Source organism: Pseudopontixanthobacter vadosimaris, from assembly GCF_012979275.1.
Classification (GTDB): Bacteria; Pseudomonadota; Alphaproteobacteria; order Sphingomonadales; family Sphingomonadaceae; genus Pseudopontixanthobacter; species Pseudopontixanthobacter vadosimaris.
In genome coordinates this window covers 55,285-111,377 of record NZ_JABASZ010000040.1, presented here as the reverse complement: position 1 = coordinate 111,377, position 56,093 = coordinate 55,285, and the positions used below count along the sequence as shown (strand labels likewise).

Sequence of the window (56,093 nt, the reverse complement as noted above, 5' to 3'; positions counted from 1 at the left end):
GCGCATCCGCCTCTAATCCCACCGCGCCAGGTCCGCATGATCCTGCCCGCGCGGTGCAATCCAGTGCCAGCCATCATCGCGCTTCTCGCGCTTCCAGAACCATGCCGCGCTCTTCAGATGGTCCATCGTGAAATCCACCGCCGCCAGGCTGTCCCGCCGGTGCCGCGCCGCCGCAGCGACCAGCACGATCGGCGCGCCGGGCCGAAGAAAACCGATGCGATGCCACGCCAGAATGCCTTCGAGCGCGAATCGCTCCATCGCCTTTCGTGCCAGTTCTTCCATGCCCGGCAGCGTCAGTGGCGGGTAATGCGTGAGGTGCAACGCCTTTACATCGCCGTCCGGCCGCACTTTCCCGACGAAGCTGGCGATCCCGCCGCTATCGGGATTGGCACGTGCGAAATGCGCCAGCGCCTGCCCGGCCGAAAATCCTTTCTCCAGCAATCGGGCGTCGATCACCGATTCAGCCGCCGCTCACCGGGGGCAGCAGCGCGATTTCATCGCCGTCCCGTGCAGACAGGGCGCTCCTGTCCATCAGCAATTCGCCGGCGCAGGCCACATTCACCTTCTCGTCCTGCAGCTGCGCCGCAACGGCAGGCCCAACCGCGCGAATCAGACCGGGCCAGTCGAGCGGCCCCTCGACCATGCGCTCGGCCGCACCGGCGAGGTCTTGTAACGGCCCCAGAAACAGGATCCTGACCGCCATTCGTCAGCCGCCGGTCATGGACATGTGCCGGGGCTGCGCGGGGCGCTGCCCATGCGCATCGATGCGGAAGGCGTGGCGGGCAGGCTTTATCCGCATCGCCTGATCGAGAGCGTCATCCAGCGCGCCTTCCGGGTCGGCCGAGCGGATGGCCGCCCGCAGATCCACCTGTTCGCCGCCGCCGAGGCAGGGGTAGAGCTGCCCGGTGGTGGTCACGCGGATCCGATTGCAGCCTTCGCAGAAATTCTGCGTCAGCGGCGTGATGAGGCCGAGCCTGCCGCCGGTTTCCTCCACGTCGAAATAGCGCGCGGGGCCGCCCGTGCGATAGCTGCTCGACCGCAGGGTCCAGCGCGCCTCGAGCCGGTCACGCACAGCCGACAGCGGCAGATAATGATCCATCCGGTCGCCATCCACCTCGCCCAGCGGCATGACTTCGATCAATGTGATCTCATGTCCCTCGCCATGCGCCCAGCCGATCAGATCGGGAAGTTCGATCTCGTTCAGCCCTTTCAGCGCCACGGTGTTGAGCTTGACCTTCAATCCGGCGGCGCGCGCGGCGGCGATGCCGGCAAGCACCTGTTCCAGCCGGTCGCGCCGCGTCAGACGCTTGAACAGCGCCGGGTCGATTGTGTCGAGCGACACGTTCACCCGCTCCACGCCCGCATCGGCCAGCGCAGACGCATGTTCGGCAAGCTGCGTTCCATTGGTGGTCAGCGTCAGCTCGTCCAGCCCTTCGCCAAGCCTGCGGCCCAGGGCGCGGACAAGGTCCATCATGTCGCGCCGGACCAGCGGTTCGCCGCCTGTCAGGCGGATCCTGCGGATGCCGCGGTCGATGAACCCCAGTGCCAGATGGTGCAGTTCATCCAGGGTGAGCACCTCGTTTCGCGGCAGGAACTGCATCTTTTCGGGCATGCAATAGGTGCAGCGCAGATCGCAGCGATCAGTGACCGACAGCCGAAGATAGGTGATATGCCGCGCGAACGCGTCTACGAGCGGGGCGGGACGGTCTGTGGCCGATGATTTCGCGGTTTGGCGCATTTCGCTCATGATGCCACAAAGCTAGGCGTCCGCAGTCGTTCCCGCAAGCTTCAGCAACTGGCCGGTCACGCCGGGCGCATCGCTCAGGAAACGGATCGCCGAGGCGATGGCCGCAGCGTCGCCGCCGGCGATCATGTTGACGCGGTGCGGGGTGGATCGCCGGGCAAGGTCGCGTATGGCGGCCCTGCGCCAGTCGTCGTGATCGTAAGGCGCCCCCGGCATTTGCAGCAGCAAGGCAGGTGCGTTTTTCAGCAGCGCCAGAGCCTGCGGCATCCATTCGAGATGGAAAGCCGCCGCCGCTTCGATGGCATGCGGCGCAAGCCCCCCGACCTTCAGAACGACCTGTTCTCCCATTCAGCGCCGTTCCCGGCGCAGGGTGATGCCGATCTTTTCATTTTCTTCCGCAATCGCCAGCTTCACGATCTTCACCGTGACGGCCTGCACCCGCAGGTCCTGCAGGAACAGCGTTTCGCAGATATGGTCGGCCACCGCCTCGATCAGCTTGAAATGCGTAGCGGGCGGCAGAGCTTCACGCGCGGCGAATTTCAGGTCCATGTAATTCTTGCTGGCGTCCAGCGGCGTATCGGGCAGGTAGCGGTCGGCAATCTGCATCTCCGCATCGATGGAGATTCGCAGCGGCTGCGGCTTGCCGGTTTCTTCCGAATAGATGCCGGTTAGCACATCCACCTCGAGATCGGCAATCTGGAGCATCAATCTATCGGGCAATGGAAGGCACTTTCTGCTGCTGGCGGTCACGAATTCGCGGCTTTGCAGCACTTGGCGGCGCTGTCCAGTGGCGGGCAAGCGAACGGTTTGCCGCTTGACGCCAGCGACCGGCGGGCGACATGGTGCAGAACGGGGCTGGAGAGGGGAATATATGATGCGCAGGCAGAAAGTCTTTGCAGCCCTGGGGCTGATCGCCCTCATCATTTCCGTCGCTGTCTGGATCCTGGCGATCGGCGGCGCGACCGCGGCCCGTCTGGACATTCTGCCGAAGATCGACGGCTTTCGCGGCCTTTTCTACGCTGCACCGCTCGCCGCCTTCGGTGCGATCTTTGCGCTGCTCGTTCTGATCGCCGGCCGGATCATGCAGCGGGTGAGCGTGCGGCGCGCGCTTGTCGGCTTGCTGCTGTCGGCCGGATTTCTCCTGCTGGTCGCCATCGTGATCCTGCCCACCCGCGATCTGCCGCCCCTGCACGACATTACCACCGACACCGCAAACCCGCCGCAATTCACCACGCTCCCCCTGCGCGAAGACAATCTGGCAGGCGTGGACACATTGGCCAACTGGCGACGCCTGCATGAAGACGCCTATGGCGATCTCGACAGCGTGATCGTGCCGATGAATGTTGCGGACACCATCGACCGTGCCGCGGCACTGGCGCGGGAGAAAGGCTGGACCATCGCCGCTGTGGACCCTGCCGCCGGAAGGCTGGAGGCAACGGCCTATGCCTCTTATCTGCGGTTCGAAGACGATGTCGTGCTGCGCGTTACGCCGGCGCCCGGTGGCGGCAGCGTGGTCGACATGCGCTCGGTCAGCCGTGTGGGTGCCAGCGATCTGGGCAAGAATGCGGAGCGTATTCGCGATTTCCTGCGCGACCTCGCTGCGGCCTGAATCGTCAGTCCCGCCGCCAGCGCGCGAAGATCGCGGTGGGTAGCAGGCGGCCTCCCTCGCCTTCTTCCCGCATGGCGAGATCGCCATGCTCGACCTGGCCCGGCAGATCGGAGAACAGCTCGTTCAGCAGCCCGCCCAGCGCCAGGCTGGACATCCGCACGGCATAGACGGTGAGGAACAGGAAACGGCTGTCCGCATCCAGCAACTGCCGGCAATTGGCCACCAGCGGGGCGAGGCAATCCTCGAGCCGCCAGGTCTCGTGTTTCGGCCCACGTCCGAATTTCGGGGGATCGAGGATGATGCCGTCATAACGGCGCCCTCGCCTGACCTCACGCGCGGTAAACTTTGCCGCATCGTCCACCAGCCAGCGGATCGGCCGGTCTTCCATTCCCGACAGCGTGGCGTTTTCCCGCGCCTGCGCCACAGATTTCTTTGACGCATCGACATGGGTAACCGGCCCGCACTGGCTGAGCGCCAGCGACCCGACCCCGGTATAGCCGAACAGGTTCAGCGTTTCGGCATCATCGCGCCCGGCAAGCTGCGCCCGCATCCAGTCCCATACCGGCGCCATGTCGGGGAAAAATCCCAGATGCCTGAACGGTGTGCGCTGCGCGGCGAAGCGCACTTCCTTCCAGCGCATCGGCCAGCCCCCATCGGGAACCTGCGGGTTGCCGGTCCAGCGACCGCCGCCATCCTCATCCGATGCCGGGATGAAGGCGCTGTCCGCCTGCCACTCGCCGCCGACCATGCGCGGCGACCAGAGAGCCTGAGCTTCGGGACGGGTGAATTCGAACGGGCCGAAACGCTCGTGCTTGCGCCCGTCGCCGCTGTCGATCAGACCGTAATCGGGCCAGGCTGCGCCCTCCAAGATCAAGGGCCGGTCGTGTAGCGTCGCCATCAGCGCGCCGGGGTCGCATGAGCAGCGACATATTCGGCGACTGCGGCATAATCGTTGGGCAGATGCGTGAATCTCTCCTCCAGCGCGAACAGATCTCCGACCCTTTCGGGTAATTCGGGGCGCCGCCCTGTCGCCTCCTCTACCGCATCCGGGAATTTCGCCGGATGCGCTGTGGCGAGGGTGACGACAGGCACTTGCGGCGGCAGATCGGATTGTAGCGCCGCATGCAGGCCGATGGCGGTATGCGGATCGATAGCTTGCCCGCAATGTTCATTCGCCCAACGCATTGCGCGGAGCATATCATCGTGATCGGCGCGGGCGCTGCGGAACAATTCGCCGGTGCCGGCAATCTGCAGGTCGGACAGGCGCATCGCCCGCTGATCCTCGAAATTCGCCATCTGCGCCTGCATGCCCACGCCGTCGCGCCCGCCCGCTTCGAACAGCAGCCTTTCGAAGTTCGAACTGATCTGGATATCCATTGACGGTGCCGCCGTGGGAGTGACCTCTCCTGCGGAATAGTCGCCCGTGCTCAGCGCCCGGTGCGCAATATCGTTGACATTGGTGGCGACGATCAGCCGCTCGATCGGCAGGCCCATGCGTGCGGCGACATAACCTGCGAACACATCGCCGAAATTGCCGGTGGGAACGGAGAAAGCGACTCGCCGACCCGGCGCGCCCAGTTGCAGCGCCGCCGCAAAATAATAGACCACCTGCGCCATCAGACGCGCCCAGTTGATGGAATTGACCGCACCGATGCGGAAGCGGCCGTTCATCGCCTGATCCGCAAACATGCGCTTCACCATCGCCTGAGCGTCGTCGAAACTGCCGTCGATGGCGATATTGTGCACATTTCCGGCATGAACGGTGGTCATCTGCCGCCGCTGCACGTCGCTGACCCGGCCTGCGGGGTGGATCATGAAGATAACGACTTTTGCACGGTCCGCCACCGCGTGAATGGCTGCCGATCCGGTGTCGCCGCTGGTTGCCCCGACGATCGTCAGATGACTGTCGGATCGGGCGAGGAATTCTTCGAACAGGAGACCCAGCATCTGTAGCGCGACATCCTTGAACGCCAGCGTCGGTCCGTGGAACAGTTCCAGCAACCAATGCTGCGCGCTCAGCTGGACGAGCGGGGTGACTGCGTCATGAGCAAAGCCGCCGTAAGCCGTGTTACACAGGCTGCGCAGCCGGTCCTGCGTCAGGCTCTCGCCAACGAAGGGCGCCATGATGCGCGCGGCCAGTTCGGGATAGGGAAGCCCGACCATTGCCGCCATTTCGGCTGCTGAAAAGCGCGGCCATGCATCGGGAAGGAACAGACCTCCGTCAGAAGCGAGACCGGTCAGGGTCACGCCTTCAAAATCGAGTGCTTCGGCGCCGCCGCGAGTGGAGATATATTGCATGACGGGGGTGGGGTAGCGAGCGAAAGGGGCGCGCGCAAGCGAGCGCCCTGCCCGGATCACTCCCTGCCGGAAGGGCGCAACCGGCGCCGGACGGCCAGGAAGTAGATCGCCAGCGCGGTAACGGCGAAGAAGAACCACTGTCCGGCATAGGCAAGGTGGTTGTTGGGCAGATCGTTGGGATCCGGCTTCGCCAATTGCCCCAGCCCGGCGAGCGGCGGGTTCGCCACCAGAGTCCCGCTGGACGAGATGATTCCTCTTGCCTCGCCGCCGCTCCATTCAGGCGTCTGGGGATCGCGGGAGAACCCGAGAGCGACATCGCCCGTGCGCCCGCCGTCCAGCGCACAATGCGCCACATGCATCCAGCCGCGCGTGCCCTGCGCGCTTGTTCCCGCGCCCGATCGCATAGCCAGCACCGCCACGCAGTCCACGCTGCTCCGGCGATATCGCGCGGCTTCAATCTCCGCCTGCGTCGTAGGAAATTCGACAGCGGTTTCGATCCCGTCGGCAGCCCTGTACCGGTCGAGCAGGTCAGCCTTCCATTCGGCTCGGCCAAGCTGCCAGAATCCCAACGCCATCATCGTGGCCACCGCCATGCCGACGATAATCGTCGGGAGTATGGGAAAGCGGCGGATCATCGCTCGCCGCGCCCGGCTTCCCCTGCGCCCTGCCGAAACTCTGCGCGCAGAAGGGCGGTCTTGGAAAACCGCAACCCTCCCAAAATGGCGAGGATGGTCAGGGGAACCCAGAGGGTCACGTGAACGTAAAAGGGCGGCTGCACCGCGATTTCGAGCCACATGGCAAGCCCAACCATCAGCGCACCGATGATGAGGGTGAGGAAAGCGGCCGGCCCGTCGCCAACATTGAAGCGCGTAAAATCAAGCTGGCAGGCGCGGCAACGATCGGCGAACCGCACGATGCCAGCGAATAGCGTCCGCCCCTCGCAACGCGGGCATTGTCCCAGGACGGATGCGACGATCCAGTGAACGGCCTTTCGCGGTTCGCCGGTGTCGGGCGTCCTGCGTGCAGCCGTCAATGCAGTTCGGCGCCCCACCCGCCCCAGACATAGACGGTGACGTAGAGGAACAGCCACACCACGTCGACGAAATGCCAGTACCAGGCTGCCGCCTCGAAGCCGAAATGCTGCCGAGGAGTAAAATGCCCCTTGTTGGCGCGGACGAGGCAGACGATCAGAAAGATCGTGCCGATCAGCACGTGAACACCGTGGAAGCCGGTCGCCATGTAGAAGGCCGAACTGTAGGTATTACCGCCGAAATCGAACGGGGCATGAAGGTATTCATAGGCCTGGATGAAGCTGAACAGCACGCCAAGCGCAATCGTCAGCATCAGGCCCTTCTTCAGACCGTCCCTGTCGCCGTGGATCAGGGCGTGATGCGCCCAGGTGACCGTCGTTCCCGAACAGAGCAGGATCAGCGTGTTCAGCAGCGGCAGATCGAAGGGGTCGATCACCGCCTCGATCGCCTCGGGCGGCCAGACGCCGCCGACGACTTCGGACAATTCGCTGGGGAACAGGGCGAAGTCGAACCAGCTCCAGAACCAGCCCACGAAGAACATCACTTCCGAAGCGATGAACAGGATCATGCCGTAGCGGAAATGCAACTGCACGACCGGCTTGTGATAGCCTGCCTGCGCTTCCTTCACGATATTGCCGAACCAGCTGAAGAAGGTGGCGATCAGGCCTGCGATCCCCAGGCCCATGACCAGCCAGGCATTCGCCATCTCATGCATGTAGAACACGAGGCCGGTTGTGAAGGTGAGCGCCGACATCGAGGCGACCAGCGGCCAGATGTCCGGCGGCAGGATGTGGTAATCGTGGTTCGTGTTGCCGGCCATGAGAAGATTCGTCCTGATCTTGTCGGTTGTGCGTGTTGCTGCTGCCTGTAGGCTGCGGCACGGGTTCGGTCCAGAGGCTAGGAGGCGCTATCCTCTGCCTCGATTGCCTTGTGGAAGGTGTAGCTCAGCGTGATCTGCTCGACATTCTTCGCGTTCTCGTCCTGCAGGATAGCGGGATCGACATAATACAGGACCGGCATCCGAACTTCCTCGCCCGGCTGCAACGTCTGCTCCGTGAAGCAGAAGCACTGGACCTTGTTGAAATACTTACCCGTCTGCTCCGGCTCGACATTGAAGGTCGCCGTGCCGGTGATCGGTACGTCGGAATTGTTGCGGGCGATGTAGAATGCCATGTCCCGCTGACCGATCTGGACGGTGTCCGTCGCCTGTTCCGGCCCGAACGACCAGGGCACATCGCGGGCGATATTGCCGTCGAACCGCACGGAAATCGTCGGAGATCCGGCGCTTTGGGCAAGCTGCGATGCAAGATCGGCATCGGCGATGCTGGCCCGCTGTGTCGTGCCGCCAAAACCGGTCACCTGGCAGAAGATGCGATAAAGCGGCACCGCGGCGTAACCGAGTCCGAGCATCCCGACAGCCGCCGCCAGAGCGATCAGAGCGACACGCAGATTACGGCTCTGCACGGTTGAAGCAGGATAGCTGCCGGCGTTCATCTCACTCTCCGATCCGCACGATCGTGATCGCGTAGAACAGAATGACAAAGAACACGAGCAACCCGCCAAGCGCATAATTGCGGCTGGTGCGGCGGCGCTTCAGTTCGGTTTCATCTTCCGGCGTCATTACAGATAACCCTGCCCGTAAATGACACGATCCGCAACCAGGATGCCGAACAGCGCAAAAAGATAGATGATGCTGAATGCAAAAAGGCGTTTCTCCGGCTTCATAGGATCATCGGGTGCCGATGTTCGGAAGGCGACCGGCACGGACAGCATCAGGAAAGCGGCTGACAAAGCCAGGGCCGCGATGCCGTAGATCGCGCCAGTGCCGCCGATGAACCACGGCGTGGCAGCCAGCGGCAGAAGAAGGGCGGCATAGACGATGATCTGAAGACGAGTAGACTTTTCTCCCCGGACGACGGGCATCATGGGAATGCCGACCTTCGCATAATCGGACTGCACGAACAGCGCCAGCGCCCAGAAATGCGGCGGCGTCCAGAAGAAGATGATTGCGAACAGCAAAACCGGCATGGCAGTGATTTCGCCGGTGACGGCAATCCAGCCGATAAGTGGCGGAAAGGCGCCCGCGCCCCCGCCGATCACGATGTTCTGCGGCGTGCGGGGCTTCAGCCATATCGTATAGATGACCGCATAATAGACGATCGAGATCGCGAGGATGACGGCCGCCAGCCAGTGGATCGCCACGCCCATGATCCCAACCGAGGCGGCGGACAGGGCAATCCCGAAATCGCGGGCATCGATCCGTGCCAGTCGTCCCGCGGGAATGGGCCGGTGTGCCGTGCGCTTCATCCCGGCATCGATATCGGATTCCCACCACTGATTAAGCGCCGCAGCACCCCCAGCGCCCAACGCGATGCACAGGATGGCGGTAAAACCCAGCACCGGGTGGATCGATCCAGGTGCAGCCAGCAGGCCGCACAACCCGGTGAAGATGACCAGCGTCATCACGCGCGGCTTCGTCAAGGCGAAGAAGTCGCGCCAGTCCGCAGGCAGGGTTTGGGCGAGCACGCTCATGGCAGGACGCTTGTGCTTGTTCCTTTCGACAAGGGGAGGATAGGCCGGACCGGCTTACCCTCCCCTTGCATAATCCTAGCCGCAGCCGGGCAGGATGACCTCAGACGGTGGCCGGCCGGTCGCCGGCGCGGGGCAGGTGATTGTGATAGTCATGATCGTCCTCGATCACCGGCAGCGTCTCGAACTGGTGATAGGGCGGCGGGCTGGACAGGCTCCATTCCAGCGTGGTCGCACCTTCACCCCAGTAATTGGGCGCAGCCCTCTTGCCAGCTGTGAACGCGTAAACGAGGTTCACGAAGAACACACCCATGCTGGCCGCCATGACATAATAGCCGAGCGAGGAGATCTCGTTCCAATACTGGAAGGCCGGGGTGTAATCGGGATAGCGGCGCGGCATCCCCTGCATCCCGAGGAAATGCTGCGGGAAGAAGATGATGTTCACGCCGATGAAGAACAACCAGAAATGGATGTGCGAAAGCAATTCGCTATGCCAGCGGCCGCTCATCTTGGGGAACCAGTAATAGAAGCCCGCGAACAGCGAGAACACTGCACCCATCGACAGAACGTAATGGAAATGAGCCACCACGTAATAGGTGTCGTGCAGATTGTCGTCGATGCCGCCATTCGCCAGCACCACGCCGGTGACGCCGCCCACGGTAAACAGGAAGATGAAGCCCAGCGCCCATACCATCGGGCTCTTGAAGGTCAGGCTGCCGCCCCACATTGTGGCGATCCAGCTGAAGATCTTCACGCCGGTCGGCACCGCGATCACCATCGTGGCCGCCGTGAAATACATCTTGGTATTCACGTCCAGACCCACGGTATACATGTGGTGCGCCCAGACGACGAAGCCGACTACGCCGATCGCGACCATGGCATAGGCCATGCCGAGATACCCGAAAACGGGCTTGCGGCTGAAGGTCGCGACAATCTGGCTGACCATGCCGAAACCGGGCAGGATCATGATGTAGACTTCGGGGTGGCCGAAGAACCAGAACAGATGCTGGTAGAGAACCGGGTCGCCGCCGCCGGCCGCATCGAAGAAGGTCGTGCCGAAATTACGGTCGGTAATCAGCATCGTGATCGCCGCCGCAAGGACCGGCAGTGCGAGCAACAGAAGGAATGCGGTAACCAGAACCGACCAGACGAACAGCGGCATCTTGTGCAGGGTCATTCCCGGCGCGCGCATGTTGAAGATGGTCGTGATGAAGTTGATGGCACCGAGGATCGAGGCGATCCCGGCGAGATGCAGCGCGAAGATGGAGAAGTCGACTGCCGGCCCCTGCGACCCGCTGGTCGAAAGGGGCGCATAGACGGTCCAGCCCGTACCCGCACCGAGGCCGGTACCGCCCGGCACGAACATCGAGAACATCAGCGAAAGGAAGCCGGCCACGGTCAGCCAGAACGAAATATTGTTCATCCTGGGGAACGCCATGTCGGGCGCGCCGATCATCAACGGAACGAACCAGTTGCCGAACCCGCCGATCATGGCGGGCATGACCATGAAGAACACCATGATCAGGCCATGCGCCGTAATCAGCACATTCCACATGTGCAGATTGACGTCGAAGGACGCTTCGCCGCCGAGCAGGTTAACCCAGAAGCCGAGAAACTGGATGCCGGGTTCGTGCAGTTCGGCACGCATGATCCCCGAGATAGCGCCACCGATGATGCCGGCGCAGATCGCGAAGATCAGGTAAAGCGTGCCGATATCCTTGTGGTTCGTCGACATGAACCAGCGCGCAAAGAAGCCCGGCTTGTGATCGGCATCGTGCGAAGCGTCATGATGATCGCTGTGAGCCTGGAAATTATCGGCGGTGGTAGCCATTTTCTGTCTCTGACCTGCTTCTAGCGTAAATCGTTACATCGTCGTCGGGCGCGAGGGCGCGGTGTCCTCGGTCGGCGGAGCGCCTGCCCCCGGTGCGCCGGGCAGCGAGCTTTCGGGCTCCTGCAGCGGCGCGAGTTCCGGTGCGGCTTCTTCCTCGCCGCCCACCGTCCCGCCTTGCGAACGCACCCACGCTTCCCATTGCGGACGCGGCAAAGCCTCGACCACCAGCGGCATATAAGCATGACGCGCACCGCACAATTCGAAACACTGGCCGTAATATATGCCGGGCTCGTTGATGAACAAGCGCCGCTCGTTCAGGCGGCCAGGCACCGCGTCAAGCTTGAACCAGAGCGACGGCACGCCGAAGGAATGGATCACGTCGGCCCCGGTCGTCTGGATCCGCAGCCATTCACCGGCCGGGACTACCATGCGATTATCCACGGCAGCCTGCGCCGGCTCTCCCCGGGCGATCGCATCGCTTTTATCAAGCATGTTGGAGATGACTTCGAAGCCGCCATTATCGGGATAGGTGAAGCCCCAGTACCATTGATAGCCGGTTGCCTTGATGGTCACCGCGTCTTCGGCAGGCGGTTCGTACTGGCGGGCGAGAAGCGTGATGGAGGGCACCGCGATCGCCACCAGGATGAGCACCGGCACGAGCGTCCAGACAACCTCGATCAGCGTATTGTGGCTTGTCTTGGACGGGACCGGATTGGCCTTGCGGCGATAGCGGGTCACGACCCAGAGAAGCAGGCCGAGAACGAACAGGCAGACCACCGTGATGAGGGGCAGCAGAATTGCGTTGTGCATCCAGTTCGCATATTCACCATCCGGCGTGTATTGATCCTGAAAACCTATGGCGCCGCTTTCCGGCGCGCCCTTGATCCAGCTGGGGTCGAGGGGTGTATAGGCATCGCTGCCCGGCGCAGCTTCGACCGTGGAGCCATCCGCCGCGTCGGCCGGGTCCACCTGTCCTGGAGCGACTTCCGCCTGCGGATTTTCCGCCGGTGCGACCGGCACGTCTGCCGCAGAGGGGACCGTAGCGGCCTGAGCCACCGCAAGCTGCGGCGCCAGGGCAATCGCAAGAGCCAGCAACATGGCAGACATGGCGGTCAGCAGATTGCGCAACATGGGGCGGGTGATCTCACCAGAATTCATCGGGTCGGACACTTTCCGTTTACAGGCCATTCACGTCGGCCCGTTTTCGGACCGTATTTCTTGGGCATCGAGCCATGCTGGCACGGCCGGTCAGGCTCCGCGTGCAGACCCTGTTTGGAGCGCCTATACGCAAGCTTGCCCCTCGCCTCAAGCGCTTCTAGGGACATTTTTCGCCAGCCGGCGGCGCGTCACTGCGGAATACAGCTTGCCGTACCGTCGCCGATGCCAAGCTGGCGCGAACGAGCCGAGACGAAGGACGAGAGCATGACCGAAGACACCGTATTGGCAGAATTCCGCGCGAGCGAAGCGCTGCTCTCGGGCCATTTCATCCTGTCTTCAGGGCGGCACAGCGCGAATTACCTGCAATGCGCCCGCGTGCTGATGGACCCGGACCGCGCGGGCCGCCTGGCGCTCGCTCTGGCGCAGAAGCTGCCGCGCGAATTGCGTGCGGAGATCGACAGGGTCGTCTCTCCCGCCATGGGCGGCATCATCATCGGGCATGAACTGGGCCGGACGCTCGGCAAGGAGGCAATCTTCCTCGAACGCCCGACCGGCACTTTCGAACTGCGCCGCGGCTTCCGAATCGAACCGGGCGAGAAGGTGCTGCTGGTCGAGGATGTGGTGACCACCGGATTATCGTCGCGCGAAGCGATCGCCGCGGTTGAAAAGGATGGCGGGGAAGTCCTCGCCCTCGCCGCGCTGGTCGACCGCACTCTGGGCGAGGCCGAACTGCCGGTGCCCTTCATCCCGCTCGTGGCCATCAATTTCCCGACCTATGCGCCAGAAGACGTTCCGGCCGAACTGGCGCGAATTCCCGTGACGAAGCCCGGCAGCCGCAGGAACTGACGGTGGCCTCTCACTCATCCGGCGAACGGGAGCGCAAGCTGCGCCTCGGGGTCAATATCGATCATGTCGCGACGATCAGGAATGCGCGCGGCGGCGATCACCCCGACCCGGTGCGGGCAGCGCAGATCGTCGCGGAATGCGGCGGCGACGGGATTACCGCCCATCTGCGCGAGGACCGGCGGCACATCCGTGACGACGATCTGAAGCGTATCCAGGCCGCAACCGATCTGCCGCTGAACCTTGAAATGGCTGCGACCCCGGAAATGCTGGAGATCGCCTTGCGCCATCGCCCTCATGCCGCCTGTATCGTTCCCGAAAAGCGCGAGGAGCGGACGACAGAAGGCGGTCTGGACGCGGCGGGGCTGCACAATCAGCTCTCACCGCTGGTCTGGAAGCTGAAGGACCACGGCATCCGCGTCAGCCTGTTCATTGCGCCGGACCCCCGGCAGCTGGAAGCGGCGATCCGCATGGGCGTGCCGGTGGTGGAATTCCACACCGGCGAATATGCGAATGCGAGTGGCGAGACACGAGGCGCCGAGCTGCGCCGGATTGCCGACATGGCGGCCCTGGCGGCAAAAAACGGCATCGAACCGCATGCGGGCCACGGCCTCACCTATGACAATGTCCAGGCGATTGCCGCCATACCGCAACTGGCGGAGCTCAATATCGGGCATTACCTGATTGGCGAGGCCGTGTTCGTCGGCCTTGCCCCGGCGGTGCTGCGGATGCGCGAATTGATGGACAATTCCTGATGGCCGAAATTCGATGAAGACCACGCGATGATTATCGGCCTGGGCTCCGACCTCTGTAATATCGAACGAATTCAGAACTCTCTCGACCGGTTCGGAGAACGGTTCGAGAACCGGGTGTTCACGGCCACGGAACGCGCCCGCGCACGGCGGCGGCCCTTCACCATCGCCGGCACCTATGCCAAACGCTTCGCCGCCAAGGAGGCATTTTCCAAGGCTGTCGGAACCGGATTCAGACGCGGCGTGTTCATGAGGGACATCGGTGTGATCAACGCCCCTTCGGGCGCGCCGACGCTCGCGCTGTCGGGCGGTGCCGCCGCCCGGCTGGGAGAACTGACGCCTGCGGGCTTCAGCATCGCCATTCATCTTACCCTCACGGACGATCACCCATGGGCGCAGGCCTTCGTGATCCTGGAAGCAGTACCCCTGACCGATGCCCTCTCCCACACTGACTGATCCCGCTCTTCCGCGCACGGCATCGCTTTCGCCGCAATCGCCCCCTGGCGAGCGACGGGAGATCGCGCGCGAAGGAGCCGGGCGGCCCGTCAGCGGCAGGTCGGAAGATAGCGGGGGCGATGTAAACTGGGGCGCGGAATTGCGCGGTCTTCTGCTGATGATCCTGGCCGTGCTGGGCTTCCACAGCCTGGTGGCGAAGCCTTTTTACATCCCCAGCCAGTCGATGGTGCCCAATCTGCTGGTCGGCGACCGTCTGGTGGTCAGCAAATATCCTTATGGCTGGTCGTGGGTCAGCGCGAGTTTTCATGTCCTGCCGAGAAGCGACGCCCGGCTGTTTCCCGCGAATCCGGAATATGGCGATATCGTCATCGCCGTGCCGCCCGGGCGTGACGAGGATTACATCAAGCGCGTCGTCGGCTTGCCGGGCGACCGGATCGCCGTGGTGAACGGCCAGATCGTGCTGAACGGAACGCCGGTTCCGCAATTGGTAGAACCCTCCATCGACATCCCCGTCGATGCAAACGCGCCCTGCCTTGCCGATGTCTACCCCGGCGCAAAGCGCCTCCTGGCTTCGGGTGCGGCGGTTTGCGAACTGCCCACCTATCGCGAAATCATGCCGAACGGCGCGACCTATCTGATCGTGGACCACCGGACGCAGGCGCTCGACAACATGGCAGAAATCGCCATACCCGCAGGGCACGTCTTCCTGATGGGCGACAATCGCGACGAATCCGCCGACAGCCGTGCCGAGGCGTGGGAGAGCGGTCTTGGCGGCCCGGTTCCGCTGGAAAATGTCGGCGGCCGCGCGGAATTCATCACCTTTTCGCTCGATGGCAGCACCGGGTGGAATCCGGTCACCTGGTTTACGTCCTTGCGTGAAGGACGGGCCTGGACCACACTGCGCCCTGCCCTCGCCGCGAGTGCGATCGAACCCTCGCAAGACGAAGGGGTCGCGCAGGCGGCGAATGGCGAATGATGATCGGCAGCGTATCGGCAATGCGATGCGGCTGCTCCGCATGCGGCTGACAGGGGAAACATCTTGAGCGAAGACGGCCGCAGTTCGGTCGGGTTGGAAGGGAATGATTACATCCCCTCCGAACGGCCCACCGGGGCCAGCCCGACCCGCATCAGCAACCCGCAATTGCAGCAGGAGGCGAAGCGCGCGCTGGTCTGGGCCAGCGTGATCGGCCTCATCATCCTCTGCATCTGGATTTCGCAATCGCTGCTCGTGATTTTCGGTGCCTTCGTATTCGCCGCCATGGTGGATGGCGGGGCGCGCCTGCTCGGCAGGGCTGTACCGATCTCACGCACGATACGCATTGGCATCGTCCTGCTGCTGACCGGCGCCTTCTTCGTATGGCTGTTCTGGTATGGAGGCACCCGGGTTTCGCAGGAAGCGGCACAATTTCCACAAATAATAAACCGGCAGTTACTTGATCTGATCGCCTATCTACAGGGCCGTGGCTTCGATATCGGACCCGACATCGTGCGGACCATGCTGGAGCAGATGGCGAGCGGCGTCGGAACGGTAACGCGCGTGATCGGCGGCCTGTTCGGCGGTTTTGCCACCATGCTGCTGATCCTGATCATCGGCATCTACATGGCGCTCGAACCCGATCTTTACGAACGCGGCTTCGCCTGGCTGATCCCCAGCGCCCAGCGCGAGAACTTCTACATCACCGCCAGCCGGATGGCCGCGACCATGCGGCGGCTGATGGCCGGGCGGTTGCTTGGCATGCTGGTCGAAGGCATCTTCACCTGGGCGCTGCTCGCCTGGTATGGCGTACCGATGGCTGCATTGCTGGGCATCATTACCGGGCTGCTCGCCTTTGTCCCCAATGTCGGCGCGATCGTATCCGGATTGCTGATGGTGACCGTGGGATTCTCCGGCGGCGTCGACATGGGCCTGTTCACTATCTTCGTGTATTTTCTCGTTCAGACGATCGACGGTTATATCCTCGTGCCGATGATCGCGCGCAAGACGGTCGACCTGGCGCCGGGCCTCGTGCTTGCCATGCAGCTGATCATGGGCGTCCTGTTCGGGCTGATCGGCCTGTTCCTTGCCGACCCGCTGCTGGCCATGATCAAGGTCGCGCTGGAAAGACGCGCGGAACTGAACAGCAAGGAAGACGAATCGATCGATACTACCGGCGCACCTGACCCCGCCGCGGCGAATGCGACCACGTTGGGAAGCCGATAGGATGGCGCGCAAGTTCCTTTATGTCATCGCGGGCCTGATCGTCCTTGCCATAGCAGGCGCCTTCGCCCTCGCCATTTGGGGCAAGGAGCTTCAGAAGATGGCCTTCGTCCCCGGCGACGGCTTCGTCGAGCAGGAGCGATTGGCCGACAACGCCTATCGGTCGACCGATATGTGGATCTCGCGCCCGGGCATCGGTCTCGACGATCCTGCACGCTGGCAGCCCGCGACACGCGGCGAAGCGCGCGACGTGCCGACGGCAGACGAGAACAATCCGGAATTTGTGGTCTTTTTCGTCCATCCGACCAGTTTTCTCGAACGCACCAGCTGGAATGCGGCGCTGGAGGATGCACAATCGGCACGCATCGCCGAAGTCTACGTTCGCGGCATGGCCAGTCCGTTCAACCAGGCGAGCGAGATTTGGGCGCCGAGATACAGGCAGGCGACCTTCGGCGCATTCCTGACCGATTCGCCCGATTCCGAGGCTGCGATCGACACTGCCTATGAAGATGTCGCGCAGGCCTTCGCCTTTTTCGTCGACAGCATCGGGCCCGACATGCCGATCGTGCTCGCCGGCCACAGTCAGGGGGCGCTGCATCTGATGAGCCTGCTTCAGCGCAGGATCGCCGGGACCGCGCTGGAAGACCGGATCGCCGCCGCCTATCTGGTCGGCTGGCCGATTTCGGTCGCGCATGATCTGCCCGCACTCGGCCTGCCGGCCTGCGCGACGGCGGGACAGGCGAATTGCATTGCCAGCTGGTCCAGCTACGCCGAACCGGCGGATCCTTCGGCCCTCATCGAAACCTACAGCGAATCTCGCGGGCTGGACGGAGAGCTGCGAGGAGACAGCGGCATCGTCTGCACCAATCCGATCAGCGGAACGGCCAATGGCACAGCGCCCGCCTCGGCCAATCTCGGCAGCCTGGTTCCGGACACGGACCTGACCGACGGGGAACTGGTGCCGCGCTATGTCCCCGCGCGCTGTGATGACCGCGGCCTGCTGCTGATCGGACCGCCGCCAGAGATGGGTGCCGCAGTGCTGCCCGGCAACAATTATCATGTCTATGACGTTCCGCTGTTCTGGCGGAACCTGCAACGCGACGTCGCGCAAAGGGTTGGATCATGGACGAAACAGCCCCGGTAACTACCGAATTTTCCACTTTCCGTGATCTTCTGCCGGATGGTGGAGTGCTGCTGGCACTCGATATCGGCACGAAGACGATCGGCACCGCCTTTTGCGATGCAGGCTGGCGATTTGCGACGGCGGGCAAGACCCTGCCGCGGGGGAAGTTCGCCAAGGACAAGGCAGTGCTGGCTGAACTGGCGAAAAGCCGGGGGGTCGCCGGCCTGGTCATCGGCCTGCCGTTGAATATGGATGGCAGCGAAGGTCCGCGCGCGCAGGCAAGCCGTGCCTATGCCCGCAATCTGGCGACGCTGAACGTGCCGGTCCTGCTCTGGGACGAACGGTGGTCCACCTCCAGCGCGGAACGGGACATGATCGGACAGGAGGTCAGCCGCCGCAAGCGTGCCGAACGGATCGACAGCCATGCCGCGGCTGTCATTCTCCAGGCCGCGATCGATGCGCTGGCCGGCGGCATCTTCTAGGGCGCGCAAGTTAGCATTTCGGCAGCAGTCCCGTTAGATATTGTAATCGGCGGCCCTTCGCCGCAGAAGCGCGGCCATGAACAACGCTGAACCCACATCCAGCTCGCGCGGCGAGAACGTGCAGGATGCGCGCCGCACCCGCTTCGATCCGGCAGCAGCCGCGCCCTTGCTGTTGTCGCAGAACCACGGCGGATGGCTGGGGCTGCGTTATCGCGATCACGGGCCGGACTGGGCCGAACTGGAATTGCCCTGGCGTGCCGATCTCATCGGCGAAGCGTCGCGCGACGTTTTGGCATCCGGCCCGATCGTCAGCCTGATGGACATGGCATCGGGCATGAGCGTGTGGGTGAAGATGGGCGAATTCCGCGCTATCGCGACGCTCGACCTGCGAGTCGATTACATGCGCCCTTCGAAAGAAGGCGCGAATGTCATCGGCCGTGCGGAATGTTACCGCCTGACCAATTCCGCCGCTTTCGTGCGCGGCATAGCGCATGATGGCGATGCGGACGACCCGGTGGCGCATATCGCCGGATCCTTCATGGCGATCATGGGACAAAGGCTATGACGATGAGCGAAACGCCTGATAGTCTCACTCCCTATGCGCGTTCGCTCGGCATCGAGATTGCTGACGAGACCGGCGACGCCCCCATCCTGCTCCTGCCGTTCACCAGCATCGCGGAAGGGCGGCCGGGCGTATTGCACGGCGGCGCCACCAGCGGCCTGCTCGAAACTGCCGGCTATGCCGCCCTGCGGCTGGAACTCGGCAGGGTGGGCCGCGACCATCGGTTAAAGCCGATCAATGTGACGGTGCAATTCCTCAGCGCCGCGAAAAAGCGGCCGACCTATGCCCTTGGCCGGGTGACCCGCGCAGGCCGCCGCAATGCGAATATCGTGGTGGAGGCATGGCAGGACGACCGGACCCGCCCCGTGGCCACTGCGGTGATGAATGTGCTGATGACCACGCCCGACTAGCTGTCGGGCCGCGCCGAGCGTCAGCCGTTCTTGCCGACGATGCTTTCGGGCAGTTCCTCACCGAAGACGCGCTGGTAATATTCGGCCACCAGCATCCGTTCCGCCTCGTCGCATTTGTTGAGGAAGCTGAGGCGGAATGCGAAGCCGATATCCTTGAAGATGGCGGTATTCTGCGCCCAGGTGATGACGGTGCGCGGGCTCATTACAGTCGAAATGTCACCATTGATGAAGCCCTGCCGCGTCAGATCGGCAACGCGGATCATGCTGGCGATCTGCGCCCTGTCGGCATCGGGGTTCTTGGCCGCGACGATGTCCTGTTCGGTTTCCCGAGGCAGATAGTTGAGGCCGATGACGATGTTCCAGCGGTCCATCTGGCCCTGGTTGATCGCCTGCGTACCGTGATACAGCCCGCTGGTGTCGCCAAGGCCCACCGTATTCGCCGTGGCGAACAGGCGGAAATGCGGATCGGGGCGAATGACGCGGTTCTGGTCCAGCAGGGTCAGCTTGCCCTCGTTCTCCAGCACGCGCTGGATGACGAACATCACGTCGGGGCGCCCGGCGTCATATTCGTCGAACACCAGCGCCACGGGATGCTGCAGCGCCCAGGGGAGCAGCCCTTCGCGGAACTCGGTCACCTGCAATCCATCGCGCAGCACGATGGCATCGCGCCCGACCAGATCGATCCGGCTGATATGCGCGTCGAGATTGATGCGGATGCACGGCCAGTTCAGGCGTGCTGCGACCTGCTCGATATGAGTCGATTTGCCGGTGCCGTGATAGCCCTGCACCATCACCCGGCGGTTGAAGGCGAAACCGGCCAGGATGGCGAGCGTCGTGTCCGGATCGAAGACGTAATTTTCGTCGAGGTCGGGAACCCGGTCGTCAGCCTTCGAGAAGGCGGGAACCTGCCAGTCCATGTCGATCCCGAAAGTGTCGCGCACATCCACGCTGGTGTCGGGTGCTGCCAGCACGGTTTTCTCGGCGGCGTCGAAGCTCTTGTCGGTCATTTCGTTCATTGCCCCTGTGGCCTAGAGAAGGCGGCGGCCCCTCGCAAGCGCCTGGCACCGCATTTTCTGTGGCACCGCATGTCGACCCCATGCGTATATATAATCACGAATGGCCCTGCTCGACACATTCCTTGCCCCGCCGGCAGACCGGCTGCGCGACGCGGTGGTCCGTAGAGTGCGGGCGACGTTCAACGACACCTCCCGCGGCCAGACGCCGGTGCCGCCGTCCGTTGACGCGCTGTTCCCGCCCGATTCGCCCATCCGCATGGTGCATGCCGACATAACGGCCATGATGGTCGGCGGAATACGCGGTTTGCTGCTGCAGATGCTGCACCCCCATGCCCTGCAGGGGGTTCTCGACCATTCGAATTTCCGCGCCGACATGCACGGCCGGTTGCGGCGCACGGCCCGCTTCATCGCGACGACGACCTTCGGCCAGCAGGATAATGCGCGGCAAGCTATCAAGAGGGTGAACGCGATCCACGAACGGGTTTCGGGCACCCTTCCCGATGGCACGCCCTATTCGGCGCGCGATCCCGAAACGCTGGCCTTCGTGCATCTGGCCGAAGCGACGAGCTTCCTGGCGGCCTATCGCCGCTATGTCCGCCCTGCCATGCCAATGGCCGAGCAGGACGAATATTTCCGGCAATTTGCCGTCATCGCGCGTCTGCTGGATGCCGATCCGGTGCCCGAAACCCGCAGCGAAGCGGAACGCATGATGAGGGCGATGCGCGGGCATCTGCGCGCATCGCCCGAAGCGCGCGAGGTCGCCGATCTGGTGCTGAACCAGCGGCCCGAAGGTGCGCCGGTGCTGGTGCAGCAGATGCTGGGCGGTGCCGCCGTCGACCTGCTGCCGCCGTTCGCCCGCGCCATGCTGGGCCTGCGCAATCCGCCGCTGGGTGCATTGGGCGCGCGGATTGCGACCGACGGCATGGGCCGCACGTTGCGCTGGGCTTTTCGCCAGAACTAACCGATCAGGTAAAGGCTGCCGATTTCTTCAGCAGCTGATAGGCTTCCACCACCTGCTGCAAACGCCCTTCGAAACCGCGGTCGCCGCCATTGCGGTCGGGATGATAGCGGCGCACGAGTTCGGAATAGCGGCGGCGGAGATCCTTCCGGTCCGTCGCCATGCCAAGCCCCATTATGTCCAGCGCGCGCGCCTCATGCGCGGTAAATCGGTTTCGCGCTGCGGCACCGGCCGAACGATGACCTCCGCGCTCCCGAATGGCATCGGCCCGCGCGTTGATCGCATCGAGCGGGTCCGCGAAATCGGCCCAGCGCGGCATCGCATCGCTCATCGCATCGACGCGAAAAGCGCGGGTTTCGCTGGCCCACCCGGCCCCCGGCGCCTGAGCCGCGTAGATTTCCTCGGCGCTCATGCCTTCGAACCAGTCGTATCCGGCATTGAATTCGCGCACATGTTCAAGGCAGAACCAGCGCCAGTCGCCCGGCCCGTCGAAACCCGAACCGCGCCCGCCCGGCGCGCGGAATTCACCCGCTTCGCCGCAGCCCGGTCTTTCGCAGCTTCGCCCGTCGCTTTCGTATCTTCCATGGAACTTAGTGTATGCCACGCCCTTAGGATGGTAGGTGCAAAGCGAAATGGAAGGCTTGACAATGACGAAAATGCAATCCGATCCCGGCCCTCTTGCGCAGGAGATCCACGAACGGCTGGAAGCGGCGCTGACGCCGATCACCCTGGAGGTGGTGAATGACAGTGCATCGCATGCGGGCCATTCCGGCGATGACGGCAGCGGCGAATCGCACTTCACCGTCATCGTGGAAAGCGCGGCTTTTGCGGGTCAGGGCAGGCTGCAGCGGCAGCGGCTGGTCAACAACGCGCTGGGCGACATTCCGGGGCAGCGGGTTCATGCGCTCGCCATCAAGGCCTATGCACCCGGTGAATATCGCGGCGAGGCATCATGAGCATGTCAAGCCTGCAGACGATCACGCCCGTCACGCATGACCTCGGCCAGTTCAAGGTGCGCCGCGCTCTGCCTGCAAAGGAGCGGACGATGGTCGGCCCCTTCATCTTCGTGGATGAATTCGGCCCGGCCCGGCTGGATGCGGGACAGGGGATGGATGTGCGCCCCCATCCGCATATCAACCTGGCGACCGTGACCTGGCTGTTCGGCGGCGAACATGCCGGCGCTATCGAGCACCGCGACAGCCTCGGCACGCTGGCCACCATCCGGCCCGGCCAGGTCAATCTGATGACGGCGGGCACCGGCATCGTCCATTCCGAACGCAGCCCGCAGGGCGAGCGCGGGGACGGCCCGCGCCTTTACGGCATGCAGACCTGGCTCGCCCTGCCCGACGGGCGCGAGGAGATCGCACCGGCATTCGAGGCGCGGCGCGACCTGCCCGTGATCGACGCGGACGGTGCGAAGGCCACGATCATCATGGGCAAATTGTGGGGCAGCCGTTCGCCCGTCACCACCTATGCCGAAACGATCAACGCGCAGATTGCACTGGACGCAGGCGGCGCCATTCCGATCGAGGCGGGCGCCGACGAACGCGCGATCATGCTGGTCGGCGGCGATGCAGCTCTTGGCGGCACCGGGCTCACCCTTTACGACCTGGTCGTGCTTGCGCCGGGGGAGGAGATGGTTCGGCGGTCGGACAATGGAGGGCTTGCCATGTTGCTCGGCGGAGAAGCCTTTGCGACGAGGCGCCATGTATGGTGGAACTTCGTCAGTTCCGATCCGGACCGCATCGTACAGGCGAAGAAAGACTGGAAAGCCGGGAGATTTGCAAAAGTGCCCGGAGACAGCGAAGAATACATTCCCATCCCCGACCACCCCAGGACTGTGAGCTACCCATGACGAACACGATCTGGATCACCGGCGCATCCTCGGGCATCGGCCGCGCGCTGGCGATGGAATATGCCGGGCGCGGCAAAACGGTGGACGGGGAGGCTATCGCGCTCATCCTGTCGGGCCGGGACGAAGACAGGCTGGCAGCGGTTGCGGAGGAAATTCCCTGCGAAACCATGGTCCTGCCATTTGAGGTGACCGACGAGGCAGCGATGCGCGGCGCGGTTCGCAAGGCCGAAGGCTGGCGCGACGGGGTGGATATGCTGGTCAATAATGCCGGGATCTCGCAGCGTTCGCGGGCCATGAACACGCAGATGGATGTCTACCGCCGCATCATGGACATCGATCTCCTCGCCCCCATCGCGCTGACGCAGGAAGTGCTTGGCGGCATGGTATCGCGCGGAACGGGCAAGCTGGTCTTCATGGCATCGATCGCGGGCAAGGTCGGGGTTCCGCTGCGCACGGCCTATTGCGCGGCGAAACACGGGCTGGTCGGCTATGCCGATGCGCTGCGGACGGAACTGTCGGTTACCGGCATCGATGTGCATGTCGTCGCGCCCGGATCGGTCGCCACCGATATATCACGCAACGCCCTCGGCCCGGATGGCGGCCGGCGCGGGGTGAGCGACAAGGCCATCGACGAAGGCATTCCGCCCACAGAAGCGGCGCGCATCATCGCCGATGCCATCGCGCTCAACCAGCGTGAAATCATCGTCGCGCGCGGCATGGAAGAAGCCATGGGCGAATTGCGGCGGACTCCGGACCAACTGTTCGACCAGATGGCGAATATGGTGGCCAAGGGATATATGGAGAAAATGGAACCGCATGGTTCCTGATGGGAGAAGACAGGATGGAACAGCGCCGGATAGACCTTGCGAACGGCATTCACCTCGACGTGGTGGATACCGGCACGCCAGCGGATCGGCCGGACGCGCCGGCACTCATCTTCCTCCACGGCTTTCCAGAATCGCACCGTACATGGCGGCACCAGATCGCCCATCTGCGGGATCGCTACCGCTGCATCGCGCCCGACCAGCGCGGCTATCGCAATTCGTCGAAGCCGCAGGACGTGGCAAGCTACACCCCCGATAAATTGATCGGCGACATCTTCCTGCTGGCAGCCGAGTTGGGCATTCCGGAATTCACCATCATCGGTCATGACTGGGGCGGCGCAATCGCCTGGGGTATCGCCCTGGCCGGGCAGGGGACCGGACGCGTCACGCGTGCCGTGATCGCCAACGCGCCGCATCCGGCGATTTTCCAGCGGCTGCTCTATACCGACCGGCAGCAGCGGGAATCCAGCCAGTACATGCGCGGCTTCCGCGATACGGCAAACGATGCCCTGGTGCGCGAACACGGGCTGACCGGAATTCTGATGAAGGAGGTCAGATGGGACCGCCCGTCGGCAATGGAGCCTGAAGAGCGCGAGGCGCTGATGGAGGACTGGCAGGACCGGGACGCGGCATTCGGCATGCTGAACTGGTACCGCGCGTCCCCGGTCAAGGTGCCGGCCATGGATGAACCCTTCGCCCTGCCGGACGATTACAGCCCGCCTGCCCTGCCCGATCTTGCCATTCCCACGCTGGTCATCTGGGGAATGGACGATTCCGCTCTGCCGCCTGCCAATCTCGACGGCCTGGATGCGGTGATCGACGATCTCACCATCGTCAAAGTGCCTGAAAGCGGGCATTTCGTAACTTGGGAAGCGCCGGATAAGGTGAATGCCGCGCTGGATGAGTTCCTCGCCCGAACCGACTGAACCGGCGGATCGGCCACATCGTCATGCGCGCCATTCGACCCAGGCGCCATGGGGATGCGCGGCGGCAAGCGTCACCCACTGCTCGCCGCCCGGCCAGAACCGCACCTGCAGTTCATGCGCGAATGTCTGCCGGTCGGTCTCCAGCCGCAGCCAGGCAACGGGCCTCGCGGCACCGGCAGCGCCTCCCGCCTGTTCGACAGTCCGCTTGATGCGATCCTGCGTGATTTTGGGCAGATATTGCCAGACGATCGTATGGAACAGGCAGCGCGTGGTCCCCTCCACCTGCGGTTCCGCCATGATCGCCTCGACCCAATCGCCGGCATCCGCGCGGTCGAGTTCGGGCGCGCGCTCCTGCGCCAGCGACTGCGCGGCATCGATCCGCGCCATGCGTTCGACGGCTTCGGGCCAGACATAGCTTTTCAGCCGAAGCACCGCTTCCGGGTCGCGCAAATCGATCGGTTTGAGGTCGCAGCCACGGGCTCCGGTAATCGTCACCCCGGCATCGGGCGGCGGATCGCCGCGCCATTCGGGCGCAAGCCGCAGCGGCGACGAAGAGCCGAACTCTACGCCGCCAAGATCATAGGCATACCGGTCCATCATCGCGTTGATGCCGGCACTCGCCCCGATCTCGTTCAGCTCGAAGCAGGGTCCTAGCCGCTGCGACAGCCACGCCAGCCCCGCCATGATGGCCGAGGATCGGCCCGCCTCGTTCGTCTGCGGCGGCCCGTCCAGCCACGGCAGCAGCACGGTGTCATGCTTGTGGATCATCTCGCCCACCAGACGGTCGACGGTTCGCTGGTCGGTGGTGATACCGGCATAGACCGGTTCCAGCGAACGGTCCTGCCCGGTCAGCAGGAGATGGTGCAGCCCGGCTGTAATCCGCAGCGGGAGGGCATCCCTGATCACCGGCCCCTGCCACGCCGCCATGCGCCTGCCCACCGCAGTTTCGCTTTCCAGCACCGGCAGCAGGGCGCGGATCACGCGGGCTGTACCGGGCGCCCCGTTGCGTTCGGCATGCATCGCCTGCCACTCGATACCCTGCGGCACGGATTTCATCTCCATCACGGGGTCGTCCGTCCGGTCATGCGAACCGCCCGCACCCTTCTGGCTGCCCTCGTCCTGCGCCATAGCGATTGCCCTTTTGCCGGTCGCATCCTAGATGCCGGGCATAATGCCGACATTTCTCACCTTTGCCATCCCCAAGGGCCGCATTCTCGACGAAGCCCTGCCGGTCATGGCGCGGGCAGGCGTGGTGCCCGAACCTGCGTTTCACGACAAGGCCAACCGGTCGCTCAGCTTCGCGACCACGCGCACGGACATGCGGCTCATCCGGGTGCGCGCTTTCGACGTCGCCACCTTCGTCGCCCATGGCGCGGCGCAGATGGGCATCGTCGGTTCCGACGTCATCGAGGAATTCGACTATTCCGATCTTTATGCTCCCGTCGATCTCGATATCGGGCATTGCCGCCTGTCGGTGGCCGAACCGGCCGAGGGTGCTGCGGCTGTCGATGGCGCCAGCCATGTGAGGGTCGCCACGAAATACCCGAACATTACGCGCCGTCATTTCGAGGTCTGCGGCCAGCAGGCGGAATGCGTGAAGCTGAACGGGGCGATGGAACTGGCCCCCAGTCTCGATCTTGCCGGACGGATTGTGGATTTGGTTTCGACAGGCGCGACATTGAAACAGAACGGGCTGGTCGAAACCCGGCGCATCATGGATGTGTCGGCGCGCCTGATCGTCAATCGCGCTGCCCTTAAAACCGACACCCGTGTCGCCGAACTCGTCGATCTCTTCCGCGGTGCAGCCGGCGGGCGGAACGCGGCCTGATGCGCCACCTTTCCATCAACGATGCCGGTTTCGAGGCAGCTTTCACCCGCATGGTCGAGGCGCGCCGCGACAGCGATGCCGATGTGGCGAGGGACGTCACCGACATTCTGCGGCGGGTCCGCGATACCGGCGATGCCGCATTGGTCGATTACACGATGCGCTTCGACGATCACCGGCTCGGTTCCGATGCCGACTGGCGCGTCGACGCCGAAACCTGCCACGCCGCTTTCGCGGACCTGCCGGCCGATCTGCGGCAGGCGCTCGAGCTCGCCGCCACGCGCATCCGCGCCTATCACGAGGCGCAGATACCGGAAGATCGCGATTATGTCGACGATGCGGGAGTACGGCTGGGAGCGCGGTGGCTGCCGGTGGATGCGGCGGGCCTGTACGTTCCCGGCGGGCGCGCATCCTATCCTTCCTCGCTGCTGATGAACGCTATTCCGGCAAAGGTGGCGGGTGTCGAACGGCTGGTGGTGGTGACACCCACCCCGCGGGGCGAGGCGAATGCGCTGGTTCTTGCAGCGGCTCACCTCGCCGGGATCGATGAAATCTGGCGCATCGGCGGCGCGCAGGCCGTCGGCGCACTGGCCTATGGCACCGAGCGCATCCGCCCTGTCGATGTCATCACCGGCCCCGGTAACGCCTGGGTGGCCGAAGCGAAGCGCCAGCTATATGGCCGTGTCGGCATCGACATGGTCGCGGGGCCGAGCGAAATTCTCGTCATCGCGGATGCGCAGAACGACCCCGATCTGATCGCGGCAGACCTGTTGAGCCAGGCCGAACATGACCCGACCGCGCAATCGATCCTCATCACCGACGATGCCGGCTTCGCCGCACAGGTCGAGGATCGCATCGATTTGCAGCTGATGTCCCTGAAAACGGGCAGCACGGCGAGGAAGAGCTGGGAAGCGCATGGCGTGATGATCGTCGTCGACCGACTGGACCAGGCCGTACCCCTCGCCAACCGCCTGGCGGCGGAACATGTCGAACTCGCCGTAGTTGATCCCGATGCGCTGATGCAGGGTATCCGCCATGCCGGCAGCATCTTCCTTGGCCGGATGACTCCGGAAGCGGTCGGCGATTATGTCGCGGGGCCAAACCATGTCCTGCCCACCGGGCGCAGGGCGGGTTTCGCCAGCGGATTGTCGGTCCTCGATTTCATGAAGCGCACCAGCTTCATCGGGCTGAACCGCAGCGCCCTCGATGCCATCGGCCCCGCCGCCGCCGTGCTCGCCCATGCCGAAGGGTTGCCGGCCCACGCAAGGTCCATAGAATTGCGACTGAAACGATGATTGACGACGAACATACGAACGCAGCTGATCGGGTCGGGAACAACGGCGAGCGCGGCGTTGCCGGGCAAAAACCTGCGCGGAAGGGCAGGCAGGCGCGTACACAGGCCCGCTCCGCTTCGCGCCTGGCCGCGGTGCAGGCCCTGTACCAGATGCAGATGGAAAGCACCCCCCTGCCCCGGCTGCTGGATGAATTCCACCAGCACAGGCTGGGCGCAGAAATCGAGGGCGACGAATATGCCGAGGCCGACACGGCGTTCTTTGACGATATCGTGCGCGGCGTGGATGCGCGGCGGGACGAAATCGACGAATTGTTGACGCAGCGCCTGGCGCAGGGCTGGACGCTCAAGCGCATGGACAAGACGATGCTGCAGATCCTGCGCGCGGGTTCTTATGAACTGGTAGCGCGGGCCGATGTGCCGACAGCCGCGGCGATCAGCGAATATGTCGATGTTGCAAAAGCATTCTTCGACACGCGCGAGGCGAAATTCGTGAACGGCATATTGGACGCCGTTGCGAAGCAGGTTCGCAGCGGAACGGCAACGGGCTGACGATGCCGATCGTAATCGCAGCGCGTGACTGACGAAGCGGGGTTCATCGCCTCGCTGCGCGGTCTGGCGACCGGCCCGGCAGCGCGCGGTTTGCTGGACGATGCGGCGGTCCTGGAATTCGGCGGCGAAGCTCTGGTTCTGACGCTTGATACGATCGTCGAAGGCGTGCACTGGCTGGAGGGTCAGGACTTCGCCGATGTCGCGTGGAAGCTGGTCGCGACCAACCTTTCCGACCTTGCCGCCATGGGCGCGACGCCGCTTGGCGTGCTGCTGTCCTACAGCCTTGCGGGTGATGCCGCCGATTCGCGTTTCCTCGCAGGGCTTGCCGAAGTGCTGACCGCTTACGAAACGCCGCTCCTTGGCGGAGACACGGTGTCCGCAACAGCCGGGCCGCACCATTTCGGCATGACCGCGATCGGACGGGCAACCAGCAGCCCCGTGCCATCGCGCAGCGGGGCAAAGCCGGGGGATCTGCTCTACCTCACCGGGACGGTGGGCAGCGCCATGTTGGGGTTCGAGGCGCTGCGCGACGGGACGGATGCGGACAGCACCGCCTACCGCCGCCCGCAGCCGCTGTTGCAGGAAGGGCGATCGCTCGCGCCTCTGGTCAGCGCCATGATGGATGTATCGGACGGCCTGCTCCTCGATGCCAGTCGCCTGGCCCGGGCCAGCAAGGTCAGCATCGCGATCACGTCGGCCGACGTGCCCGTGGCCAGTTCGGAACGCCGCGCCGAGTGTCTGCGCTGGGGTGACGATTACCAGCTGTTGTTCACTGCTCCGGCGGAGTTGCGACTGCCGGTAACGGCCCATCGGATCGGCGAGGTTCTTCCCGCCGGAGACGAACCCCTGCTCTATCTCGACAGCGAAAAGCTGGCCGATGACGGAACGCTCGGCTTCAGCCACGCAGCTTCCTGATGCGGACGGTGCTCCGGGGCGAACCATGCCCCCTTGCCAGCCTGCCGCGTCTATTTATACCTGCCTTTATAAGACTGCGCGCAAGATGCGGTCGCAACAGGGAGGGAATGCAAGTGAATCTTGTCTTGATCTCGATCATCCTCGGGCTTGTCGCCGTCATCTACGGCTTCGTGACCAGTCGCCAGGTTCTCGGCAGCGGCGCCGGCAATGCGCGCATGCAGGAAATCGCCGGCGCCATTCAGGAAGGCGCACAGGCCTATCTGAAGCGGCAATATACCGCCATCGCCATTGTCGGTGTGGTCGTCGCGGTCATCGTATTCTTCTTTCTCGGCACCATCAGCGCCGCCGGCTTCATCCTGGGAGCGATCCTTTCGGGAGCCGCCGGCTTCATCGGCATGAACATATCGGTGCGCGCCAATGTCCGCACCGCCGCCGCAGCGCAGAGCGGGCTGCAGCAGGGCCTCACCCTCGCCTTCCGCGCCGGGGCGATCACCGGAATGCTCGTCGCGGGACTCGCGCTTCTGGCGATTGCCGGCTTCTTCTTCGTGCTGACCGAGGGCATGGGTCTGCTCGCCAACGACCGGGCGGTGATCGATGCATTGGTCTCGCTCGCATTCGGCGCTTCGCTCATCTCGATCTTCGCCCGCCTCGGCGGCGGCATCTTCACCAAGGCGGCGGATGTCGGTGCCGATCTCGTCGGCAAGGTCGAGGCCGGCATTCCCGAGGACGACCCGCGCAACCCCGCCGTCATCGCGGATAATGTGGGCGACAATGTCGGCGATTGCGCGGGCATGGCCGCCGACCTGTTCGAAACCTATGTCGTCACCGTAGGTGCTACCATGGTGCTGACCGCCTTGCTGCTGACCGGCCTCGGCAATCTGCTGGTACCGATGATGGCCCTGCCGCTGCTGATCGGCGGAGTCTGCATCGTGACCTCCATCATCGGCACCTATTTCGTCAGGCTGGGCCGCCGCCAATCGATCATGGGGGCGATGTACAAGGGCTTTCTCGTCACCGCGCTCCTTTCGGTTCCGGCTATCTGGATCGCCATCTGGGCGGCGCTGGGCGGCGATATGGATCTGGCCATCGGCGGCACCATGCCCAATGTCGACCCCGGTGCGCCGATCGCGGAAGAAGGCTTCGCGCAGCTCGGCATCTTCACCGGCTGGTCGCTGTTCTGGTCGTCCATGGTCGGGCTGGTCATCACCGGGCTGATCATCTGGATTACCGAATATTACACCGGCACCCAGTTTCGCCCGGTCCGCTCCATCGCGAAGAGTTCCGAAACCGGGCACGGCACCAATGTCATCCAGGGGCTGGCGATCTCGCTCGAAGCCACGGCGCTGCCCACCCTCGTCATCGTGACCGGCATCGTCGTCGCCTATCAGCTCGCCGGGCTGATCGGCATCGCCTATGCCGCGACCGCCATGCTGGCGCTGGCGGGCATGGTCGTCGCGCTCGACGCCTATGGGCCGGTGACGGACAACGCGGGCGGTATCGCGGAAATGGCGGGGCTGGACGATACTGTCCGCGACAGGACGGATGCGCTGGACGCGGTCGGCAATACGACGAAGGCGGTCACCAAGGGCTACGCCATCGGTTCGGCCGGTCTTGCGGCGCTCGTGCTGTTCGCCGCCTACACGACCGATCTCGCTGAATTCTTCCCGCTGCTCGACGTCGATTTCAGCCTGGAAAACCCCTATGTGATCGTCGGCCTGTTGCTGGGGGCGCTGCTGCCCTATCTGTTCGGGGCGATGGGCATGACGGCGGTCGGGCGCGCCGCGGGGGACGTGGTGAAGGACGTGCGTGAACAATTCGCCGCGGATCCGGGCATCATGGCGGGGACCAGCCGGCCGAATTATGCGCGCACGGTCGATCTGGTGACCCGCGCGGCGATCAAGGAGATGATCGTTCCTTCGCTGCTGCCGGTCCTGACGCCGATCGCCGTCTATTTCATCATCACTGCGGTCGCCGGCCAGCAGAACGGATTTGCCGCTCTCGGGGCATTGCTGCTGGGCGTGATCGTCAGCGGGTTGTTCGTGGCCCTGTCGATGACCTCGGGCGGCGGCGCCTGGGACAATGCCAAGAAATATATCGAGGACGGCCATCACGGCGGCAAGGGCAGCGAGGCGCACAAGGCGGCGGTTACCGGCGATACGGTGGGCGATCCCTACAAGGATACGGCCGGCCCTGCGGTGAACCCGATGATCAAGATCACCAATATCGTCGCGCTGCTTCTGCTCGCCGCACTGGCCGGGGGGTAGATCCGCATTCCGGCGCCAGGCGGCCCGCTTTTGCATCCGCAGACGCCCCACCGGCGTTAAATCTTCCGTAGCGCTTCTGCCGCTAATAACGCGGCAGGGCGGACGACGAGCGGAAGATCGGGGCAACAGGACGAATGGCGACCATGCCGTTACAGGCTACGGAAACTGGCGAGGCCGACCGGGGAGCGCAGGCGGACCACGCCTTCGCCATGTTGCGCGGGTCAGATCGGATCGATGTTCGTGACTGGCACAGGCTGGCCGAAGCAAGCTGCGAGCCGAATTCCTTTTTCGAACATTGGTATCTGCGGCCCTCGATCGGCCAGTGCGCGCACGGCAGTGCGGTTCATCTCGCCATCGGACGGGAGGCCCGGAACGATGCCCGGCGGCTGAACGGATTACTGCCGATCTGCCGCCGTTCCATCTATTACGGCTACCCCGTTCCGCATCTTGCGACATGGATGCATCCCAATATCTTCTGCGGCTCGCCGCTCACGCTTGCAGGTCAGACGCAACGGTTCTGGCGCGCGCTGCTGGACTGGGCCGACCGCAACGCACAGGCGGCGCTGTTTCTTCATCTGCCGCAATTGCCCTCCGACGGGCCAAGCTATGCCGCGCTGCAGCGGGTGCTGCGCGAGGAGGGCCGTGTTGCGGGAATTGTCCGGGTCGAGGAAAGAGCCATGCTCCGGTCCGGTCATTCGCCCGGGGATTATGTCGCGGCAGCGATGAGCGGCAAGAAGCGCAAGGAATTGCGGCGCCAGCGCAAGCGCCTGTCGGAACTCGGCAATCTGCGCTTCATCCGCCAGTCGGACTCAGGCGCCCTCGGCGGATGGATCACGCAGTTCCTGCAACTGGAACAGGCAGGCTGGAAGGGGGCGGCAGGCTCGGCCCTGATGTCCAGCAGCGATACGGCCGATCTGTTTCGTCATGCATTGTCCGGTGCCGCTGAATATGGCCGCCTGGAGCGGCTCTCGCTGGAACTGGACGGAAGGCCGGTCGCCATGCTGGCCAATTTCATCGCCGCGCCGGGGGTCTTCAGCTACAAGACCGCATTCGATGAAGAATTCGCCCGGTTCTCCCCCGGCATGTTGTTGCAGATGGAGAATATGGACCTGCTGAAACGGCAGGACATGCAGTGGGCGGACAGCTGCGCCGCAGCCAATCACCCGATGATCGAGCGGATCTGGCGCGAAAAGAGGCGCATGGTCGATGTAAATGTCGGCATCGGCGGCAAGCTGCGCCGCTCGCTGTTCCGGGGCATGCTGCGAATGGAATCGGGCTGTGCCATCACGGGGCTGGAACCGTGAACCTGCGAACGGAAGCTGCTCATGGCGCGATCTTCCCCGTTGGACCCGGTGCAGGCCCGGCGCGGCCGCAGCCTGTCTTTCCTCCAAGGGCGCAGCAGGTTTTCGCGCGCAATTACCCGGAAACGCCGCATCGCCTGGATCATACCCTGGCACAGCACGACCTGCTGACGCTGGATTCGCTCGCCTCGCTCGCCACCCGTCTTCCCGACCAGTCGGTGGAGTATAACTGCGGCGATCTGCCGATCGGCATCGACGGGAAGCCGGGCGCGACGGGCCTCGGCATCGCCGAGACGATCCGCCACATCGCTACCAGCAACAGCTGGGCCGTGCTGAAGAATGTCGAACAGGTGCCGGCCTATCGCTCCCTGCTGCTGTCCCTGCTGGAAGAATTGCGACCCGCCATCGAGAGGCGCACGGGGGCAATGCTGCGGCCGCAGGGCTATGTCTTCATTTCTTCACCCGATGCGGTCACGCCCTATCATTTCGATCCCGAACACAACATCCTGCTGCAACTGGTCGGCAGCAAGGTGATGACCCAGTTCCCCGCCGGCGACCCGCGCTTCGCACCCGATACGGTTTACGAAGCCTATCACACCGGCGGTGCGCGGGAATTGCGGTGGAACGACGACTTCGCGGCAGAAGGAACGGAGTTCGCGTTGCAAGCGGGGCAAGCCGTTTACGTGCCGGTCATGGCGCCGCATTTCGTCCGCAACGGGCGGGTCAGCTCGATCTCCCTCTCGATCACCTGGCGCAGCGACTGGAGCTTCGCCGAAGCGGATGCGCGAGCCTTCAACCATCTGCTCCGGCGCCTGGGTTTCACTCCGCGCGCGCCGGGCAGATGGCCCGCCGGCAACAGGGCCAAGGCGCTCGCAAGTCGGGCGATCCGCAGGCTTTCGCCCCGGAAAAGCCGCGCCGCACAGGATTGACCTGCCCGGTGCAGCGCAGCATGGGTCGCTGATGACAGACCAAAGCACCAACGAACGATTGATCGCCGACCTACTGGCCCTTCTCGACGTCACATCGACCGGAGAGGACCGCTACGAGGGGCGGCGCAAGAAGGACGGCGTCGGACGCGTCTTCGGCGGGCAAGTGATCGCGCAGGGGCTCGTCGCCGCCGAACGCAGCGTCGAGGACGATCGCGCGGTTCACTCGCTTCATGCTTACTTCCTGCGCGGCGGCAGCGAAGATCATACCGTGGATTACGCGGTGGACCGGCAATTCGACGGGCGCAGCTTTTCCAACCGGCGCATCGTCGCCGCGCAGGAGGGCCGCCCCATTCTCAACATGGCGGCATCCTTCCAGCGGCACGAGGAAGGGCTGGAGCATCAGGTCGATGCGCTGCCTGACGTTCCCGGTCCTGATGAACTGACGCCGATGATGCAAGAACGCGAGGCACTGGCCGCCACGATGCCGGAACCGGCGCGCACCATCTTCATGCAGCCCCGCCCGATCGAGATGCGATCGGTCGAAGGGGCGCATTGGAGTCATAAGAAGCCGGCCCCGCCCCTTTCGCACAGCTGGATGCGGGCGGTGGCGCCGCTGCCCGACGATCCGCGCATCCACCGCGCCGTTCTGGCCTATGCCAGCGACATGATGCTGCTGGGAACGTCGATGCTGCCGCACGGCCTCAGCTGGGCGCGGAACGAGATCGTCGGCGCCAGTCTGGATCACGCGGTCTGGTTCCATGCGCCGTTCCGTGCCGATGATTGGCTGCTTTACGCCACCGACAGCCCGTGGACCGCCGGAGGGCGCGGCTTCAATCGCGGGCGAATATTTTCCGCCGATGGCAGGCTGGTCGCCAGCGTGGCGCAGGAAGGGGTCGTACGGAAACGCAGCTGACGCCCCACGACATGCTCCTGCCGCACCCTACCCGTTGGGGTGGTAGAAGTCGTAGATCGCCTGCGCGACCGAAATGCTGACGCCGGGCGCGCGCTGCAGATCCTGCAATGACGCCGCCCGAACCTTACCCGCCGTGCCGAAATGCAGCAGCAGCGCACGTTTGCGTGCCGGGCCGATGCCGGGGATCTCGTCCAGCGGGCTGGCGCTGATCGCGCGGCTTCGCTTTGCCCGGTGCGCGCCGATGGCAAAGCGGTGCACCTCGTCCCGCCAGCGCTGAAGCTGGAACAGCACCGGCGAATTGGTCGGCAGCGTCTTCTCGCGTCCGTCGGGGAAATGGAACACTTCGCGGCCCTCGCGCCCATGGTCCGGCCCCTTGGCAATGGCGATCAGCGGCACGTCTTCTATGCCGAGTTCGGACAGCGTATCGCGCACCGTGCTCATCTGTCCCTTGCCGCCATCGATCAGCACCAGGTCGGGCCATACGGTCACTCCGTCGACGCTCTGCTCGCGGTCGGGATCGTCCTTCATCGCGCGGCTGAACCGCCGTTCCATCACCTCGCGCATCATGCCGAAATCGTCATTCGTCTGCGCGGAGCGGATGTTGAACTTGCGATACTGGTTCTTGATGAAGCCTTCCGGCCCGGCAACCACCATCGCGCCGACCGCCTTGCTGCCCTGGATGTGGCTGTTATCGTAGATTTCCACGCGCTGCGGTACTTCCGGAAGCTCGAAGAATTCGGCCACGTCCCGCAGGATCTTCGCCTTCGTGCCGGTTTCCGCCAGCCGCCTGTCGAGGGCTTCCGTCGCATTGCGCTGGGCCTGCTGCATCAGCTTGCGCCGGTCGCCGCGCTGCGGGACGGAAATCTCCACCCGCGTACCCGCGCTTTCGCACAGGGCCTGCTCCAGCAATTCGCGGTCCGGCAGTTCGCGATCGAGCAGGATGTTGCGCGGCGGCGGAACCTCTTCGTAGAACTGCGCCAGAACGTCGGAGAGAATCTCCTCCTCCGGCACATCGGCCGTGTGCCTGGGGAAAATGGCCCTGTGGCCCCAGTTCTGCCCGCCCCGCACGAAGAACGCCTGGATGCCCACCTGCCCGCCTTTGGCCGCGAGCGCGAAAATATCAGCATCGCCTACACCTGCTGCGTTGATTGCCTGGCTGCCCTGAATGAAGGTGGCCGCACGCAACCGGTCCCGCAGCATGGCGGCGCTCTCGAAATCGAGATTGGCGGCGGCTTCCGCCATCTGCTTCTCGATTTCCTGCTGCACGGCCGAGGACTTTCCGCCGAGAAATTCCTTCGCCTGCCGGACCAGATCGGCATAATCGTCCTTGCCGATGCGCCCGACACAAGGGGCCGAGCACCTCTTGATCTGATACAGCATGCAGGGCCGGTCGCGGCGGCTGAAGAAGCCGTCGTTGCAGGATCGCAGCAGGAACAGTTTCTGGAGCGCATTGATCGTAGTGTTGACCGATCCCGCACTGGCGAAGGGGCCGAAATACTGGCCTTTCGCCCGGCGCGCGCCGCGATGTTTCTGGATGCGCGGATAATCGTGATCGGCGCGCAGCAGGATGAAGGGGAAGCTCTTGTCGTCGCGCAGCAGCACATTGTAGGGCGGGCGATACCGCTTGATCAGCTGTGCTTCCAGCAGCAGCGCCTCGGCCTCCGAATTGGTGGTGATGATCTCCATCTGCCGGGTCTGGCTGACCATGCGCTGCAGCCGGTTCGTCAGGCTGGCGATGTTGGTGTAGTTGGCGACACGGTTCTTCAGCGCCCGCGCCTTGCCGACATACAGGACGTCGCCGCGCGCATCGATCATGCGATAGACACCGGGTTTCGGTTTCAGCACCTTCACCGTTTCGCGGATCGCCTCCACGCCCGCCTGAAGGTCGGGCCTCTCGCTGCCACGCACGGTGTTGCTGGCGGCATTTTCATTGAAGCGCGCGGAATCGCTTGGTCCGCCCGTCTTGCCGCCGGTCCTGCGGTCCTTGGTCGTGGGGGTCTGCGCCATGCCGGCCAGATAGGGCTTGATGCGGCGAAAGAAAAGCGGGCCGGGTGCATGGGCGCAAGGCTTGCGCCCGGGCCGGACCCGCCTATGGGCGACAGGATGATGGAACGAACATGAACCGCGAATTCGATGCGATCGTCCTGGGCGGAGGTGCGGCGGGGCTGATGTGCGCCGCCATTGCCGGGCAGCACGGCCTTCGCGTGCTGGTGCTGGAACGCTCGGAAAAGGTCGGGCGCAAGATCCTGATTTCCGGTGGCGGCCGCTGCAATTTCACCAATCTGCAGATCGCACCCGAACGCTTCCTTTCGGCCAATCCGCATTTCGCCAAATCCGCTCTCAGCCGCTACACGGCACGGGATTTTCTCGATCTGGTGGAGCGGTACACCATCGCCTGGCACGAGAAGACGCTGGGCCAATTGTTCTGCGATGGCTCTGCCAGCCAGATCGTCGACATGCTGCTGGCCGAATGTGCGAAAGGCGACGTGACTGTCCTGACCGGTCAGAAGATCGTCGAGGCCGGCCGGCATGGCGCGGGCTTCGCGGTGGTGACGGACGATGCCGAATACAGCGCGCGCAACCTGGTGATTGCGACCGGCGGCCCTTCCATTCCCAGGATGGGAGCCAGCGACTTCGCCTATTCGCTCGCGCGCCAGTTCGGGCTGAAAGTGGTGGAGCCGCGCCCCGCTCTCGTCCCCCTCACGCTGGGGGGCGAGGACGTGCTGTTCCGCGATCTTTCCGGCGTATCGGCCGATGTAACCGCCCGCAGCGGCAAGACGCGGTTCCGCGAAGCTGCGCTGTTCACCCATCGCGGACTGTCCGGCCCGTCGATCCTGCAGATCTCATCCTACTGGAAGCATGGCGAGCCGGTCGGGATCGATTTCCTTCCCGATCATACGGACGGCTGGCTGGTCGAGGCGAAACGCGCCCAGCCCCGTTCCGGCATCAAGAGCATCCTGCGCAGCGTGCTGGCGGAACGACTGGCCGCGACACTGGCAGAGCGGCTGGAATTGGATGGCGATATCGGCAACATCCCCGACAAGGCGCTGCGAAATGCCGAGGCACGGCTGCGCGACTGGCGGTTCACGCCGAACGGCACCGAAGGCTATGCGAAGGCCGAGGTGACCGCGGGCGGCATCTCTACCGCCGAACTGTCGTCGCGCACCATGGAAACGAAGAAGCAACCCGGCCTCTATTGCATCGGCGAAGCGGTGGACGTGACCGGCTGGCTGGGCGGCTATAATTTCCAGTGGGCCTGGGCGAGCGGCGTGGCTGCCGCCCGCGCCATGGCCGAAAAGGCGGGCGAAAAGGCAAACCCACCCGCGCCCGATCCCATCGCCACCTAGAAAATCTTGCGCGCCTCGATCTCGATGAACCGACCGATCGGGTCCACCAGGAAGGGTTGATAACGCAGCGGCACGGTGTCGGTGCTGTCGACGATGCTTTGCCGTGCATCGAACAGATTATCGACCCGCAGCGACAGGCGGACGCCCTTGAAGATGCCGGGATCGCTCCCGACGAGCCACTCCTGTTCCTCCACATTCATGAACAGGCGCAGGTCGAATGTAGCAAGATCGCCGAAGAACAGGTCGGTCGACCCGGGAAGGCCGCTGCCGTTCACCTGCGTGGCGGATGCGTAGTTCAGGCTGGCCCGTGCCCCCAGCCCCCGATAGAAACCGCCGCCTTCGATCTCGAACGCATGACGAAGCTCGCCGCCGCCGGAGATGGCATCGCCTTCGAGCAGGTCGAGTAGCGGTCCGCCCTCGGCGATCAGAACCTCGTTGCTGAACTGGATGGTGTGATAGGCCGCAATGTTGAAGCGCCCCTGCCGGTCGGCGCCTCTGCCGAACATCATTCCCGGCCCGCCGCCGGCGCCGCGACCCCCGCGTCCGCCCTGGGTGCCCTCCTCGCGTTCCGGTTCCTTGCCGATGCGTCCGAAAACATTGACGCCGTAGCGCAGCCGGTCGCTGCGCTGTTCGGCAAAGGTGATCGGCCGGCTGTCGATGGCGACCAGAGTGCCACTTGCACCGCGCGTCACCCGACCGGGGAAAGCAGCCTCGATGGCAGGGGTCAGCAGCGGGAAATTGGCAGTCACGTCATCGGAACGGTTGCGGAAATATTCCACGACGATGTTGCTGCGCTGCAGGAAATCCACATCGTAATTGGCGGACAGTTTCAGATCGCGCTGCGTCTCGGCCAGCAGGAGGGGATTGCCGCCCGTGGTGATGCTGGCGAGCACCGTCTCGCCGGATGCAAAATCGAATGTCGGCACATTGAAGGTGACGATTGTGGGCGAGCCGAGGCTGGTCAGCCCCGGCGCTGCCTCGCGCACGATGTAGCTCGCCTGGAGCGACAGGCTTTCGCTCGGATCCCAGTTCAGACCGGCGGTGTAATCATAGAGGGTGCCGAAGTCGGAAAGATGGTTGATACCGGCATTCAGATTGAGCGTCAGGTCGCCTATGGCGCTCAGGAAATCCTCGCGGCGGCTGGAAATCGGCACGCCCACATTGACGCCTGCGGACAGATCGGTGCGCGACAGATCGGCGCGGCCACCGACGGTGCGGCTGTCGCTGCTCTCGATCGCCTGGTAATCCACCCCGGCATCCACGGTGAGCGCCAGTTCGCCGCCCGGAAGAAGCAGAGGATTTCCGCGCAGGGTGACGAGTGCGGACGCATTGTCCGTGTCGGTTTCGGCCCGGTCGGTGCCTGCATCCGCGATGATGGGCAGCGGGCCACCTGCCGTCAATTCGCCGCCGTCGACCAGATCCTGAAGCGCGGAGAGATCACGGCGGCGGTCGATCAGGCTCCGGGCCTCGCCATGGCTGGCGTTGGCGGTCGCGGTCAGTCCGAAATCGCCGACCGGCTTGTTCAATGTGGTGCCCAGCGCGATGGTGGTGCTTCGCGTATCGCGCAGCAGCGGATTTGCATCCAGCACGCGCAAGGCCGAGATTCCGGCATTGTCCGTCAGCAGCACCGTTTCGAGACCGGACAGGGCAAGCCCGTCAATCCGCTCGAAATTGCCGTTCACCGCGATCGAGCCTTCGTTTTCGCCCAGCCCGCGCGTCCAGGTGGCGCCAAGTTCGATATTCGCATCATCCGACACCAGGCTGCGAAACCGCGCCGGGTCCGGGTCGCCCGCGACGGAGGACACGCTGCCTGCATTCTGCAGGATGCCGCGCTCCGCCTCTGTCAGCAGGCTGGTGTCGCCAAGTTCGAGATTGACGTTCAGGCGATCCGGTCCGTCGATCCGCAGATAGGTCAGTTCCACCTCGCTGGCGGAATAGCCGCCCGTGGTCGGCCGGCCATATTCCACTTCCACTTCGCGGCTCTGGAAATTGTCCTTCAGGATGATGTTCACGACACGTCTGTCAGGCGCAAAGCCGTAGCGGAGCGCCACTTCTTCGGGGAACACCTCGACCTTGCGGATTGCCTCGGGCGGATAGGAACGCAATTCGCGGAAGCTGGAGATACGCTGGCCATTGACCAGGATAATCGGCCGCCCGCCATCGCCGCGGCCGCGGCCGGACCCCGTCTGCGGTGAAATCGCCTCCAGCAATTCGTCGATCGATCCCGCGCCATAGGCGGCAATATCGGCTTCGTCGAATTCGGCCACGGGAGGTTGATCCACATCCAGCGAACCGCGAATGCGACTTGCGGTCACCACGATCTCGTTGCTCGCACCCGCTTGGTCAGCCGGTTCGACCGGCACTTCGGTGACCTGCGCCATTACCGGGGCGGAGGTCGTGAGCAGGAGAGCGACGAGACTGAGGCCGAGAGGCCGGCCGCGTAAGGCAAAAAGAGGCACAGGAATTCCTTGTCTGCCAGCATCACGTGCGCTGGTCGCTGATCCGCTCCCCCTGCCCCTGCTCCCACGTGTCGGCACGGGCAATGCGCGATGCAGCCCGAACGCTCAAGCAGCATTGCGTAATAAAATGTCTCAGGCTGCTGCAAAGCGCGCCTTTGCCCAAGAACGCGCAAGAGCTTTCCTTTTCGCCCATTCGCCGCTATGCGCGCGGCAATGATCATATCTACAAACGGAAACCCTGCCTGATGGCGAAAGAAGAACTCCTCGAAATGCGCGGCAAGGTGGTCGAACTTCTGCCCAACGCGATGTTCCGGGTTGAGCTTGAAAACGGCCATGAAGTTCTGGGCCACACGGCCGGCAAGATGCGCAAGAACCGCATTCGCGTGCTGGTGGGGGACGAGGTGCTTTGCGAATTGACGCCTTACGATCTGACCAAGGCGCGCATCACTTACCGCTTCATGCCCGGACGCGGCGGCCCCGGCCCGCAGTAACAGGCACGTTTTTGCAAATGGCAGATGCAGAACCGGCGGCTCGCCTGATCCTGGCGTCTGCCAGCCCGCGGCGCAGCGAATTGCTGGCCCGGATCGGCATCGAACCGGATGCCGTCTTGCCTGCCGATATCGACGAGGCACCGCACGACGCTGAAGTGCCGAAAGATTATGCGATCCGCATGGCACGCGAAAAGGCGCGCGCCATCGACGCCGTCGGTGCCCATGTGCTGGGCGGCGATACCGTGGTCGCGCTGGGCCGACGCATCCTGCCCAAGGCTGAAGATGCGGCCACGGCGCGTCATTGCCTGCAACTCCTGTCGGGTCGCCGCCACCGGGTGATTTCCGCTATCGCACTCGCTTCGCCCGGCGGCACGCTGCGCCAGAAGGTAAGCGAGACGTCCGTCAGGTTCAAACGCCTCGAAACTGCCGAAATCGACGCCTATATCGATCTGGGCGAATGGCACGGCAAGGCAGGTGGCTACGCCATTCAGGGTGCCGCCGAAGGCCTGATCGCCTGGATTGCCGGGTCGCATTCGGGCGTGATTGGCCTGCCGCTGTTCGAAACGAGAGCCGTGCTGAGGGCCGCCGGCCTGATCCGGAACTGACCGCCATGGCGCAATGGCTGGTCGAGGAAGGGATCGGCGAAAGCCGGGCGATCCGTTTGCATGCAGGCGGGATCGTCGCTGCCCGTCTGGACTGGCCCGGCGCGCTGGCGGCAGGCCATGTCGAGGATGCCCGCCTTGTTGCGCGCGTAAAGGGTTCGCCGCGCGGTATTGCCCTGTTCCGCAATGGCGAGGAAGCTCTCGTCGACCGATTGCCGGGCGATACTTCCGAAGGCACGATGCTTCGGCTGGAAGTGATCCGTAGCGCCATTGCAGAGAAAGGCCGTCTGAAGCGGGCGCAGGCGCGCCCGACCGGCGCTGCGCCATGCGACATGCCGCCTCTTGCCCAGCGCCTGGAAGGTGAAGGAAAGACGGTGCGGATCGTGCATCGTTTCCCGGCGGATTGCGACTGGAACGATTTATGGCTGGAAGCCCTGAGCGGCGAAACCCATTTTCCGGGTGGTTCGCTCATCCTTGCTCCCACTCCGGCCATGACCCTGATCGATGTGGACGGCGCGGCGGGCGAACTGGCAAAAAGAGCCATTCCTGCAATCACCGGCGCGATCGCCCGGTTCGACATCGGCGGCTCCATCGGTATCGATTTTCCAACGATTCAGGACAAGGCAGGCCGGCGGACGATCGACCGGGCCTTGGCCGAAGCATTGGCGGATGTCCCGCATGAGCGCACCGCGATGAACGGTTTCGGCTTCGTGCAGATCGTCCGCCGGTTGGTGCGTCCATCCCTGCTGCACCGCCTGCAGAGCGCGCCTGCGGCCGCGGCGGCCCGGCTGCTGCTGCGCCATGCGGAACAGGTGGAGGATCCGGGCACCGTCCTGCTGCGCTGCCGGAGCGAAGTGGCGGACCGGCTCTGTCCCGAATGGCTGGGGGAATTGCGCCGGCGGATCGGGCGCGACCTGATCGTCGAGCGGGACGATACGCTTGCACTCGAAGGCGGCTTCGCTCAGGCAGTTGCCTCATGACGAACATACGCACCCGCCCCTGCCCGATCTGCCGCAAACCGCGCTCTGCCGATCACGCGCCGTTCTGTTCCACGCGGTGCCGCGACCGTGATCTGGCGCAGTGGTTCAACGATGGCTATAGCGTTCCCGGCCCGCCCGCCGCGCCGGAAGATATCGCGGCGGAAGTCCTCGACAACAAAAGCGACTGAACCCCCTTGCCAAGCGGCCAAGGCTTCGCCATACGCCCGCACTCCAACCGTTGGAACGAGGCCTGGCCTCGCCCGGCGATCTTCCGATGCCGTCATGATGCGGTGCCGGAATTCGTGATGCCCAAGTAGCTCAGTTGGTAGAGCATGCGACTGAAAATCGCAGTGTCGGTGGTTCGATTCCGCCCTTGGGCACCACAATTCTCCAGATAATCTCGATGAGCGATCGGGCATTCAGCCGGTGGCAGGCGCTCGTGCCGATCTGAGTAGTCGCAAGCGCAATTCCGCCGGCTCCTTCGGGCTGTAGCCACGTCTCCATACTGTCCGGATCGCCTGCTGCCATGATTCAGGTGCCGCTCCACACATCCTGACGAAAAAGGCCGCCTCCCTTTCAGGAAGCGGCCCTCTTCTGCCGTGACGAACAGTGTTTCAGAAGCGTCCGCGAACCGTCAGGCCATAGGTGCGCGGTTCGGCGAGGAATGCCGAATAGGTCTGCTGCGGCGCAATGAAGGACGTGTTGAAGCCAACCTGCGTGTAATCTTCATTGAACAGGTTCTGCGCCCATGCCTCGATCGCCCAGGCCCGGTCGGGACCGGTGATGCCGATGCGGCCGTTCACCACCACATAGCCGTCCTGTTCCTTGCCGTAGAGCAGGTCGGAACCGGTGTTGTAATCGCTGGTCAGACGCGCATTGATGAAGAACAGGCCGCTCAGCCCGCTGTCGCCGATCGGCGGTGTCCAGGTCAGCGAACCGGTGGTGACGAGTTCCGGCGCATTCGACAGATTGTCACCCGGCAGCAGGCGCAGCGCGGGGTCCAGCGGACGGCCATCGCTATTGCCGATGAGGTCATCGGTATAGCTCGTGTCGGTATAGGTGAAGCCCAGCGTGGCATCGAAGAAGCGTGCCGGCGAAATCGTCGATTCGACTTCGATACCCTGCGAGATCACGCCGGGTTTGACGTTCTCGGGCAGGCAGGCACCGGTTGCCGCGGATGCATCCATGTCCGCGCCGCCCAGGTCGGTGGAGCAGGCGTTCACATTCTGCACCAGAAAGACCGAACCGTTGAAGGTATTCAGCTGGAAATTGCTGAATTCCTGACGGAAAGCGGCGACGCTGGCCGAGAACATGCGCGTCGAATATTTCGCGCCGACTTCAAAAGCATCCACTTCTTCCTGGTCGAACTGGAGATTGGCGACATCACCAGCCACCAGAGGTCCGGCGATTACGCCCAGACCGGAAGTTCCGGTAAGCGCGGAGCGATCGAGGTTGAAGCCGCCCGCCTTGTAGCCGCGCGAATAGCTGCCGTAGAACAGCAGATCGTCGTTCGGCTGATAGGACAGGATGGCCGTACCGGTGAATTCATCCTCGTCCCGGCTGTCGTTCAGCGTCACGCCGTTGATTTCCGAAGTCGAATTGCCCTGACACGAGAGCGAGATCAATCCGCCGGCAAGACCGGCCAGCGCGGGCACACCCAGAAGGCCGCTGAGCAACTGCCGGTTCTGCGGGCAGATGACATTGTCATTCGCCAGCGTGGCATCGAAATCCTTCGTTTCATTGGTGTAACGCAGACCGAGCGTCAGATCGAGCTTGTCGGTGACGTGGAAGATGTTGTGCGTGAAGAAAGCGAAGTTCTCGCTGTCCTGGTTATATACATCGCCCGTGCTGCCAAGATCGTTGAGCCGGGCGAGATTGTCGAGACCGGCAAAGATGAGCGGCGTTGCAGCCCCGAAGGCACCTGCCCCGCCGTTTGCTGCACGCAAGGCCCCGCGTCCGCCAGCGCTGAGGCAGCCGGTGCTGCCCGGCGCAACCAGTGCGGGGTTGATCGCCAGAATGATACGACAGGGCGCAAAGGCGCCATATTGCGTTCCGAAGCGCAGAGTGTCGCGCACCTGGAGATCTTCATTGGCGTAGAAGCCGCCGACAAGCCAGTCGAGCCGGTCCTCGAAAAGCGAGCCCTGCAGTCGCAATTCCTGCGTAAAGGTCTTGAACTGGCGTGCCCCGGCATTCGGGCCGGGTGCGCGATAAAGAATATCGACGCCGGTATAATCCGTATCCGACCCCTGGAAGTTCTCATATTCGCGATAGCCGGTGATTGAAGTCAGCGTGATATCGCCGAGATTGTAATTGATCTCGCCCGAAATCCCGTAATCTTCGGTTTCGCCTTCATAGCTGCGGCCGCGGGTCGGATAGATTTCCCGCTCGAACATATCGTTGGTGAACGCACGCGGGTCCTGACCCAGCGCCAGCAGCACGCCGCCGATCGGGTTCTGTCCCGATGCGAGTGCGGGCGTACCGCCAGTTGGCCTGTTGTAAAGATCGAGACCGGGGCTGACGCGCGCCAGCGGGTTGAAGTCCGGCGTGACGAAAACCGCGGCGCAGCAGGCCTCGTCCTTCTTGGAATAATCGACCACGATTCGCGCGGTAAGATCGGTGTTGGGATCGAACAGCAACTGCCCGCGCAGCAGGTAACGGTCACGGTCGTTGACATCCACATCGTTCACGACATCGTCGTAGAAGCCGTCGCGCTTCATGTAGACGCCGTCGATCCGGCCAGCCAGCGTCGTGCCGAAGGGCACGTTCACGCCGCCTTCAATCCGATACATGTCGTAATTGCCGTAGCTGAATGCGCCATAGCCCGAAAAATCGAATTCGGGCTGCGCGGTATAGACGCTGATAAGACCGGCGGACGCATTCCGGCCGCCGAGCGTTCCCTGCGGACCGCGCAGGATTTCAATCCGGTCGATCGGGCCGAGTTCGCTGAGCGCATTGCCCGATCGCGAACGGTAGACGCCGTCGACGAAAACGGCGACAGAGCTTTCGAGGCCCGGGTTGTCACCCACGGTGCCGATGCCGCGAATACGGGCCGAACCGTTCGCCTCGTTGCCGGTGGATGAAACCAGCAGCGAAGGCGCGACCTGGTTCAGTTCACGAATGTCGCTGGTGCCCGACCGCTCCAGCAATTCGCCGGAAACGGCCGACACGGCGACGGGAACATCGGCCAGCGATTGCTGGCGGCCCTGCGCGGTTACGACGATTTCGAAATCGCTGCGATCCTCGATCGTGGTCAGGGGCGGCTCTTGCGGTTCATCGATATCGGCGTTTTCGGCCATGGTGTTGCCTACGGTCTGCGCATGAGCGACGCTGGAAGGCAGCGCAGTCATGGCAGCCAGCGAAACGCCGGTGGCCAGCGCATATCTCGCAGCAGCGCCGAAAACACGCGGACTCGTTCCGTTAAAGCGGGGTGTGTTCACCAAAATTTCTCCCAAATCTTCATATTTTCTAGGCAACCCCTGGGGAGGTGGATGCGTCACCCTTAACCTGCCGCAAAGCCGCAGCAAGTCAACTGGCCGTGCGCCGCAGCCCGCAAGAATGCTGCGTTTGGACGTGAAGTGTGGCAAGAATGCACTATTCGCATGTGCAGCAAAGGCAAGAAGGATCATCGTGGCCGAAAAGGGGCCGTGACGCCGGGTGCGAATGCGAGATCCGGCACGTCCCCGAAACCGCACCGATGGAAGTGGCCGAGGCGGTCAGAACCGCCGATCCGCCGCCGAAGCAGCGATTGCCTTAGGCCGAGGGCAAGTGTAGAGGCGGCGCGGCGGCCCGGCCCTTGCGAAGCACGGATGTGTTGCAGCCGGGGCTTTCGCATTCTTGCGCAGCCTGTCGCACATGGGTCATCGCGTGTGGGGAAAACATTATGTCGCGTCGTCGCCAGATTTACGAAGGCAAGGCCAAGATCCTGTATGAAGGGCCGGAACCCGGCACCATCATCCAGTATTTCAAGGATGATGCCACGGCCTTTAACGCGCAGAAGAAGGGTACGATCAACGGCAAGGGCGTGATCAACAACCGCATCAGCGAGTTCGTCTTCACCCGCCTCGCCCAGATCGGCATTCCCACGCATTTCCTGCGCCGTCTGAACATGCGCGAACAGCTGGTCCGCCAGGTCGAGATCATCCCGATCGAAGTGGTCGTGCGCAATGTCGCTGCCGGTTCGCTGAGCAAGCGGCTGGGGATCGAGGAAGGGGAGCAGCTTCCCCATACGCTGATCGAATATTGCTACAAGGACGACGCGCTGGGCGATCCGCTGGTGGGCGAGGAACACATCGCCTGCTTCGGCTGGGCCAGCAATGAAGAGATGCAGGATATCGCCAGCATGGCGATCCGCGTCAACGATTTCCTGGTCGGCATGTTCGCCGCGATCAATATTCGCCTGGTCGATTTCAAGCTGGAATTCGGCCGCATGTGGGACGGCGATTACGCCCGCGTCATTCTGGCCGATGAAATCAGCCCGGACGGTTGCCGGCTCTGGGACATGAACACGGGCGAAAAGCTGGACAAGGACCGCTTCCGCCGCGATCTCGGCGGCGAGGAAGAAGCCTATCAGGAAGTCGCCCGCAGACTGGGCCTGCTACAGAACGACGATGGCAGTGCCGGCGAGGTTTTCGACATGTCGGCCCATCGCGGCAAGCTGCGGAACACCAAGCCCAAGAAATGACGCGGCGCGAGGCGGAACGGATGTTGCAGTCACTGCCTCGCCTGCCGACTCGTCATTGATCGAAGCGCATGTCCGTTCGGCAGAGCGCCGATTTGCACTTGACCGAAATCGCGCTACACGGAGACAGGCATGGCCGGGGGTCCGGGCGCCGTATTCTTCGCAGGCACGATGTTGCGCGCACCCTGCCATTTGCAATGCAACTGAGGGGTCGTATCTTATGAACAGCACATCGTTTTCCCGCCGGATCGCCCATGTGGCGATGGCAGGCGCATCCGCCGCCGTTCTGCTCATCGCCACGCCGGGCCTGGCTCAAGGCCCGGTCGAAGGCTGGAATGTCGAGGCGACCGATGTCGTGCCCGACGCGACGGTCATCTACGGCCAGCTCGACAATGGCATGAAATACGCCATTCGGCAGAACGACAAGCCCGAAGGCACCGCCGTCATCCGCATGCATGTCGATTTCGGCTCTCTTGCCGAAGCCGATAATGAGCGCGGGCTTGCTCACTTCATCGAACACATGGCCTTCAACGGCACGACCAACATTCCCGAAGGCGAAATGGTCAAGCTGCTCGAACGCAAGGGGCTGGCCTTCGGTGCCGATACGAACGCCTATACCGGTTTCGACGAAACGGTTTACCTGCTCGACCTGCCGCAGACCAATGACGATCTGATCGACACCGGACTCATGCTGATGCGGGAAACCGCCGGCGAAATCCTGTTCGACCCTGCCGCCGTCGACCGCGAACGCGGTGTCATCGTCGGGGAACGCCGTGCGCGCGACAGTTTCCAGTTGCGCCAGATCATGGACCAGCTGCGCTTCACCGCGCCGAATACGCCCTATGCCGACCGTTTCCCCATCGGCACGGATGAAGTGCTGACTACCGCCCCGGCCGAACGCCTGAAGGCCCTGTACAATCGTTATTACCGGCCCGAGAACACAACCCTCATCATGGTCGGAGATTTCGACCCGGCCGCGGTCGAGACGAAGATTCGCGCAGCGTTTTCCGACTGGCAGGCCCAGGGCGCAGCCGGTGCGCCCGCCCCGCTCGGCAGCGTGGACATGAACCGCCCTGCCGCCTTCGATACCTTCATCGATCCCGCCGCACCGTCGCAGGTTCTGATCGAGATCATGCGACCCTATGCCGACCCGGCCGACACGGTTGCAGAACGGCGCGCCGACGCCGTGCGTTCCGCCGCGACCGGTCTGTTCGATCAGCGCCTGTCGCGCATCACCAGCGCGGAAGGCTCCAATATCCTGGGCGCGGGAATCACCCTGAGCGAATATGAGGATGCGGCCAACACCACCACTCTTCGCGCGACGACCCGCGACGGCGCATGGCAGGAAGGGCTGCAACTGCTCGAGACCGAAGCGCGCCGTGCCGTGCAGTTCGGCTTCACCCAGCGTGAACTCGACCGTTATATCGCCAATCGGGAGACTGCCTATCGCACGGCCGTCGAACAGGCCGACGCACGGACGAACGCGCAGATCGCCAATGCCATCGTCGCCATCGCTGCCGAGGATGATATCCTTACCGATCCCGCCTGGCGCTACGAATTCTTCAACACCTACCGCGGCGATCTGACGCTGGACGCCGTCAACGCCAGTTTCCGCGAATTACTCGAAGGAAGCGCGCCGGTCGTTCACGTTGCCGGCAAGCAGGTCGAGGGCGGCGAAGAGGCGATCGAGCGCGCCTATCTGGCCAGCGCAAGCGAAGCGGTCATGCCGATGGATGCCGCTGACGAGGTCATGTTCGCCTATGACAATTTCGGCACGCCCGGCACTGTCGTCGCTGACGAGCGGATCGAGGATCTCGACATTCGCACCGTGCGGTTTGCCAACAACGTGCGTCTGAACATCAAGAAAACCGATTTTGAGCCGGGCCGCGTGCGATTCAACGTCGCCATGTCGGGCGGGCAATTCATCCTTCCCGAACAGAATTCGGGTTATGCGCTGATGCTGTCGACCGTCGGTGCCAATGCGGCGACGACTCGCAATTCGGAGGAGGATCTGAAGGAGGTCCTGGCCGGCCGCAATGTTACAACCGGGTTCCAGCCTGCCGTGGATGCCTTCGTCGTCGGCGGGGCGACCACTCCGGAAGATCTCGCCTTGCAGATGAAGGTCAGCGCCGCCTATCTGACCGACGCGGGCTTCCGGCCCGAGGCGCAATCGCGCTACGCTTCGCTGGTGGACGTCATCTCCGAACAGCTGAACGCCACGCCGCAGAACGTGGCCGCCACGCAGGTTCCGACGATCATCGCCAATGACGATGCGCGCTTCGGCATTCCGGGGCGCGAGGCGCTGTCCGCCCTGTCGCTGGAAGACCTCCGCACCCCCTATCTGGCAAATGCGGCCAATGCCCCGATCGAGATCGGCATTGTCGGTGACATTGACGAGGATGCGGCCATCGCCGCCGTCGCGCAAAGTTTCGGGGCCCTGCCGGAAAGGATGGTGGAACAGCCGGACTTCACCGCGCAGCGGGCCGCACGCTTCCGCGAGGATCTGACCCCGGTGGTGCTGACCCACGGCGGTCAGGCCGATCAGGCGATGGTCAATAATTACTGGCCGCTGCCCGATGACAGCGACTATCGCCTGGAAACGGGCATAACGATGCTGAGCGCTGTCATGCGCCTGATCCTGACCGAGGAATTGCGGGAAAATCTAGGCGCAACCTACGGGGCGAGCGTCGGTGCCAGCATGTCCGAAGATTATACCGATTTCGGGTATCTGGCAGCTGGCGCAGTCGTCGATCCGGCGCAGATGGACGTGGTGGAAGCGACCATTCTCGAAGTGACGCAGCAATTGCGCGATGCGCCGATCGATGCCGATCTGCTTGTCCGCGCCCGCAACCCGGCGCTGGAACGGCAGCAGCAGTCGTTGACCGACAATGGCTACTGGGCAGGCTATGTCGCCAATGCGCAAGGCGAGGCCGAGCGGCTGGACCGGATCAGGCAGCGGCGCGCCAATCTGGAGGCGGTGACCCCGGCAGAAATCCAGACGCTGGCGCAGCGTTATCTCGATCCTGCGAAACGGCTTTTCGTCCGCATCGTCGCCGAAGAGGTTGCCGCGGCCGCCAACTGATCTGCGGTTAGCAAATGTGGAAGAATTGACGGGGCCGGCGGGGTTATGCACCGCCGGCGCTTTTTTGCTGAATGTGGAGCGCCCGGCCGAGGGCTGCCGCTTGCCCGGCGTCGCCGCAGCGGGCATAGGCGCAGCGAATCTCCAGATCCGAAAACGAGACAGGCGAATCTCATGAAGTTACGCATTCAGATCAGCCGCAAGCCGGGTGTCCTCGACCCTGAAGGTCGTGCCGTTCACCACGCGCTGGAGGGGCTCGGTTTCAGTGGCATCCAGGATGTCCGCATCGGACGGATGGTGGAACTGCAAGTAGCGGACGACATCAGCGACGCAGCGATCGAGGATATGTGTCGCAAGCTTCTCGCCAATACTGTCATTGAGAATTACCGGGTCGAGAAGGTCGCCTGATGCCGTTTTCCGCAGCCGTCGTCACCTTTCCGGGATCGAATTGCGACCGAGACATGGCGGTCGCGCTGGAATCCGTCACCGGCCGGGCGCCGCTGCGCCTTTGGCACGGCGATGCCGAACTGCCCGGCGGACTCGATCTGATCGCCCTTCCCGGCGGCTTTTCCTATGGCGATTATCTGCGCTCGGGCGCGATGGCTGCGCGCAGCCCCATACTGAAGGGGGTGGCATCCGCCGCAAATGCCGGGGTTCCGGTTCTGGGGGTCTGCAACGGCTTTCAGGTGTTGACCGAAAGCGGCCTGCTGCCCGGCGCGCTGATGCGGAACAAAAATATGCATTTCATCTGCCGCGACATGCCGCTGCGGGTCGAAAATGCCGCTTCCCGCTTTACAACTGGCTACGCAGCTGGACAGGAAATCACCATTCCGGTGGCGCATCACGACGGCAATTTCTTCGCTGACGACGAAACGCTGGACCGGCTGGAAGGCGATGGCAGAGTGGCATTCCGCTACCTCGACAACAGCAACGGATCGCGGCGCGATATTGCCGGTATTCTCAGCCCGGCCGGAAACGTACTCGGCATGATGCCTCACCCCGAACGGGCGGTGGATGCGGCGCATGGGGGCACGGATGGGCGCATCCTGTTCGAAAGCATACTGAACGCTCTCGCACCGGCCTGAGAACGCCTGGGGCGACATCGACCCGGGAACTGCCGGCATGCCCAGCCGGCTGCCCGCTCCTGCTGCTCTCCTGCCCGAACCTGCGGGCCGACCGCCGCTGGGGCGCTCAGGCCCGCAGCCGTGCCTGCCGCACGAACAGCTGGCGGGCGTCGGCGGCGGACATGGGCCGTCCAAAATGATAGCCCTGGATCTTGGTGCAACCCATCTCGCCGATCAGTTCGGCCTCCTCCGCACTTTCCACGCCTTCGGCCGTGGTCGACATCTCGAGACTGTCCGCCATTGCAACCACGGCGCGAATGATGGCGAGGCTCTCGGCGCTGTTCTGCGCCGCACCCTGCACGAAGCTGCGGTCCACCTTGATCGTCGAGAACCTCAGCTTGCGAAGATAGCCGAGCGATGAATAGCCCGTGCCGAAGTCATCCAGCGCCACTGTGCAGCCCAGCGCCATCACCTGTTCGAGTGCAATACGCGCCAGATTCGCATCGCGCAGGAAGATGCTTTCGGTCACCTCCACCTCAAGTCTTTGCGGTTCCAGGCCGCTTTGCCGCAAGGCATTGACCACGGTATTCGCGAAAGCCGGTTCGATCAATTGCTCAGGCGAGACATTGACCGCAATCCGGACATGGCTTGGCCAGTTGACGGCTTCGCGGCAGGCGCGCTCCATCACCCAGGTGCCGATCGGAACGATCAGGCGGGTATCTTCTGCCAGCGGGATGAACTTGGCCGGGCTGACGAAGCCGTGTTCCTTGCTGTTCCAGCGGACCAGGGCCTCGAAACTAACGATTTCCTCGCTTCTGGCATTGACGACCGGCTGAAAAGCGAGATCGAGCTCCTCATTCTCCAGCGCCCGGCGAAGCGAGAACTCCAGCTTGCGCCGCTCCTCTGCCGAGGCGTGCAGTGCAGGTTCGTAACAGTAATGTTCGGATCCGCCACTATCCTTGGCGCGATAGAGCGCAAGATCGGCATTGCGCATCAGTTCCTCGACGGTCGAGCCATCGCGCAGACCGATCGCCGAACCCACGCTCGCCCCCACGAACAGGGTATTGCCGTCGATGTCATAAGGTTCCGAAAGTGCGCTGATGATCTTTTGCGCGACAGCTTGCACACAGCCTGCAGCATCTGCATCGCGGATCACCACGGCAAATTCGTCGCCGCCCAGCCGGCCGCATGTTTCATTGGCACCGAATAGGCTCTTCAGGCGCCCGGAAACCTCCGCCAGCAACTGATCGCCGACCAGATGACCCAGCGTATCATTGACCGATTTGAAACGGTCGAGGTCGATCATCAGGAAGGCGCAACGCGACCGCCACTGCTTGGAATAGCGCAGGGCCTCGCCCAGCGCCTCGTTCAGCATCATCCGGTTGGGCAGCCCGGTCAGCGTGTCGTAACGGGCCAGATAGGCAATCTTTTCCGACGATTCGCGCTGCTCCGTCACATCGGAGCCGACGCCGCGAAAACCGATATACGCCCCGCGTTCGTCCAGCATCGGCGTGCCGGACAATTCCCACCAGCGCGTTATTCCTCCGATCTCCACCTTGACCATCAGGTTCGAGAAGTTTTCCCGCCGCTTCAACCGTTCGGCCAGATCGTGCAGGCTGGTGGGGAACTGCCCGGTTTCCCAGGCATCGCCCGAAATGAGCTGCAGGAACGGCAGGCCCTCGATCTCTTCAGTCGTTCGGCCCAGCGCGAAAGCGAAGCGGGGCGAAACGGAACGGATCCGGCGCGCGGTGTCGACCCGCCAGAGCCAGTCGGCCTCGTTCTCCTCGAATTCGCGCAGCAGCAGCGACACCACTTCGCTTTTCTCCACGACACCGGCCTCGGCAATCCGGGCCTTCAGGTAATTGCGGGCTCCCTCGATCGTGCCGAGGATCGAGAAGATGACGAACACCACGACCGTTGCCGCAAGATCGTAAGCATTCTGCCAGCAGAACACCCCGACAGCGGTCACACCGGTAATGATCGCAAAGGTCACCGTGCCCAGCGGCGCAGCGGACAGGCGCAGCGCGGCACTGGTGACGAGCATCGCGGCTATCGCCCACAACGCCATCTGTTCGCCCTGCGTGCCATAGGGCATGAACAGCAGCATCGGCACCGACCAGACCAGCGCGATCATCGCCTGGCTGATCGCCTGCTTGTTGAATTCGACCCGCCTCATGCGCCGCTTGTCGGAATCGCCCAGCGCCTTGTCGTATCGAATGGCGGAATAGACCGCCAGGGCCAGCGCCGCGAGCCAGCCGAGCTGGATGAAGACGGGAACCTGACCGAAATAGACGAGGACGACCAGCGCCGCCGCGATGAGGTGGAACGCTGCACGTATGGTGCTGACCCGCGCGAAATAGGAATATTGCAGCCCGCGCAGCCGCGCCCAGTCTCCCGTTGCCGGATCGGTAAGGCCCAGTACCGCCAAGGCAGGCAGATCGTTGGACAGCGTGGGTATGTCTTGGCTGTTGTCGGTCACACGGCAGCGATAGGCCCCAAAGGTTATGACCGGGTAAATCAGGGGCTGACTATTGCGATATTCCTGACTGCTGCCAGAGGTTTGTCACGTAATGCAGGACAGAAGCTACTCCACCGTAACCGACTTCGCCAGATTGCGGGGCTGATCCACATCGGTGCCCTTCACGCAGGCGACATGATAGGCGAGCAACTGGACCGGAACGGCGTAGACCAGCGGCGCGATCAGCGGATGCACGCGCGGCATCTCGATGGTTGCGATGCAGCCTTCGCCCGCCTCCTCGATTCCCTCACGGTCCGAAATCAGCACGATCTGCCCGCCTCGGGCGCGCACTTCCTGCATGTTCGACACCGTTTTTTCGAACAAGGGTCCGGACGGCGCCAGGACGATGACCGGCACCTTGTCGTCGATCAGGGCGATGGGTCCATGCTTCATTTCTCCGGCAGCATAACCTTCGGCATGGATGTAGCTGATTTCCTTCAGCTTCAGCGCGCCTTCCATGGCGAGCGGGTAATCAGGCCCCCGCCCCAGATACAAAACGTCACGTGCAGGCGCGATCAGCGGGGCCATGGCCTCGATATCCTCGTCATGCGCCAGCGCCGCATTCAGGCAGGCTGGCGCTTCGAGCAGGTGCCCCACAACCGCCTGTTCCTCAGCCCGGTCCATCAACCCCTTGCGAACTGCCATATGCGCGGCGAGCGCGGCCAGCACGGCAAGCTGGCAGGTGAAGGCCTTGGTCGATGCCACACCGATCTCCGGTCCTGCGTGGGTCGGCAGCAAAAGATCCGCTTCCCGCGCCATGCTGCTGGTGGGAACGTTCACGACCACGCCGATGGTCTGGCCCGCCTTTTTGCAATGGCGAAGCGCGGCCAGCGTATCCGCCGTCTCGCCGCTTTGCGAGATGAACAGCGCGAGGCCGCCGTCCTCCAGCACCGGTTCGCGGTAGCGGAATTCGCTGGCTACATCGATGTCCACCGGCACGCGGGCAAAATGTTCGAACCAGTATTTCGCCACCAGCCCTGCGTAATAGGAGGTTCCGCACGCCACGATCGTCACGCGGCGAATGGCCGACAGGTCGAAATCGATTTGCGGCAGGGCCACGCTGGCATCGCTCTGCCGCAGGTAGGAGCCGAGCGTCTGCGCCACCACGGTCGGCTGCTCGAAAATTTCCTTCTGCATGAAGTGGCGGTAATTGCCCTTTTCGACCGCAGCCGCCGATGCGCCCGACGTGGTGATCTCGCGCGTGACCGGCGCATTGCCCGCATCGAAGATCTCGGCACTGCCCTGGCGCAGGACGACCCAGTCGCCTTCCTCCAGATAGGCGATACGCTGCGTCAGCGGTGCGAGCGCCAGCGCATCGGACCCCAGAAACATCTCGGGGCGATCGTCATCGGCGCCATAGCCCAGCACCAGCGGCGATCCCAGACGCGCGCCGATTATCATGTCGGGATGGCTGCGGAAGGCGATGGCAAGCGCGAAGGCGCCGCGCAGCATCGGTAACACGGCCTTCACCGCGTCCTGCGGGCTGGCGCCGCCTTCGACCTGTTCGGAAATGAGATGGGCTACCACTTCGCTGTCGGTGTCGCTTTCCAGCGTGCGGCCGCGGGCGCGCAGTTCGTCGCGGATCTGCTTGAAATTCTCGATGATGCCGTTGTGCACCAGCGCCACTTCCGCAGTGGCATGGGGGTGGGCGTTGCGCGCGGTGGGCGCGCCATGCGTGGCCCACCTTGTATGCGCGATGCCGGTGGTGCCGGGCGCCGGGTGTTCGGCCAGTTCACGGACCAGATTGGCCAGCTTGCCTTCGGCCCGGCGGCGGATCAGCGCCCCATCGTGCTGCGTGCAGATGCCTGCGGAATCATAACCGCGATATTCCATGCGCTTCAGTCCGTCGACCAGGCGGTCCGCGACGGGATCTGCCGAAACGATACCGATGATTCCGCACATAAGGTAAATTCCTTCACTTCAGATTGTCGGGCACGAGCGCTCCGCGCGCTCTGCCGGTCAGGACTTGGGGTCAATTTGCACGCGCGCTGCGGCAGTGCAACTCACCATGCAACAGCAATGGTAAGGGATGGCGCTCACTCCGCTTTCGGCACATCGCGGGCCTTTCCTGCGCCCCACAGATACAGTCCCGCCGCGATGATGATGGCCGCGCCGAGCCAGGTGGCGGCATCCGGCGCATCGCCGAACAGGAACCAGCCCAGCGCGACAGCTACCAGCAATTGCACATAGACCATCGGGGCAACCGTCGCGGCCCCCGCCCGTGTTGTCCCCATATAGATGAGCCAGTGGCCGCAACTGGCCGACATCGCGACAAGGATGC

General features: G+C 63.7%; 58 protein-coding genes and 1 tRNA gene (2 of these 59 only partly in view). 35 read left to right on the top strand and 24 right to left on the bottom strand.

Annotated features, from left to right (window positions below; genetic code table 11):
* On the top strand, nt 1-16 hold the end of the coding sequence (locus HG250_RS11395; protein ID WP_170005435.1) for a hypothetical protein. The gene continues 539 nt to the left of window position 1, outside the view; 16 of the gene's 555 nt are visible here — the last part of the coding sequence; its start codon lies off the left edge, out of view; the stop codon is at nt 14-16.
* Here the strand turns inward: HG250_RS11395 and HG250_RS11390 are convergent.
* From HG250_RS11390 to HG250_RS11370, 5 genes are read right to left on the bottom strand one after another with little or no spacing between them, the layout of a single operon-like run.
* Nucleotides 13-456 carry a molybdenum cofactor biosynthesis protein MoaE gene (locus HG250_RS11390; RefSeq protein ID WP_170005434.1) on the bottom strand — a complete coding sequence of 148 codons (444 nt, stop codon included), beginning with the start codon at nt 454-456 and terminating at the stop codon, nt 13-15. The genes HG250_RS11395 and HG250_RS11390 overlap by 4 nt on opposite strands.
* 4 nt (nt 457-460) lie before the next feature.
* Nucleotides 461-703, bottom strand: a complete 243-nt coding sequence (locus HG250_RS11385; protein ID WP_170005433.1) for a MoaD/ThiS family protein — start codon at nt 701-703, stop codon at nt 461-463.
* Between the two features lie 3 nt (nt 704-706).
* Nucleotides 707-1,747 (bottom strand): GTP 3',8-cyclase MoaA, encoded by a 1,041-nt coding sequence (gene moaA, locus HG250_RS11380; protein ID WP_240957092.1) that lies wholly within the window; start codon nt 1,745-1,747, stop codon nt 707-709.
* Nucleotides 1,748-1,759: 12 nt separating this feature from the next.
* Complete coding sequence (locus HG250_RS11375; protein WP_170005432.1) at nt 1,760-2,092, bottom strand: Rossmann fold domain-containing protein; 333 nt, start codon at nt 2,090-2,092, stop codon at nt 1,760-1,762.
* Nucleotides 2,093-2,464 (bottom strand): dihydroneopterin aldolase, encoded by a 372-nt coding sequence (locus tag HG250_RS11370; RefSeq protein WP_170005431.1) that lies wholly within the window; start codon nt 2,462-2,464, stop codon nt 2,093-2,095. It lies immediately after the preceding gene.
* A gap of 151 nt (nt 2,465-2,615) precedes the next feature.
* Between HG250_RS11370 and HG250_RS11365 the strand changes: the two genes are divergently transcribed.
* Nucleotides 2,616-3,353 carry a DUF1499 domain-containing protein gene (locus HG250_RS11365; RefSeq protein WP_240957091.1) on the top strand — a complete coding sequence of 246 codons (738 nt, stop codon included), beginning with the start codon at nt 2,616-2,618 and terminating at the stop codon, nt 3,351-3,353.
* Between the two features lie 4 nt (nt 3,354-3,357).
* Here the strand turns inward: HG250_RS11365 and HG250_RS11360 are convergent, their stop codons facing one another.
* The 10 genes from HG250_RS11360 to coxB form a co-directional block, all read right to left on the bottom strand.
* Complete coding sequence (locus tag HG250_RS11360) at nt 3,358-4,251, bottom strand: class I SAM-dependent methyltransferase (RefSeq protein WP_170005430.1); 894 nt, start codon at nt 4,249-4,251, stop codon at nt 3,358-3,360.
* The gene (thrC, locus tag HG250_RS11355; RefSeq protein WP_170005489.1) at nt 4,251-5,651 is read right to left on the bottom strand and encodes a threonine synthase; all 1,401 of its coding nucleotides are present in this window, start codon (nt 5,649-5,651) and stop codon (nt 4,251-4,253) included. The genes HG250_RS11360 and thrC overlap by 1 nt, the downstream gene beginning before the upstream one ends.
* Before the next feature lie 56 nt (nt 5,652-5,707).
* Nucleotides 5,708-6,286: an SURF1 family cytochrome oxidase biogenesis protein gene (locus HG250_RS11350; RefSeq protein WP_170005429.1), complete on the bottom strand. Its 579-nt coding sequence runs from the start codon at nt 6,284-6,286 to the stop codon at nt 5,708-5,710.
* Entirely contained in the window at nt 6,283-6,627 is a 345-nt protein-coding gene (locus tag HG250_RS11345) for a DUF983 domain-containing protein (RefSeq protein WP_170005488.1), read from the bottom strand. The genes HG250_RS11350 and HG250_RS11345 overlap by 4 nt, the downstream gene beginning before the upstream one ends.
* A gap of 53 nt (nt 6,628-6,680) precedes the next feature.
* Nucleotides 6,681-7,502 carry a cytochrome c oxidase subunit 3 gene (locus HG250_RS11340; protein ID WP_170005428.1) on the bottom strand — a complete coding sequence of 274 codons (822 nt, stop codon included), beginning with the start codon at nt 7,500-7,502 and terminating at the stop codon, nt 6,681-6,683.
* A 77-nt stretch (nt 7,503-7,579) separates the two neighbouring features.
* A complete protein-coding gene (locus HG250_RS11335; protein ID WP_170005427.1) occupies nt 7,580-8,176 on the bottom strand; it encodes a cytochrome c oxidase assembly protein in 597 nt (198 codons plus the stop codon).
* Nucleotide 8,177: 1 nt separating this feature from the next.
* A complete protein-coding gene (locus tag HG250_RS13060) occupies nt 8,178-8,303 on the bottom strand; it encodes a hypothetical protein (RefSeq protein WP_277348097.1) in 126 nt (41 codons plus the stop codon).
* Complete coding sequence (locus HG250_RS11330; protein WP_170005426.1) at nt 8,303-9,214, bottom strand: heme o synthase; 912 nt, start codon at nt 9,212-9,214, stop codon at nt 8,303-8,305. Before HG250_RS11330 ends, HG250_RS13060 begins: the two co-directional genes overlap by 1 nt.
* Nucleotides 9,215-9,314: 100 nt before the next feature.
* Complete coding sequence (gene ctaD, locus HG250_RS11325) at nt 9,315-11,042, bottom strand: cytochrome c oxidase subunit I (RefSeq protein ID WP_170005425.1); 1,728 nt, start codon at nt 11,040-11,042, stop codon at nt 9,315-9,317.
* 33 nt (nt 11,043-11,075) lie between these two features.
* The gene (gene coxB, locus HG250_RS11320) at nt 11,076-12,200 is read right to left on the bottom strand and encodes a cytochrome c oxidase subunit II (RefSeq protein WP_240957090.1); all 1,125 of its coding nucleotides are present in this window, start codon (nt 12,198-12,200) and stop codon (nt 11,076-11,078) included.
* 264 nt (nt 12,201-12,464) lie between these two features.
* Between coxB and pyrE the strand changes: the two genes are divergently transcribed.
* The 9 genes from pyrE (at nt 12,465) to HG250_RS11275 (ending at nt 19,025) form a co-directional block, all read left to right on the top strand.
* Nucleotides 12,465-13,046 carry an orotate phosphoribosyltransferase gene (gene pyrE, locus HG250_RS11315; protein WP_170005424.1) on the top strand — a complete coding sequence of 194 codons (582 nt, stop codon included), beginning with the start codon at nt 12,465-12,467 and terminating at the stop codon, nt 13,044-13,046.
* 2 nt (nt 13,047-13,048) lie between these two features.
* Nucleotides 13,049-13,798 (top strand): pyridoxine 5'-phosphate synthase, encoded by a 750-nt coding sequence (locus HG250_RS11310; RefSeq protein WP_170005423.1) that lies wholly within the window; start codon nt 13,049-13,051, stop codon nt 13,796-13,798.
* A 27-nt stretch (nt 13,799-13,825) separates the two neighbouring features.
* The gene (gene acpS, locus HG250_RS11305) at nt 13,826-14,251 is read left to right on the top strand and encodes a holo-ACP synthase (protein ID WP_170005422.1); all 426 of its coding nucleotides are present in this window, start codon (nt 13,826-13,828) and stop codon (nt 14,249-14,251) included.
* Entirely contained in the window at nt 14,229-15,227 is a 999-nt protein-coding gene (gene lepB / locus HG250_RS11300) for a signal peptidase I (RefSeq protein WP_170005421.1), read from the top strand. The genes acpS and lepB overlap by 23 nt, the downstream gene beginning before the upstream one ends.
* Before the next feature lie 63 nt (nt 15,228-15,290).
* On the top strand, nt 15,291-16,451 hold the full coding sequence (locus HG250_RS11295) for an AI-2E family transporter (RefSeq protein ID WP_205763617.1): 1,161 nt from the start codon (nt 15,291-15,293) through the stop codon (nt 16,449-16,451).
* 1 nt (nt 16,452) lies between these two features.
* A complete protein-coding gene (locus HG250_RS11290) occupies nt 16,453-17,592 on the top strand; it encodes a DUF3089 domain-containing protein (protein ID WP_170005420.1) in 1,140 nt (379 codons plus the stop codon).
* Nucleotides 17,571-18,053 (top strand): Holliday junction resolvase RuvX, encoded by a 483-nt coding sequence (ruvX, locus tag HG250_RS11285; RefSeq protein WP_170005419.1) that lies wholly within the window; start codon nt 17,571-17,573, stop codon nt 18,051-18,053. Before HG250_RS11290 ends, ruvX begins: the two co-directional genes overlap by 22 nt.
* Before the next feature lie 76 nt (nt 18,054-18,129).
* Entirely contained in the window at nt 18,130-18,618 is a 489-nt protein-coding gene (locus tag HG250_RS11280) for a PaaI family thioesterase (protein WP_170005418.1), read from the top strand.
* Nucleotides 18,619-18,620: 2 nt separating this feature from the next.
* A complete protein-coding gene (locus HG250_RS11275) occupies nt 18,621-19,025 on the top strand; it encodes a PaaI family thioesterase (RefSeq protein ID WP_338103912.1) in 405 nt (134 codons plus the stop codon).
* Between the two features lie 20 nt (nt 19,026-19,045).
* Here the strand turns inward: HG250_RS11275 and cobS are convergent, their stop codons facing one another.
* Entirely contained in the window at nt 19,046-20,041 is a 996-nt protein-coding gene (gene cobS, locus HG250_RS11270; RefSeq protein ID WP_170005416.1) for a cobaltochelatase subunit CobS, read from the bottom strand.
* Nucleotides 20,042-20,141: 100 nt separating this feature from the next.
* Between cobS and HG250_RS11265 the strand changes: the two genes are divergently transcribed.
* Nucleotides 20,142-21,002, top strand: coding sequence for an oxygenase MpaB family protein (locus HG250_RS11265; RefSeq protein WP_170005415.1), 861 nt, complete (start codon nt 20,142-20,144; stop codon nt 21,000-21,002).
* Nucleotides 21,003-21,006: 4 nt separating this feature from the next.
* Here HG250_RS11265 and HG250_RS11260 read toward each other — a convergent pair whose 3' ends face one another.
* A complete protein-coding gene (locus tag HG250_RS11260) occupies nt 21,007-21,603 on the bottom strand; it encodes a DnaJ domain-containing protein (RefSeq protein ID WP_170005414.1) in 597 nt (198 codons plus the stop codon).
* A 52-nt stretch (nt 21,604-21,655) separates the two neighbouring features.
* Between HG250_RS11260 and HG250_RS11255 the strand changes: the two genes are divergently transcribed.
* From HG250_RS11255 to HG250_RS11240, 4 genes are read left to right on the top strand one after another with little or no spacing between them, the layout of a single operon-like run.
* Nucleotides 21,656-21,955: a BolA family protein gene (locus HG250_RS11255; protein ID WP_170005485.1), complete on the top strand. Its 300-nt coding sequence runs from the start codon at nt 21,656-21,658 to the stop codon at nt 21,953-21,955.
* The gene (locus tag HG250_RS11250) at nt 21,952-22,854 is read left to right on the top strand and encodes a pirin family protein (RefSeq protein ID WP_420821332.1); all 903 of its coding nucleotides are present in this window, start codon (nt 21,952-21,954) and stop codon (nt 22,852-22,854) included. The genes HG250_RS11255 and HG250_RS11250 overlap by 4 nt, the downstream gene beginning before the upstream one ends.
* Nucleotides 22,851-23,681, top strand: a complete 831-nt coding sequence (locus tag HG250_RS11245; protein WP_170005413.1) for an SDR family NAD(P)-dependent oxidoreductase — start codon at nt 22,851-22,853, stop codon at nt 23,679-23,681. Before HG250_RS11250 ends, HG250_RS11245 begins: the two co-directional genes overlap by 4 nt.
* Nucleotides 23,681-24,604, top strand: coding sequence for an alpha/beta fold hydrolase (locus tag HG250_RS11240; protein ID WP_240957089.1), 924 nt, complete (start codon nt 23,681-23,683; stop codon nt 24,602-24,604). The genes HG250_RS11245 and HG250_RS11240 overlap by 1 nt, the downstream gene beginning before the upstream one ends.
* 21 nt (nt 24,605-24,625) lie before the next feature.
* Here HG250_RS11240 and HG250_RS11235 read toward each other — a convergent pair whose 3' ends face one another.
* Nucleotides 24,626-25,732: a DUF2332 domain-containing protein gene (locus HG250_RS11235; protein ID WP_240957088.1), complete on the bottom strand. Its 1,107-nt coding sequence runs from the start codon at nt 25,730-25,732 to the stop codon at nt 24,626-24,628.
* Nucleotides 25,733-25,775: 43 nt separating this feature from the next.
* Between HG250_RS11235 and hisG the strand changes: the two genes are divergently transcribed.
* The 8 genes from hisG to HG250_RS11195 all read left to right on the top strand — a co-directional run bounded on the left by hisG (nt 25,776) and on the right by HG250_RS11195 (nt 34,594).
* Nucleotides 25,776-26,432, top strand: coding sequence for an ATP phosphoribosyltransferase (hisG, locus tag HG250_RS11230; protein WP_170005412.1), 657 nt, complete (start codon nt 25,776-25,778; stop codon nt 26,430-26,432).
* Nucleotides 26,432-27,724 carry a histidinol dehydrogenase gene (gene hisD, locus HG250_RS11225; RefSeq protein ID WP_170005411.1) on the top strand — a complete coding sequence of 431 codons (1,293 nt, stop codon included), beginning with the start codon at nt 26,432-26,434 and terminating at the stop codon, nt 27,722-27,724. The genes hisG and hisD overlap by 1 nt, the downstream gene beginning before the upstream one ends.
* Nucleotides 27,721-28,272, top strand: coding sequence for a transcription antitermination factor NusB (nusB, locus tag HG250_RS11220; RefSeq protein WP_170005410.1), 552 nt, complete (start codon nt 27,721-27,723; stop codon nt 28,270-28,272). The genes hisD and nusB overlap by 4 nt, the downstream gene beginning before the upstream one ends.
* Before the next feature lie 24 nt (nt 28,273-28,296).
* The gene (gene thiL / locus HG250_RS11215; protein WP_170005409.1) at nt 28,297-29,187 is read left to right on the top strand and encodes a thiamine-phosphate kinase; all 891 of its coding nucleotides are present in this window, start codon (nt 28,297-28,299) and stop codon (nt 29,185-29,187) included.
* A gap of 113 nt (nt 29,188-29,300) precedes the next feature.
* A complete protein-coding gene (locus HG250_RS11210; RefSeq protein ID WP_170005408.1) occupies nt 29,301-31,451 on the top strand; it encodes a sodium-translocating pyrophosphatase in 2,151 nt (716 codons plus the stop codon).
* Between the two features lie 134 nt (nt 31,452-31,585).
* Nucleotides 31,586-32,755, top strand: coding sequence for a GNAT family N-acetyltransferase (locus tag HG250_RS11205; protein ID WP_240957087.1), 1,170 nt, complete (start codon nt 31,586-31,588; stop codon nt 32,753-32,755).
* 29 nt (nt 32,756-32,784) lie between these two features.
* Nucleotides 32,785-33,681 (top strand): transcriptional regulator, encoded by an 897-nt coding sequence (locus tag HG250_RS11200; RefSeq protein ID WP_170005480.1) that lies wholly within the window; start codon nt 32,785-32,787, stop codon nt 33,679-33,681.
* Nucleotides 33,682-33,712: 31 nt separating this feature from the next.
* On the top strand, nt 33,713-34,594 hold the full coding sequence (locus HG250_RS11195) for an acyl-CoA thioesterase (protein ID WP_170005407.1): 882 nt from the start codon (nt 33,713-33,715) through the stop codon (nt 34,592-34,594).
* Nucleotides 34,595-34,621: 27 nt separating this feature from the next.
* Here the strand turns inward: HG250_RS11195 and uvrC are convergent, their stop codons facing one another.
* Nucleotides 34,622-36,601, bottom strand: coding sequence for an excinuclease ABC subunit UvrC (uvrC, locus tag HG250_RS11190; protein WP_170005406.1), 1,980 nt, complete (start codon nt 36,599-36,601; stop codon nt 34,622-34,624).
* 110 nt (nt 36,602-36,711) lie between these two features.
* Here uvrC and HG250_RS11185 point away from each other — a divergent pair, with 110 nt between their 5' ends.
* Nucleotides 36,712-37,941, top strand: coding sequence for a BaiN/RdsA family NAD(P)/FAD-dependent oxidoreductase (locus HG250_RS11185; protein ID WP_170005405.1), 1,230 nt, complete (start codon nt 36,712-36,714; stop codon nt 37,939-37,941).
* Here the strand turns inward: HG250_RS11185 and HG250_RS11180 are convergent.
* Complete coding sequence (locus HG250_RS11180) at nt 37,938-40,400, bottom strand: TonB-dependent receptor domain-containing protein (RefSeq protein WP_338103911.1); 2,463 nt, start codon at nt 40,398-40,400, stop codon at nt 37,938-37,940. The genes HG250_RS11185 and HG250_RS11180 overlap by 4 nt on opposite strands.
* Nucleotides 40,401-40,645: 245 nt before the next feature.
* On the opposite strand from HG250_RS11180, the gene infA reads away from it, so the two are divergent.
* The 5 genes from infA to HG250_RS11155 all read left to right on the top strand — a co-directional run bounded on the left by infA (nt 40,646) and on the right by HG250_RS11155 (nt 42,856).
* Nucleotides 40,646-40,891 (top strand): translation initiation factor IF-1, encoded by a 246-nt coding sequence (infA, locus tag HG250_RS11175; protein ID WP_047806247.1) that lies wholly within the window; start codon nt 40,646-40,648, stop codon nt 40,889-40,891.
* 17 nt (nt 40,892-40,908) lie between these two features.
* Nucleotides 40,909-41,496: a Maf family protein gene (locus HG250_RS11170; protein ID WP_170005404.1), complete on the top strand. Its 588-nt coding sequence runs from the start codon at nt 40,909-40,911 to the stop codon at nt 41,494-41,496.
* A 5-nt stretch (nt 41,497-41,501) separates the two neighbouring features.
* The gene (locus HG250_RS11165; RefSeq protein WP_170005403.1) at nt 41,502-42,473 is read left to right on the top strand and encodes an Rne/Rng family ribonuclease; all 972 of its coding nucleotides are present in this window, start codon (nt 41,502-41,504) and stop codon (nt 42,471-42,473) included.
* Entirely contained in the window at nt 42,470-42,661 is a 192-nt protein-coding gene (locus HG250_RS11160) for a DNA gyrase inhibitor YacG (protein ID WP_170005402.1), read from the top strand. Before HG250_RS11165 ends, HG250_RS11160 begins: the two co-directional genes overlap by 4 nt.
* A gap of 119 nt (nt 42,662-42,780) precedes the next feature.
* Nucleotides 42,781-42,856, top strand: a tRNA-Phe gene (locus HG250_RS11155).
* A 231-nt stretch (nt 42,857-43,087) separates the two neighbouring features.
* On the opposite strand, the gene HG250_RS11150 is transcribed toward HG250_RS11155, so the two are convergent.
* Nucleotides 43,088-45,820 carry a TonB-dependent receptor gene (locus HG250_RS11150; protein WP_170005401.1) on the bottom strand — a complete coding sequence of 911 codons (2,733 nt, stop codon included), beginning with the start codon at nt 45,818-45,820 and terminating at the stop codon, nt 43,088-43,090.
* Here HG250_RS11150 and HG250_RS11145 point away from each other — a divergent pair.
* From HG250_RS11145 to purQ, 5 genes are all read left to right on the top strand, one after another.
* A complete protein-coding gene (locus HG250_RS11145) occupies nt 45,819-46,121 on the top strand; it encodes a hypothetical protein (protein ID WP_170005400.1) in 303 nt (100 codons plus the stop codon). The two genes, HG250_RS11150 and HG250_RS11145, sit on opposite strands and share 2 nt — an antisense overlap.
* A 232-nt stretch (nt 46,122-46,353) precedes the next feature.
* A complete protein-coding gene (purC, locus tag HG250_RS11140) occupies nt 46,354-47,154 on the top strand; it encodes a phosphoribosylaminoimidazolesuccinocarboxamide synthase (RefSeq protein ID WP_170005399.1) in 801 nt (266 codons plus the stop codon).
* Nucleotides 47,155-47,371: 217 nt separating this feature from the next.
* Entirely contained in the window at nt 47,372-50,233 is a 2,862-nt protein-coding gene (locus HG250_RS11135; RefSeq protein WP_170005398.1) for a M16 family metallopeptidase, read from the top strand.
* A gap of 171 nt (nt 50,234-50,404) precedes the next feature.
* Nucleotides 50,405-50,638, top strand: a complete 234-nt coding sequence (purS, locus tag HG250_RS11130) for a phosphoribosylformylglycinamidine synthase subunit PurS (RefSeq protein ID WP_170005397.1) — start codon at nt 50,405-50,407, stop codon at nt 50,636-50,638.
* Nucleotides 50,638-51,315 (top strand): phosphoribosylformylglycinamidine synthase subunit PurQ, encoded by a 678-nt coding sequence (gene purQ, locus HG250_RS11125; protein ID WP_170005396.1) that lies wholly within the window; start codon nt 50,638-50,640, stop codon nt 51,313-51,315. Before purS ends, purQ begins: the two co-directional genes overlap by 1 nt.
* 106 nt (nt 51,316-51,421) lie before the next feature.
* Here the strand turns inward: purQ and HG250_RS11120 are convergent, their stop codons facing one another.
* The 3 genes from HG250_RS11120 to HG250_RS11110 all read right to left on the bottom strand — a co-directional run.
* Nucleotides 51,422-53,773 (bottom strand): putative bifunctional diguanylate cyclase/phosphodiesterase, encoded by a 2,352-nt coding sequence (locus HG250_RS11120; protein ID WP_338103910.1) that lies wholly within the window; start codon nt 53,771-53,773, stop codon nt 51,422-51,424.
* Nucleotides 53,774-53,878: 105 nt separating this feature from the next.
* On the bottom strand, nt 53,879-55,714 hold the full coding sequence (gene glmS / locus HG250_RS11115) for a glutamine--fructose-6-phosphate transaminase (isomerizing) (RefSeq protein WP_170005395.1): 1,836 nt from the start codon (nt 55,712-55,714) through the stop codon (nt 53,879-53,881).
* 134 nt (nt 55,715-55,848) lie between these two features.
* Nucleotides 55,849-56,093: the final stretch of an EamA family transporter gene (locus HG250_RS11110; protein WP_170005394.1), read on the bottom strand. It continues 655 nt past the right edge of the window; only the last 245 of its 900 coding nucleotides appear in the window; the start codon falls outside the window, past its right edge — the gene reads right to left on this strand; it ends in the stop codon at nt 55,849-55,851.

What these genes read in the sequence shown, in the direction of transcription:
- HG250_RS11385 (WP_170005433.1), bottom strand. Translation starts at nt 703, where the DNA reads ATGGCGGTCAGGATCCTGTTTCTGGGGCCGTTACAAGACCTCGCCGGT.
- moaA (WP_240957092.1), bottom strand. Translation starts at nt 1,747, where the DNA reads ATGAGCGAAATGCGCCAAACCGCGAAATCATCGGCCACAGACCGTCCC.
- HG250_RS11375 (WP_170005432.1), bottom strand. Translation starts at nt 2,092, where the DNA reads ATGGGAGAACAGGTCGTTCTGAAGGTCGGGGGGCTTGCGCCGCATGCC.
- HG250_RS11365 (WP_240957091.1), top strand. Translation starts at nt 2,616, where the DNA reads ATGATGCGCAGGCAGAAAGTCTTTGCAGCCCTGGGGCTGATCGCCCTC.
- HG250_RS11360 (WP_170005430.1), bottom strand. Translation starts at nt 4,251, where the DNA reads ATGGCGACGCTACACGACCGGCCCTTGATCTTGGAGGGCGCAGCCTGG.
- thrC (WP_170005489.1), bottom strand. Translation starts at nt 5,651, where the DNA reads ATGCAATATATCTCCACTCGCGGCGGCGCCGAAGCACTCGATTTTGAA.
- HG250_RS11350 (WP_170005429.1), bottom strand. Translation starts at nt 6,286, where the DNA reads ATGATCCGCCGCTTTCCCATACTCCCGACGATTATCGTCGGCATGGCG.
- HG250_RS11340 (WP_170005428.1), bottom strand. Translation starts at nt 7,502, where the DNA reads ATGGCCGGCAACACGAACCACGATTACCACATCCTGCCGCCGGACATC.
- HG250_RS11335 (WP_170005427.1), bottom strand. Translation starts at nt 8,176, where the DNA reads ATGAACGCCGGCAGCTATCCTGCTTCAACCGTGCAGAGCCGTAATCTG.
- HG250_RS13060 (WP_277348097.1), bottom strand. Translation starts at nt 8,303, where the DNA reads ATGACGCCGGAAGATGAAACCGAACTGAAGCGCCGCCGCACCAGCCGC.
- HG250_RS11330 (WP_170005426.1), bottom strand. Translation starts at nt 9,214, where the DNA reads ATGAGCGTGCTCGCCCAAACCCTGCCTGCGGACTGGCGCGACTTCTTC.
- ctaD (WP_170005425.1), bottom strand. Translation starts at nt 11,042, where the DNA reads ATGGCTACCACCGCCGATAATTTCCAGGCTCACAGCGATCATCATGAC.
- coxB (WP_240957090.1), bottom strand. Translation starts at nt 12,200, where the DNA reads ATGAATTCTGGTGAGATCACCCGCCCCATGTTGCGCAATCTGCTGACC.
- pyrE (WP_170005424.1), top strand. Translation starts at nt 12,465, where the DNA reads ATGACCGAAGACACCGTATTGGCAGAATTCCGCGCGAGCGAAGCGCTG.
- acpS (WP_170005422.1), top strand. Translation starts at nt 13,826, where the DNA reads ATGATTATCGGCCTGGGCTCCGACCTCTGTAATATCGAACGAATTCAG.
- lepB (WP_170005421.1), top strand. Translation starts at nt 14,229, where the DNA reads ATGCCCTCTCCCACACTGACTGATCCCGCTCTTCCGCGCACGGCATCG.
- HG250_RS11290 (WP_170005420.1), top strand. Translation starts at nt 16,453, where the DNA reads ATGGCGCGCAAGTTCCTTTATGTCATCGCGGGCCTGATCGTCCTTGCC.
- ruvX (WP_170005419.1), top strand. Translation starts at nt 17,571, where the DNA reads ATGGACGAAACAGCCCCGGTAACTACCGAATTTTCCACTTTCCGTGAT.
- HG250_RS11280 (WP_170005418.1), top strand. Translation starts at nt 18,130, where the DNA reads ATGAACAACGCTGAACCCACATCCAGCTCGCGCGGCGAGAACGTGCAG.
- HG250_RS11275 (WP_338103912.1), top strand. Translation starts at nt 18,621, where the DNA reads ATGAGCGAAACGCCTGATAGTCTCACTCCCTATGCGCGTTCGCTCGGC.
- cobS (WP_170005416.1), bottom strand. Translation starts at nt 20,041, where the DNA reads ATGAACGAAATGACCGACAAGAGCTTCGACGCCGCCGAGAAAACCGTG.
- HG250_RS11265 (WP_170005415.1), top strand. Translation starts at nt 20,142, where the DNA reads ATGGCCCTGCTCGACACATTCCTTGCCCCGCCGGCAGACCGGCTGCGC.
- HG250_RS11255 (WP_170005485.1), top strand. Translation starts at nt 21,656, where the DNA reads ATGCAATCCGATCCCGGCCCTCTTGCGCAGGAGATCCACGAACGGCTG.
- HG250_RS11250 (WP_420821332.1), top strand. Translation starts at nt 21,952, where the DNA reads ATGAGCATGTCAAGCCTGCAGACGATCACGCCCGTCACGCATGACCTC.
- HG250_RS11245 (WP_170005413.1), top strand. Translation starts at nt 22,851, where the DNA reads ATGACGAACACGATCTGGATCACCGGCGCATCCTCGGGCATCGGCCGC.
- HG250_RS11240 (WP_240957089.1), top strand. Translation starts at nt 23,681, where the DNA reads ATGGGAGAAGACAGGATGGAACAGCGCCGGATAGACCTTGCGAACGGC.
- HG250_RS11235 (WP_240957088.1), bottom strand. Translation starts at nt 25,732, where the DNA reads ATGGCGCAGGACGAGGGCAGCCAGAAGGGTGCGGGCGGTTCGCATGAC.
- hisG (WP_170005412.1), top strand. Translation starts at nt 25,776, where the DNA reads ATGCCGACATTTCTCACCTTTGCCATCCCCAAGGGCCGCATTCTCGAC.
- hisD (WP_170005411.1), top strand. Translation starts at nt 26,432, where the DNA reads ATGCGCCACCTTTCCATCAACGATGCCGGTTTCGAGGCAGCTTTCACC.
- nusB (WP_170005410.1), top strand. Translation starts at nt 27,721, where the DNA reads ATGATTGACGACGAACATACGAACGCAGCTGATCGGGTCGGGAACAAC.
- HG250_RS11205 (WP_240957087.1), top strand. Translation starts at nt 31,586, where the DNA reads ATGGCGACCATGCCGTTACAGGCTACGGAAACTGGCGAGGCCGACCGG.
- HG250_RS11195 (WP_170005407.1), top strand. Translation starts at nt 33,713, where the DNA reads ATGACAGACCAAAGCACCAACGAACGATTGATCGCCGACCTACTGGCC.
- uvrC (WP_170005406.1), bottom strand. Translation starts at nt 36,601, where the DNA reads ATGGCGCAGACCCCCACGACCAAGGACCGCAGGACCGGCGGCAAGACG.
- HG250_RS11185 (WP_170005405.1), top strand. Translation starts at nt 36,712, where the DNA reads ATGAACCGCGAATTCGATGCGATCGTCCTGGGCGGAGGTGCGGCGGGG.
- infA (WP_047806247.1), top strand. Translation starts at nt 40,646, where the DNA reads ATGGCGAAAGAAGAACTCCTCGAAATGCGCGGCAAGGTGGTCGAACTT.
- HG250_RS11170 (WP_170005404.1), top strand. Translation starts at nt 40,909, where the DNA reads ATGGCAGATGCAGAACCGGCGGCTCGCCTGATCCTGGCGTCTGCCAGC.
- HG250_RS11165 (WP_170005403.1), top strand. Translation starts at nt 41,502, where the DNA reads ATGGCGCAATGGCTGGTCGAGGAAGGGATCGGCGAAAGCCGGGCGATC.
- HG250_RS11160 (WP_170005402.1), top strand. Translation starts at nt 42,470, where the DNA reads ATGACGAACATACGCACCCGCCCCTGCCCGATCTGCCGCAAACCGCGC.
- HG250_RS11145 (WP_170005400.1), top strand. Translation starts at nt 45,819, where the DNA reads ATGGCAGCCAGCGAAACGCCGGTGGCCAGCGCATATCTCGCAGCAGCG.
- HG250_RS11150 (WP_170005401.1), bottom strand. Translation starts at nt 45,820, where the DNA reads ATGACTGCGCTGCCTTCCAGCGTCGCTCATGCGCAGACCGTAGGCAAC.
- purC (WP_170005399.1), top strand. Translation starts at nt 46,354, where the DNA reads ATGTCGCGTCGTCGCCAGATTTACGAAGGCAAGGCCAAGATCCTGTAT.
- HG250_RS11135 (WP_170005398.1), top strand. Translation starts at nt 47,372, where the DNA reads ATGAACAGCACATCGTTTTCCCGCCGGATCGCCCATGTGGCGATGGCA.
- purS (WP_170005397.1), top strand. Translation starts at nt 50,405, where the DNA reads ATGAAGTTACGCATTCAGATCAGCCGCAAGCCGGGTGTCCTCGACCCT.
- purQ (WP_170005396.1), top strand. Translation starts at nt 50,638, where the DNA reads ATGCCGTTTTCCGCAGCCGTCGTCACCTTTCCGGGATCGAATTGCGAC.
- glmS (WP_170005395.1), bottom strand. Translation starts at nt 55,714, where the DNA reads ATGTGCGGAATCATCGGTATCGTTTCGGCAGATCCCGTCGCGGACCGC.